We start from the raw sequence: 56,539 nt of genomic DNA on the forward strand, positions 1-56,539 counted from the left end.
ACCGGCCGGGCGCCGAGCTGCCCCTCGAACGGGTCTTCCACTACGAGCATCCGGGCGTCGGCGGCCGCACCGTGCTGCGGGTGCCGTTCACCGGGGGCTTCCAGGTGGACCTCCAGTGCCACGCCGACGACCGGGCGGAGGAGTACGGCACCGAGGAGGCCGTCCGCCGCTGGCTGCCCGCGGTGGTGGGCGAGGGACACGAGGAATACGCGGACCGGATCCTGTGGGTGTCGACGTACCGCTTCCTGCGCAAGGTCGCGGCCTCCTTCACCGACCCGCACCGGCGCGTGCTGCTCGTCGGGGAGGCCGCGCACCTCTTCCCGCCGTTCGGGGCGCGGGGCATGAACAGCGGGATCGCCGACGCGGCGGCCGCGGCGGAGGCGATCGCGAACGGCACGGTGGCGGACTTCGCGGCGGTACGGCGGGCCGCCGCGCTCTTCAACAGCGAGGCGGCCGGGGCCGCCCTGGACCATCTGCGGCCCCGGCGCCGGATCGTCCGGCTGCGGCAGCGCGCGGCCGCAGCGCTGGCGCCGGTCCTGCCGTCCTGCGGATCCTGGCTGGAGCACGCGCCGTACGGGCCGCGCGGCGGGGCACCGGCGCTGGCGGGCCGGAAATACTGAGCGCGGCGGAGAAGGAGTAAGGAGGAGTCATGACACGACCGGCCCTGGCCGAAGGCCTGCTGACGTGGTCGCCGCGTGCCGGGCTGCGGCCCGTCGCGGACGCGGACGAACCGCTGCTGGTCGCGGACTCATGGCTGGTGCGGGACGGCAGGGTGCGCGGCCTGGACCGGCACCGGGAGCGCTTCGTGCGGTCCTGCGGCGAGTGCGACGGGCCGCCGGCGTACCGGCTGGTGGAGTTCTGGCGGGACATGACGGCCGCGCTGCCCCGCACCGGCGCGTGGTTCCCCCGCGTCGAACTCACGCCCCACCACGTGCGGCTGCGGCTGCGGCACGCGCCGCCGCTCGGCTCCGCCGTCGAGGTCTGGGCGGTCGGCCAGCCGGATCCCCGTGCCGTGCCCCGCCGCAAGGGACCCGACCTGGACACCCTGGCCCGGCTGCGCGCCCGGGCGGTCGAGGCGGGGGCCCAGGAGGCGGTGCTGGTGGGGCCGACCGGGGTGGTCCTTGAGGCGGCCACCACGAGCGTGCTCTGGTGGGAGGACGACACGCTGTGCCTGCCGCCGCCCCGGCTGCCGGTACTGCCCGGGGTGACCCTCGCCCTGATCCAGGAGCGCGCCGAACGCTCCGGCATCCGCGTCGCCCACCGGGAACGGACCCTGGCCGAACTGGCGGACCGGGAGGTGTGGCTGGTGAACGCCCTGCACGGGATCAGACCGGTGACCCGCTGGGTGGGAGGACCGGCCGAGGCCGGTGTGGCGGTACGGGCACCGGAGTGGCGGGAGTGGCTGGACAAGGCGATGGAGCCATTGCCGGCGCCTATGGCGCCCCTTTAGGGGCGCGGGGAACTGCGCGACCAGCCCCCACCCGCCCGCAGCCACAACACGACCTCTGAATCGCAAGATAAATCCGGCCCGGTAATATCTCACCGAGCCGGATATCAACCTGTTTCTATTCGGCCTGCTTGGGCTGATAACCCCCCGGCATCATCCGCGTCGCAATGGCGATCCGGTTGTACGCGTTGATGACGGTCGCCGCCCACACGAGCGCCGCGACCTGCGCCTCGTCGAAGACCCCGGCGGCCTCCGCGTAGACGTCGTCCGGTACGTGACCGTCGGCGACAAGGGTGACCGCCTCGGTCAACGCCAGTGCGGCACGCTCCCGTTCGGTGAAGAAGGGCGTCTCCCGCCACGCGTTCAGGGCGTAGATCCGCTGCTCGGTCTCGCCCTGCGCGCGAGCGTCCTTCGTGTGCATGTCGAGGCAGAACGCGCAGCCGTTCAGCTGGGAGGCGCGTATTCTGACCAGTTCGAGGATTTCCGGTTCGACCTTGGCGTCCTGCGCCGCGGTGACGGCGGCGGCATGCAGGGAACCCATCGCCGAGGAGACATCCGGAGTGATTTTCTTGAGGGCGACACGGGAAATCTGATCACCATTGCTCATGGAGGAGACTCTAGCCTCCGAAATTGAATTACGGGGGCGATTACGCGGGCCGCTGCCGGGGAATTCAGGCGACGCCGGTCACTGTCGGGTCGGACAGCACCGCGCACAGGATGTCCAGCGCCCCCGACCAGGCGTGGTCGGGCGGGGTGCCGTAGCCGAGGACGAGGGCGTCCAGGGGTGCGGTACCCGCGTCGGGGTGGCGGTGGCGCGGGGTGAGGCCGTCGAGGGCGAGGCCGCGGGACCCGGCGGCCCGGATCACCCGGCGCTGGGTGCCGGGCGGCAGCCGCAGCAGGACGTGCAGGCCCGCCGCGATGCCGGTGACCCGGATCGCCGGGGCGCGCTCGGCGAGGGCCCGGACGAGGGCGTCCCGGCGCCGCCGGTAGCGGGAGCGGGCCGCGCGGACGTGGCGGTCGTAGGCACCGGAGACGATGAACTCGGCCAGCGTCAGCTGGTCCAGCGCCCCGCAGGTGTCCACGCCGCCCTTGATTGCCGTCACCTCCCGGGCCACGGCCGGCGGCAGCACCATCCAGGCCAGCCGCAGCCCCGGCGCCAGGGACTTGCTGGCCGTGCCCAGGTAGACCACCTCGTCGGGGGCGAGGCCCTGGAGGGCGCCGACGGGCCGGCGGTCGTAGCGGAACTCGCCGTCGTAGTCGTCCTCCAGGACCAGGCCGCCGGTGCGCCGCGCCCAGTCCACGACGGCCGCCCGCCGGTCGTGGTGCAGCGGCGCGCCCATCGGGAACTGGTGGGAGGGCGTCAGCAGTACGGCGGCCGGTCCGGGGGCCAGCTCCCGGGTGTCCGTGCCGAGTTCGTCGAAGGGCAGCGGTACCTGGCGGAGGCCGGCCGCCGTCAGCGACTGCCAGTGCTCGTCGAGGCCGTACGACTCCACGGCGACCGTGTCCGCCCCGCGGGCCCGCAGCAGCCGGCCGAGCAGGCTCAGGCCGTGCGCGAACCCGGCGCAGATCACGATGCGTTCGGGTTCGGCGCGGACACCCCGGGCGCGGGCGAGGTAGGCGGCGAGCGCGGTGCGCAGTTCGGCGCGGCCGCGTGGATCGCCGTAGCCGAAGGCCTCGTTGGGAGCGGCGGTGAGGGCGCGGCGGGCCGCCCTGAGCCACTCGGTGCGCGGGAAGGCGGAGACGTCGGGGAAGCCGGCGCGCAGGTCGTAGGCGGGCCGGTGGGCGGACGTACCCGCGGGGGTCTCCGCCTGCCGCACCGGCACCACGCCCGTCGCGACCCGGGTGCCGGAGCCCTGCCGGGCGGTGAGCCAGCCCTCGGCGACCAGGTCGGCGTAGGCGTCGGCGACGGTGTTGCGGGCGATGGCCAGGTCGGCGGCGAGCGAGCGGGAGGAGGGCAGCCGGGTGCCGGGGAGCAGCCGGCCGCTGCGGACGGCCTCGCGCAGGGCGTCGGTCAGGCCCCGGCGCAGGCCCGGACCGGTGGCCGGTTCCAGGTGGAGGTCGATGCCCAGAGTGGCCCGGCCGGCGCGAGTGGCCCACGTTCTCTCCATGGAAATGGACCATACCCCTGGGCTGCCTGGCTCCTAGGGTCGAGACATGACCACAGAGGACACCACCCGGTACGCGCCCGAGCACTCCCCCCGTCTGCCCTGGTCGGAGCTGGTCCCCGACGTCTACCGGGCGATGGTCCGGCTGGACACCGCCGCCCGGAAGGGCCTGGACCCGAAGCTCCTGGAGCTGGTGAAGATCCGGGCCTCGCAGCTCAACCACTGCGCGTTCTGCCTGGACATGCACAGCAAGGACGCGCTCGCGCAGGGTGAGAGCGTCGAGCGGGTCGTCCAGCTGGGCGCGTGGGAGGAGTCGGCGCACTTCTACACCGAGAAGGAGCTCGCGGCGCTGGCGCTGACGGAGACGGTGACGGTCCTGACCGAGGGTTTCGTGCCGGACGAGGTGTACGAGCGGGCCGCCAAGCACTTCGAGGAGGCGGAGCTGGCGCAGCTGATCGCCGCGATCACGGTGATCAACGCGTGGAACCGGTTCGGGGTGACCTTCCGTCTGGTGCCGGGGCACTACCAGCCGGGGCAGCACGGATGAGCGAGGCCGACGCCTTCCGGGCCCTGCACCACGGGCGCCCGCCCGGCGACCCTCTCATCCTGCCCGGCCCGTGGGACGCGGCGAGCGCCCGGGCCCTGGTGGCGGCCGGGTTCCCGGCACTGGCGACGCCCAGCGCCGGGGTCGCGGCGAGTCTGGGGTACGCGGACGGCGAGACCCCGGCGGCGGAGATGTTCGCGGCGGTCGCGCGGATCACGCGGGCCGTGGACGTGCCGGTGTCCGCGGACGTGGAGGACGGCTACGGGCTGGCACCGAAGGAGCTGGTCGAGCGCCTGCTGGAGGCCGGGGCGGTCGGCTGCAACCTGGAGGACTCCGACGGGGGCGTCCTCAAGGACCCGCACGAGCACGCCGAGTGGCTCGCCGAGGTCCGTTCGGCGGCCGGTGACCGGCTGTTCCTCAACGCCCGCGTCGACACCTTCGCACGCGGGGTCACCGACCCCGACCGGGCGATCGAGCGGGCCGCGCTGTACGTCGCGGCCGGCGCCGACTGCGTCTACCCGATCGAGGCCCCGGCCTCCTTGCTCCCTCTCCTCCGCTCGGGCATCGAGGGCCCGCTGAACATGTACGCCCGCCCGGACGGGGCGAGCCCCGCGCCCGCCGAGCTCGGCGAACTCGGGGCCACGAGGATCACGTTCGGCCCGGGACTGCTGCGGCTGGCGCTCCGGTCGGTCCAGCAGGTCCTGGCCTAGGATCCAGCAGGTCCCGGTCTAGGAGAGCCACTTCTTCCACACCGACGGGTGGCTCTCCACCCACTCCTTCGCGGCCTCCTGAGGGCTCAGCTTCCGGTCGGCGATCATCAGGGAGACCTGGTCCTGGTCCTCGGTCGTCCACCGGAACCTCTTCAGGAAGGCCGCGGCCCTGCCGCCGCTGTGCGCGAAGCCGGTGTTGAGGTACTTCTGCAGCGGGGTGTGCGGATAGCCGCAGGCGACCTCGGCCGCGTCGGCGTCGCAGCCCTCCTTGTAGGCGGGGAGCTTCACCTCGGTCATCGGCACCTTCTTGAACAGCCACTGCGGCGCGTACCAGTAGGTGAGGAAGGGCTTCTTCTCCTTGGCGAACTGCTTGATCTGGGTGATCTGGGCCGCCTCGGAACCGGCGAAGACGACCTGGTAGTCCAGCTTCAGGTTGCTGACCAGCGCCTTGTCGTTGGTGACGTACGACGGCGAGCCGTCGAGCAGCTGCCCCTTGCCGCCGCTCTCCGCGGTGCGGAAGAGGGAGGCGTACTTGTTCAGGTTCTTCCAGTCCGTGATGTCCGGGTGCTGTCTGACGAGATAGGTCGGCACGAACCACCCGATGTGCCCGGTGACCCCGAGGTCCCCCGCACGGCTGATGGTCTCCTTGTCCTCGACGTACCGCTTCTCCTGGTCCGGGTGCCCCCAGTCCTCCAGGATCGCGTCGACGCGTCCCTGGCTGAGCGCGTCCCAGGCGGGCACCTCGTCGACCTGCACGGTGTCGACGCGATAGCCCAGCTTGTGCTCCAGGATGTACTGGGCGACGGCGACGTCGGACTGCGCGCCGACCCAGGACTGCACGGACAGGGTCACGGTCTTCGCTCCCTGCGCTTCGGCGAACGGCGAGGCCTGCTTCGTCATGTCGGCGGCACCGCACCCGGTCGCGAGGACCAGCAGCGGGGCGGCGACCGTGATCGCGATACGACGCATGGTCACGCTCCCTTCCTCGTACGGCGTTCCGTGGGCTGGGTGACCCGGTCGAGCATCAGCCCGAGGCAGACGATGGCGGCACCGGCCACCAGCCCGGTGGCCAGGTCGCCCTGGGCGAGACCGAAGGCGACGTCGTAACCGAGCGCACCGCCGCCCACCAGCCCGCCGATGATGACGACGGCGAGGACGAGCACCACGCCCTGGTTGACGGCGAGCAGCAGCGCGGGCCGGGCGAGCGGGAGCTGGACCTGCCACAGCTGCTGGCGCCCGCTCGCGCCGAGCGAGCGCGCGGCCTCCAGGGCAGCCGGGTCCACCTGGCGCAGCCCCTGCGCGGTGATCCGTACGACGGCCGGCAGCGCGTAGACGACGGCGGCGGCCACGGCGGGCGCACGGCCGACGCCGAACAACGCGACGACCGGGATCAGGTACACGAACTGCGGCATGGTCTGGAAGACGTCCAGGACGGGCCGCAGCGCACGCTCCACCCGGACGCTGCGGGCGGCGGCGACGCCGGTCGCGAAGCCGAGCACGAGCGTCACGGCGACAGCCGCGAGCACCTGGGACAGCGTGTCCAGCGCCGGCTCCCACACCCCCAGCACACCGATCGCGGCCATCGCGAGGACGGCGGTGAGCGCGGTGCGCCAGGTGCCGATCAGCCAGGCCAGGGCGGCGACGACCAGGAGCACCGCCCACCAGGGCAGCCACTGCAGCCCGTCCCGGAGCGGGTCGAGGACCCAGGTGGTGAAGTGGCCCGCCCAGTCCGCCGTGCCGCCGACGACCGGTACACCCGAGTACAGGTGGGCGGTCATCCAGTCGACGGCGCGGTTGACCGGTTCGGCGAAGTCCAGGGTCCAGACGGCGGGCCAGTCGAGGCGGCCGAGGAGCCGGGCGGCGAGCGCGACGGCGACGGTGGCGGCGAGGGCATACAGGAGGCCGACGGGGGCGGGCCGCGTCGACCGGGTGTCGACGCGCTCGCCCGCCGCCGCGGTGATGCGGTCCAGGACGACCGCGAGCAGCACGATCGGGATACCGGCGGCGAGGGCCGCGCCGACGTCGACCGAGGCGAGCGCCTGGTAGACGCGGTCGCCGAGGCCGCCGGCGCCGATCACGGACGCGATGACCGCCATCGACAACGCCATCATGATCGTCTGGTTGAGGCCGAGCAGGAGTTCCCTGCGGGCGAGCGGAAGACGGGCGGTCAGCAGTCGCTGCCGGCTCGTGGCCCCCAGCGACTCCACGGCCTCCAGCACTTCGGGGTCGGCGCCGCGCAGGCCGAGGGCGGTGAGCCGGGCCATGGGCGGGGCGGCGTAGACGACGGTGGCGAGGACGGCCGCGGGGACGCCGATGCCGAAGACCAGGACGACGGGGAGGAGGTAGGCGAAGGCCGGCAGCACCTGCATGGTGTCGAGGACCGGGCGCAGGGCTCGGTGGAGCCGTTCGGAGAGACCGGCCCCGAGACCGAGGACGAAACCGACGGCGACGGACGCGAGAACGGCCACGACCATCAGCGCGAGGGTCTGCATCGTCGGCACCCACATGCCGAGGGCACCGCAGGCGAGGAACGCGGCGCCCGTACCGACGGCGAGCCTGGTCCCCGCGACGCGATGGGCGACGGCGGCGGCGAACACGGTGACACCGGGCCAGCCCGCGGCGAGGAGGGCGAGGTAGACGGCGCGGACGGTGAGCACGACGGCGTTGCTGATGTAGCCGAAGAAGTAGAGGAAGAGGGGGTGGGTGTCGCGGTTGTCGATGATCCAGTTGCTGGCGGAGGAGAGGGGGGCGGAGAGGTCGACGGTGAGGTGGCGGGGCCAGGCGGGGCCGGTCCAGTGGGAGTTGGCGATGGGGACGAGGACGGCGGCGGCCAGCACGAGGGCCAGGAGCTTGCGGGCGACTCGGCCGGTCGGAAGCGCCACTCGACGAGGGCTGGGGACACTGATCGTCGCCATCAGACGTCCTCCGGACCGGTGCGCGGGGCGGGGGGTTTCACTCGCCCGCGCTCGCGGGGTGCCGCCGCGCCCACCCTCCCCCACGCTCGGCTCCGCTCGCGCGGGGGAACCCCCATCACCCCAGCGGCACGACCGCCCGCGGCTGGGACGGTGTCCCCGTCCGCGGCTGGGGAACCTTCCGGCGAAGGCTGCGCATCCCCACCCAGGGGCGCGGGGAACTGCGCGACCGGCCCCCACCGGCCCGCAGCCGAAGCACCGCCCGTGCCGCCCCCCTTCGCCACGACGCCGAGCAGCGTGTCGGCGTCGACCACGCCGACGCACCGGTCGCCGGACATGACCCGTGCCGGGACGCCGGCCCCCGCCACCACCTCGATCGCCTCGGCGACCGTCGCTTCCGGGCTGACCTCGGGACCGGTCTCCTCGGTCCCCCCGGGCGCCCGCATGGCGACGCGCACCGTCAGGACCTGCTCGCGCGGCACGTCCCGGACGAACTCCCGGACGTAGTCGTCCGCCGGGGAGCCGACGATCTCCTCCGGGGTGCCCAGCTGGACCACCCTGCCGTCCCGCATCAGGGCGATGCGGTCGCCCAGTTTCAACGCCTCGGAGAGGTCGTGGGTGATGAAGACCATCGTGCGGCCCTCCTCGCGGTGCAGGCGGACCACCTCCTCCTGCATGTCCCGCCGGATCAGCGGATCCAGCGCGCTGAACGGCTCGTCGAAGAGGAGGACCTCGGGATCGACGGCCAACGCCCGGGCGAGGCCCACGCGTTGGCGCTGGCCGCCGGACAGCTGGCCGGGGCGGCGCTGCTCCATGCCCTCCAGGCCGACCTTGGCGACGACCTCGGCGGCCCGCGCGCGCCGCTCGGACCTGCGCACGCCCTGGATCTCCAGGCCGTACGCCACGTTGTCGAGGACGGACCGGTGCGGGAGGAGCCCGAAGTGCTGGAAGACCATCGCGGCCCGGTGCCGGCGCAGCTCCCGCAGTCGGCCCTTGTCCATCGCACGGACGTCCTCGCCGTCGATGGCGATCCGGCCGGCCGTCGGCTCGATGAGCCGGGTCAGGCAGCGGACCAGGGTCGACTTCCCGGAGCCGGACAGGCCCATCACCACGAAGACCTCGCCCTTGCGCACGTCGAAGGAGACGTCGCGGACGGCGGCCGTGCACCCGGTGCGGCTGCGGAGCTCGGCCGGGGACAGGCCGGTCAGCCCGGGGTCCGCCGGGACGCGTTCGGCCTTGGGGCCGAAGACCTTCCACAGGCCGTCGACGGAGAAGACAGGGGTCGTGCCGCTCATCACGCACCGCCCTTCAGCAGGTCCACGGCCCGTTCGCCGACCATCAGCACCCCGATCATCGGGTTCACGGCCGGCATGGCCGGGAAGACGGAGGCGTCGGCGACCCGGATGCCGTCCAGGCCGCGGATCCGCAACTCCGGGTCCACCACGGCCAGTCGGTCGTCGGCCGCGCCCATCCGGCAGGTGCCCGCCGGGTGGTAGACCGTGTGCGCGACCTTGCGGGCGTACTCGCTGAGCTCGGCGTCGCCGAGGATCTCCGGCCCTGGACACACCTCGCGCTTCAGCCAGCCGGCCAGCGGCTCGGTCCTCGCGATCTCGCGGGCGATGCGGATGCCGTCGACGAGGGTGCGGCCGTCGTAGTCGTCCTCGTCGGTGAAGTAGCGGAAGTCGAGCGCGGGCTTCACGGACGGGTCGGCGCTGGTCAGGTAGAGGCGGCCGCGGCTGCGGGGCTTGGGGATGTTCGGGGTCATCGAGACGCCGTGCGCGGGGCGTTCGTAGCCCAGTCGCTCGGGGTTGTCCGTGAACGGGACCTGGTAGAAGTGGAACATCAGGTCCGGGCCCGCGTGTTCGGGGTCGCGGTGTACGAAGAGGCCCGCGTCGGAGTCCATCGCGGAGTTCTCCGGGATCTGGCCGTGCGTCTCCCAGACGATCACCGACTCGGGGTGGTCCAGGAGGTTCTCGCCGACGCCCGGAAGGTCGTGCGCGACCGGGATGCCGAGGGCTTCGAGGTCCTGGGCCGGGCCTATACCCGAGTGCAGCAGCAGACGCGGGGAGTCGACGGCGCCGGCGCACAGGACGACCTCGCTGCGGGCCCGTATCAGGAGTTCCGCACCGTCCTTGGTGCGCACGTGCACGCCCTCGGCGCGGGTGCCGTCCAGCTCCAGCCGGTACGCCCAGGTCTCCAGCAGGACCGTCAGGTTGGGGCGCTCGTCCAGCACCGGATGGAGATAGGCCACCGACGCGCTGGACCGCTTGTTGGTCTCGGGGTGGTAGGCGAGGTCGAAGAAACCGACGCCCTCGGTGAACGGCCTGCGGTTGAAGCCCTCCACGCGCGGGACGCCCAGCGCCTCCTGGGCCGCGTCGACGAAGTCGCGGGCGACGGCGTTCCGGTCCTTCTCGTGGACCGGGACGATGTTGTTGAGGAGGCGGGCGTAGTAGGCCTCCATCGGCACCGCACCCCAGCCCTTGGCGCCGGCCTCCTCCCACTCGTCCCAGTCGGAGGGCAGCGGCTTGAAGGCGATGAGGGTGTTGTGGCTGGAGCAGCCGCCCAGCACCCGGGCGCGGCTGTGCCGGATGTGGGAGTTGCCGCGCGGCTGCTCGGTGGTCGGGTAGTCGTAGTCCAGTTCGCCGCCCAGCAGTCCCGTCCAGCGGCGCAGGGTGAGGACGTCGTCGCGGCCCACGTCACTGGGGCCGCCCTCGATGACGGCGACGGTGACGTCGGGGTCCTCGGTGAGCCGGGAGGCGATGACGGAACCGGCGGTTCCGCCTCCGATGACGACGTAGTCGTAGGTGTGGTGGGACATGGGGGGGTACTCCAAGGGCTTACTGCGAAGGCTTCTCGCGCCGACGGTCGAGTGGACTTGGGACGGGCTCCGGACCGGCTCAGCCCGCGAACCAGCGCACCGGCCTCGGCGCGAGGTTCTGGTAGACGTGCTTGGCCTCGCGGTACTCGGCGAGCCCGGCGGGCCCCAGCTCGCGGCCGGTCCCGCTCTTTCCGAAGCCGCCCCACTCCGCCTGCGGGAGGTAGGGGTGGTAGTCGTTGATCCAGACGGTGCCGTGCCGCAGCCGGCCGGCCACCCGGCGGGCACGTCCGGCGTCGGCCGTCCAGACGGCGCCGGCGAGGCCGTACTCGGTGTCGTTGGCGAGGGCGACCGCCTCGTCCTCGGTGCGGAACGTCTCGACGGTGAGGACCGGGCCGAAGACCTCCTCGCGTACGACCCTCATCTCCCGGTGGCACTGGTCGAGGACCGTCGGCTCGTAGAAGTAGCCCGAGGCGGGCCGGTCGGCGGACGGTTCGGGGCGCCTGCCGCCCGCGCGCAGCACCGCGCCCTCCGCCAGCGCCGACGCCACGTACGCCTCGACCTTGGCGCGCTGCTGCGCGGAGACGAGCGGGCCGCACTCGACGCCGTCCGCGGTGCCCCGGCCGAGCCGGATCCGGGCGGCCCGGCGGGCGAGTTCGGCGACGAACCGCTCCCGCACCGGCTCCTCGACGATCAGCCGGGCGCCGGCCGAGCAGACCTGGCCGCTGTGGATGAACACGGCGTTCAGGGCCTGGTCGACGGCGGTGTCGAAGCCCTCCTGCGTGGCGCAGGCGTCGGCGAAGACGAGGTTGGGGTTCTTGCCGCCCAGTTCGAGGGCGACCTTCTTGACCGACACGGCGGCCGCCTGCGCCACCTTGACCCCGCTGGTCAGGCCGCCGGTGAAGGAGACCAGGTCGACGTCGGGGTGCCCGGAGAGGCGGGCGCCGACGGTGTGGCCGGGGCCGGTGACGAGGTTGGCCACTCCGGCGGGCAGCCCGGCCTCGGCCAGCAGCCCGAGCAGCGCGACCGTCGTCAGCGGGGTCAGCTCGCTCGGCTTGACCACGAAGGTGTTGCCGGCCGCGAGCGCCGGGGCGATCTTCCAACTCGCCTGGAGAAGCGGGTAGTTCCAGGGCGTGATCAACGCGCACACGCCTACCGGTTCGGATACGACGACACTGTGGACGTCGGCCGAGCCCGCGTCCACCACCCGGCCCGCGCCCTCCGCCGCCACCAGGTCGGCGAAGTAACGGAAGGCGTCGGCGACGCAGTCGATGTCGACGCGGCCCTCCTCGACCGTCTTGCCCGCGTCCCGGCTCTCCAGGAGTCCGAGCTGTTCGCGGTCGCGTACGAGGAGGTCGGCCACCCGGCGGAGCAGGGCGGCACGCTCGGCGACGGGGGTCCTGGGCCAGTCACCGGTGTCGAAGGCATGCCGGGCGGCGGCCACCGCCGCCTCCGCGTCCTTCTCGTCGCCCTCGGCGACCACGGCGAAGGGCAGGCCGTCCGCGGGGTCGATGATCTCGCGCGTCGCGCCGGAGGCGGCTGTCAGCCACTCGCCTCCGGCATGAATGGTCGCTCGTGCCGTGCTGTCCGCCATGATCGGTATTGCCTTCCGTTCCTGTTCGGCGCCCCTGGGTGACATCCGGGTCACACTCGGGGACTGTCGGCGCCTGCCCTCGGCCTCGGATTGCATGCGCAATCGTCGGCCGAAAGTGTGCGGCGTCACTGAACAGTCGGACAGAACGGCATAAGACGGATCACAGAGGGCGGACGCGCGGCCGCCCGGCCGACGAGCGGACCGGGCGCGCGAGGGTCATGGCCCTTCCGGGCCCGGGTCAGGGCGTGGCGCTCGCCGATTCGGCGGGCACGGCGGGCACGGCATGCCGGGGCCGGCCCTTGGTCGAGATCTGCCCGACGAGCTCCCAGAAACAGACCAGGGCGGTGACGGGCGGAATCCCGAAGATCACTAAGGACAGCAGCGCATGGGAGGAGTGGCTGATGCACAGACCCACCGCCACGACGGAGGCGACCAGCACGACACACCAGGACCGCCGTGCACTCCGGCGCTGCGCGGTGGCCCGCAGGACGGACAGCGCCGCCACGAACCACGGGCCGTAGACCGTCAGCGGCCAGTACTGCGCGAGCCCGCCGGGGAGCACCGACGAGGCGATACCGCGCAGTTGCGCGTAGGAGTAGCAGACGGACCAGGCCAGCATGGACACCGCGCACAGCGAGACCGCCACGATCAGGAGCGTGATGTGGGTGACGCTTCGGCCGCCGTCGAGCAGGTGGGAGTCCTGCCGGACCCGCCGGCGGCTGGCCCGGCGCTGAGCAGGCACGTCCACCAGGGTGGGGGCCGCGGCCACACTGGTCGGGGCGGACAGTATCTGCGCCAGTTCCTCTACCGGGTCCCAGTCGTTCGGCGCGACGCCCGGCTCCGGGACACCCCAGGTGTGGTCGTAGAGACCGGGATGATCATAGAAGCCGGTGTGGTCGTAGAGACCGGGATGGTCGTAGAGACCTGGACCCGAGTCGTGCTGAATCCCGTCCATCGTTTAAACCTCCGCACCCTGTCTCAGAACGCCGCGTACAGATCCGCCAGGGTCCGCCGATATTCGTTTTCCATCGCATTGATTCTCGTCAGGAAATCATCGAGCAGGTCCGAGCATGAGGTGATATCCATACCACCGGGCCAACGCAGCACGGTTGTCGGATGATCTTCGGCTGCGCACCAGTCCAATCGCGTCACGGTCACCTAACGACCGTCACGCGGAGTGGGACTTGGAGCGTTCGGGGGAATTCAGTCACCCGGAAGAGAAGCTATAGAATGCCTACCGACTCGCAATTTAATTAATTGTAAGCATGCGGGAGATTACACTCCGTGAATACCGAAATTAAATGAACGACGATGTGACCGGTGCGGGGGCCGGTGCGGGGCCGGTGCCTCAGTCGACCGTCGTCGTCAGGCAGGCCGCCTCGTCGTCAGGCAGGCCGGTTCGTCGTCACGGCCGTCGGTTCGGAAGACGCCGCTGGTCAGAAGTCGGTCGGCGGGTCCTCCCCCACGCGTCCGTCGATCGACTCCCGGATCAGGTCGGCCTGTCCGACGTGCCGCGCGTACTCCTCGATCATGTCGGCCAGCAGCCGGCGCAGGCTGGGCCGCGCGCCGCTGCGGGAGGTGTACGCGATCAGGACACCGGCGTCCCCGTCGGCCGCCGCCCGGCGTATCGCGGCCCGGGACCGGGCCACCGCCGCATCCCACAGCCCGTACAGCTCCTCGGGGCTGCCGGCGGCGGCCGATCCCCACTCCCAGTCGGGCTCGGCGTCCCAGTCCACCGCGTCCCACGGGGCGGGGAGCTTCTCCCCCAGCAGCCGCACGGTGAAGTACTGGTCCTCCACCAGGGCGAGGTGCTTCAGCAGCCCGCCGAGGGTGAGGGCGGAGGGCGCGAGCCGACGGCCGAGCGCCGCCGCGTCGAGCCCCTCGCTCTTCCAGGCGAAGGTGCGCCGCTGCCGCTCCAGGGAACCGATCAGGGTGTCGAGTTCCGTTCCGGCGACGGGCGGTTCCCACCAGACGCCCGACCGGGTGTCATCAGTCATGCCCCGAAGGCTACGGGCCGCAACTGACAACGGCCCCGGAGCCGCCGGTCGTCAGCCGTCGTGGCTGTGGCCGTTGCGGTTGCTGTGGCCGTTGCGGTTGCCGTGGCCGTGGCCGTGGCCGACCAGCAACTCCCGTACGCAGCGCCGCAGCCAGGCGTGTGCCGGGTCGGCGTCGTGGCGCGGGTGCCAGGCCAGGCCGAGGGGGATCGGCGGCAGCGGCAGCGGGACCTCGAAGGTGGCGAGGCCCAGGGCGGCGGCCAACGGGACTCCCCAGGAGCTGATCAGGCCGATCAGGTCGGAGTCGCGGAGCACGAAGAGGGAGGCCGGGAAGGTGCCGACGGTCCCCACCACCCGGCGCTCCAGGCCGAGTTCGGCCAGCGCGGCGTCGACGGGGCCGTGCAGCTTGCCGCGCCGCGAGACGTTCAGGTGACCGGCCGCGGTCGCGTACCGCTCGGGCGTCAGTTCACCGGCCAGCAGCGGGTGTCCGGACCGTACGACGCCGAGCATCCGGTCCTCGTGGAGCTGCTCCACCCGTACCTCGGGCGCGGTGGTGTCGATCGCCCCGACCTCCAGATCGGCCGTGCCCTGCCGCAGGTACGGCAGGTCCACATGGGCCTCGGCGAGGAAGCGGATACGGATGCCGGGCGCCTCCGCGGCGGCCCGGGCGAAGAGGGTGGCGGCCTGGGTGCCGGCGATCGCGTCGGAGCCGATGATCGTGAACGTCCGGGAGACGGTGCGCAGATCGGTGTCCCGGCCCGGTGCGAACAGCGCCCGCGCCCGTTCCACCACCGCGCTCACCTCGGCGCGCACGGCCAGCGCGTGCGGGGTCGGCACCATCCCGCGTCCGGCGCGCACCAGCACAGGGTCGCCGAGGGCTCTGCGGATCCGGCCGAGGGTGCGGCTCATGGCCGGTTCGGACAGATGCAGCCGCCGCGCGGCCCCCTGCACGCTCTGCTCCTCCAGGAGCACGTCGAGCGCGACCAGCAGATTCAGGTCGAGACTGCCGGGGGAGCCGGTGGATTGCGTCATACGCATTCGTCCCTTGCGAAGGTTGCACTGGAAAGCAGGTCGGCCCCGACCCTACGGTGACAGGGCATCCCACACCACCCACCAGCTCCCCGGGAGGAGCCGTGCCCGCGCACGCCCTGAAACGCCCTGTCCTGCTCGTCCTGTGCGCCTGCGTGCTGGTCGCGCAGAGCATGGTGGCCGCCATCAACCTCCTCATCCCCGAACTGGCCGCGTCGTCCCTGCACCCCTCGCACAGCGAGATCCTGTGGACCGTCGACGCCTACGTCATCGCCTTCGCGGCCCTGCTCATCCCGGCCGGCGCGCTCGGCGACCGGTACGGCCGCAAGGGCGCCCTGCTCACGGGGCTCGCCCTGTTCGCGGCGGGCGCGGCCACCAGCGCCCTGGCGCCGGATCCGGCCGTGCTGACAGCGGGCCGCAGCCTGTCCGGCGCCGGAGCCGCCCTGATCACCCCGGCCACCATGTCGATCCTGGTCCACCTCTCCGCCCCCGAGCAGCGCGCCCGCGCCCTCGCCTCCTGGACCCTGGCACTGGGCCTGGGCGGCGCGGCCGGCAACCTGGGCGGCGGCCTGGTCGGCCAGTTCCTGTCCTGGCGGGCCCTGTTCGCCGCCATGGTCCCGCTGGCCGCCCTGCTCGCCCTGGCCGTCGCCGTCGTCACCCCGCGCACCGAACGCTCCGCGCGCAGCAACCTCGACCCGCTCGGCACCCTGCTCCTGACGGCGGGCCTGGTGGCGGTGCTGTTCGGCATCATCGAGGGCACCACGTACGGCTGGACGTCGGCGCCCATCCTCGGCTCCTTCGCGGCGGGCGCCGCCCTGACCGCCCTGTTCACCATGCACGCCCTGCGCTCGCCGCGCCCCCTCTTCGACCCCCGCGTCTTCGCCTCCGCCCGGCTGCGCTCGGCGTCCCTCGGCACGGCGGCCGGCTTCTTCGGCCTCTTCTCCCTCTTCTTCGTCAACTCGCAGTACCTGCAAGGCGTGAAGGGCTACGACGCGGCCGTGACCGGCGTCGCGATCATGCCGCTGACGATCGGCATGGCCCTGGTCCCGAGGCTCGCCGCCCGCTGGGCGGGCCACCCGCGCGCGGTCGTCGGCGCCGGGCTCGCTCTGATCGGCCTCGGCCTGCTCGGCGCGTCCACCGTCGACGCGTCCACGCCGTACCGGACGTATGCCTGCTGGCTGCTGGTCATCTCGGCCGGTACCGGTCTGTCCATGCCCGCCCTCACCCTCGGCGTGGTCAGCTCGCTCCCGCCCCACCAGGCGGGCCTCGGCTCCGGCCTCGGCACCACGGCGCGCGAGACCGGCGCGGCCCTCGGGGTCGCGGTCACCGGCACGATCCTGTCCGCGCACGGCGACCTCACCTCCGGGATGGGCCCGGCCCTGCGTACCGTCGCACTGCTGGTCCTCGCGGCGACGGCGCTCGTGGTGGCCGGTTACGGCCGCCGCACCCCGACACGCTCTATCGCGTCCGATCCACAACGCGTACTATCGCGTTCTACCGGCGCCTGAGCAACTCCCCGCACACCCCGGCCCGTTGAGGAGCCCCGATGCCCGCCCTCCTGAACCCCGTCCTCGACCTGCTGACCCTGCGCGGCACCGTCACCGAGGCCGAACAGATCACCGCCCGCATGCGCCGCCTGCGCATCGACGGCGACCAGCTCGCCGACCTCGACGTCCGGCCCGGCCAGCAGGTCCGCGTCCTGGTCGCCGGCCTGACCCTCCGGACGTATTCGGTCTGGCGCTACGACCCGTCAGGCGTCGTCGAGTTGTGCGTCCTCGACCACTCCGAGGGCGGCCCGGGCGCCCGGTGGGGCCGGACCGTCGAGGCGGGCGAGCCGGTACGACTGCGCAGGCCCGAGGGCACTTTCACGCTGCGCCCCGACGCCGCCCACCACCTCTTCGTCGGGGACGAGACGGCCGCGGTCGCCTTCGGCGCGATGCTCGCGGCACTGCCCGAGGAGGCCCGGATCTCCGGGTGCGTCGAGACGGAGACGGCCGCGGACCGGCTGCCCCTCCCCCACGCGGAGCGCCTCGACTGGCTGCTCAGGACCGAGACCTCGCTGCCGGAGGCGGTACGCCGGCTCGCTCCCGAACCCGGCGGGGTCGCCTACGTCGCCGGGGAGGCACGGGCCGTGCAGGCGGTGCGGAAGGTGCTGGTCCAGGAGGCGGGTTGGGACCGGCGCGCGGTCCTCACCAAGCCGTTCTGGACGCCGGGCAAGCGCGGGATGGAGTGACACCGCAGACGGCGACGGGCCCCGCTCCGGAGGAATCCGGAGAGGGGCCCGTCGGGGTGCGGAAGGCTCAGATGAGGCCGAGGGCGCGGACCGCGTCGCGCTCCTCCGCCAGCTCCTGGACCGAAGCGTCGATGCGGGCGCGGGAGAACTCGCTGATCTCCAGGCCCTGGACGATCTCGTAGACGCCGTCCTTGGTGGTGACCGGGAAGGAGGAGATCAGGCCCTCCGGGACGCCGTAGGAGCCGTCCGACGGGATGCCCATGGAGGTCCAGTCGCCGTCGGCGGTGCCGTTGACCCAGGTGTGCACGTGGTCGATGGCCGCGTTGGCGGCGGAGGCCGCGGAGGACGCGCCACGGGCCTCGATGATGGCCGCGCCGCGCTTGGCGACGGTCGGGATGAACTCCTCGGCCAGCCACTTCTCGTCGTTGACGACCTCGGCGGCGTTCTTGCCGGCGACCGTGGCGTGGAAGATGTCGGGGTACTGGGTGGCGGAGTGGTTGCCCCAGATGGTGAGCCGCTTGATGTCGGCGACCGTCGAACCCGTCTTCTTCGCGAGCTGGGTCAGCGCGCGGTTGTGGTCGAGGCGGGTCATCGCGGTGAAGCGCTCGGCCGGTACGTCCGGCGCGGCGGCCTGGGCGATCAGCGCGTTGGTGTTGGCCGGGTTGCCGACGACCAGGACCTTGATGTCGTCCGCGGCATGGTCGTTGATGGCCTTGCCCTGCGGCTTGAAGATGCCGCCGTTGGCCTCCAGGAGGTCACCGCGCTCCATGCCCTTGGTGCGGGGACGGGCGCCGACCAGGAGGGCGACGTTGGCGCCGTCGAAGGCGACGTTCGGGTCGTCGGAGATGTCGATGCCCGCCAGGAGCGGGAAAGCGCAGTCGTCGAGCTCCATGGCGGTGCCCTCGGCGGCCTTGAGCGCCGGGGTGATCTCCAGGAGGCGGAGCCGGACCGGCACGTCCGCGCCGAGCAGCTGGCCGGAGGCGATGCGGAAGAGCAGGGCGTAACCGATCTGGCCGGCCGCGCCGGTGACGGTGACGTTCACGGGAGTGCGGGTCATGGCGTTCTCCGTATGACAGCTGGCGGTGGGCGTCCTTGCCCTGGGTGCCCTGGGGTGCGGACGTACAAATGATCGATCTCTTGGTATCAAGAGATCCACCGGTCAGGCTATCGCGCAATCCGGATGCCGGACGTCGAGGGGTGGGTGTGGCTCACCCCACAGAGGCGACCCTACAAGTGCCGCACGAAGAAGGCGGCCGCCCCGTCCGGGAGAGGGAGGACGGAGCGGCCGCCTCTCGGGGGTACCGGTGTCCGGACTCCCGTGGGGGGATACGTTTCGCGTGCCCAGGAAGGAGGCCGGCATTCCTGTGTGCCGCCGGTTTCTTCGCCGGCCGGCGTTGCTGCGAGGTCCGGGGGCTGCCGCCCCCGGGCCCCCGCTGTCGGCCTTCCGCCTCGTTCTCAGACGCCGGACAGGCTGCTCTTGTCACGCATCTACGTCGTGCACCCCGTCCGCCCCGAAGCCAGCGTCGCGCACGCCTTCGCCTGTGCCGCGTCCCGCACCGCCACCATCGGCGTGTACGCGATCGTGTCGCCGGTGGCCGTGATGGAGCCGCGCTCCGTGGTGGTCCCGGCCGTGACCCGGACCGAGTCGCCCTGCGCGGCCCCGGTGATACGGCCCCACGCGGCGCCGCAGGTCCTGCTGTAGCGGACCTCCAGGGTGGTCGCGCCGACCGCGACGGTCTTGGCGGTGGTCACGAGGTCGCCGCTGCACCCCATGGCCTCCGCGTCCTTGCCGGTGCAGCCGGCGCCCGCACACTTCACCCCGGCCGGAAGGCCGCTGCTGGTGCCGGTGGAGGGGGTGGCCGAGACGCCGTTGCCCTGGGTCTTCTTCCCTCCGCCGTCGCCTCCGGTGAGGAAGAGGACCGCGGCGATGACCACGACCACGCCGACGACTCCGGCGAGGAACATCGTCAGCCGCCGCCTGCCGCCGCCGGGCGGGGCCGGGGGCGGAGGCGTGGCGGGGCCGCGGGAGCCGGTGCCCTCCCGGCGGTTCGCGTCGGGTGCCGTCGGCTGGGGCGGGATGGTGGGCGAGACGCCCGCCGGCCCGGCGATCCCCGGCATCGCCACGGCGCTGGCCGCCCGGCGCGGCGCCTTGCCCCCGCCGGCGGCGGTGGTCGCGGACGTGGCCGGCGGCGCCCCGAACTCCCCCAGCGCGGCCCGCGCCTGGGAGATCCGGATCGCCTCCATGGTCATGTCGTGGCGCATCTCCGAACGACTCCAGGCCCGTTCGGCCAGCTCCCACATGGTCGTGAGGTGGACGGGATCGGTGTCGGTGACCTCGGCCAGCGCCACGACCGCGCCCTTGGGCGCCAGCAGGCGGCCGTTGAGATAGCGCTCCCAGGACGTCTTGGCGTAGCCGGTGCGGTCGGACAGTGCGGCGACGCTCAGCCCGCCGCGGTCCACGAGCCGCCGTAGCTGGGTCGCGAACTCCTTGACCTGCGGATCGAGTTCATCCGGCAGGGCTTTCCAACGAGGCATTGCTTCCCCCCTCTTTCCCCCGGTCCTCTTTCCCCCGGTTCGGTGCGGTGTCTTCCCCCGCGTCTCCCCTGCGCGGTGCCCCCGCGCCGGTCCCCGTTCTGGCTACCCACCGGGATGCGGCGGCCTCGGCGGACAGTCCCCGGGCAGGGGGCGCACTGGAGCATCGACCCGTCCGGCATGCACCGTTGCACGCCGACCGCCGTACGGTCCAACGGGCCGCCGGCTCGTCCAGATTGGACACGTTAGCCCGGCTGTGAGTCGGCTTCGTGACATATCCGCGAACTTGTCAACACATCGACACACCGGTCATCCAGCCGTGACCTCGCGGGTCACAGGGCGCACAGCTCACCCGAGAGCCACGGCACCGACGACCGCCACCAGGAGCAACGCGAGCAGCAGCAGGACCGCGTACAGCAGCAGGCGGCCGTGCGGGCGGGGCGCCGGGTCCGGCTCCGGCCGGTCCCACCACGGGAGGGTCGGGTCGTCCTCGTATCCCTCCGCCTCCCCCGCGCCCGCCGGGCGGTCCGGCGCGGTCGCCGGGCGCGGCCAGGCCTGGACGGCGAGCTCCCAGCGCACGGCGTGCCGTTCGGCGTCGGCGCCGGCCAGGCCCGCGACCCGGCACAGCGCGACGACGGCCTGCCGGGGCGGCGGCTGCACGGCGTTGAGATAGCGCTGCCAGGAGGACTTGCTGTATGCGGTGCGGGCACCCAGCGCCACCAGGCTGAGGCCGGTGTCGTCCTTGAGGAGCCGCAGCTGCTCCACGAAGTGCCGTACCTCAGGCGGGAGCCCCTCCGGCAGCGGCTGCCAGCCGCCCATCACACACCTCCACGGCCTGCCTCGTTGCCAGTTCGTTGCCAGTTCAGAGCGGGTGACGACGGTGGGCGGCCGGACGGTTCCCGCAGGCTGTGGCAGTACGGGCGGCCCGTAGCGGAACTGTCACCTCTGTGCCACAGCCCGCGGACAGCCGTTGAACAGCCGCGGCACGGTGGGAAGGCTGATTCAGGACGGCGGTCCGTCCTGCTCGGGGGAGGGGACGGGCCGCCTTTCGGACAGATCCGTCGGAGGGATCCGTCGGGCAGATCCCGCCGGACGGATCCCACCGGACGGATCCCACCGGACGGATCCCACCGGACGGATCCCGCCGGACGGATCCCACCGGACGGATCCCACCGGACGGATCCCACCGGCCGGGTCGCCGGTCAGTTCGCCGGTCCGCGCGGGGTCACCAGCCCCGTCTCGTACGCCACCACCACCGCCTGCGCCCGGCTGCCCAGGTCGAGCTTGGTCATGGTGCGGTTGAGGTGGGTCTTCACGGTCGCCTCGCTGATGTAGAGGCGGTCGGCGATCTCCAGGTTGGACAGCCCGCGCGCGGTGAGCCTGAGGACCTCGACCTCGCGGGAGGTCAGCACGTCGAGGTCGGGCGGGGGTCCGGCGTCGGGGCCGGGGCCGTGCCGGTGGGCGAAGGCCTCGACCAGGCGCCGGGTGACGCTGGGGGCGAACAGGGCGTCGCCGCCGGCCACCGCGGTGACGGCGGCCAGCAGCCGTTCGGGGCCGGAGTCCTTGAGGAGAAACCCCGAGGCGCCGGCGCGCAGCGCGCCGTACACGTACTCGTCGAGGTCGAAGGTGGTGAGGACGAGGACGCGGGGTGCGGGACCGTCCGTCTGCGCGAGGATGCGCTCGGTCGCCTCGATGCCGTTGACCCCCGGCATCCGGATGTCCATGAGGACGACGTCGGGCCGGGTCTCGGCGGCCAGCCGCACCGCCTCCGCACCGTCCCCCGCCTCGCCGGCCACCTCGAACCCGGGGGCGGCCTCCAGCAGGCCCACCAGGCCCGCGCGGATGAGGAACTGGTCGTCGACCACGAGCACTCTGGTCATCCGGTACGGTCGTCCCCTCGCCGTGCGAGTGCGGCCGATGTCGGCAGGGCCAGCTCGACCGCGAAGCCGCCCTCGGAGCGTGGGCCGACGCTGATCGTCCCGCCGTAGAGCTTGGCCCGCTCCCGCATGCCAATCAAGCCATGTCCGGCGCCCGTTCGCACTCTGTCCGGATTCACCCCCTCTCCGTCGTCGCGGACGGACACGGTCAACTCGTGCGGCCCGTACCGGAGCAGCACGCGCGCGTGAGCGTGGCCGGCGTGCTTGAGAACGTTGGTGAGCGCCTCCTGGACGACGCGGTAGGCGCACAGCTCCACGCCGGGCGGCAGCGGCCGGGGGTCCCCCTCGACCACGAACTCGACGGGCAGTCCGCCGGCCCGCACCCTCTCGACGAGCTCGACCAGCCGCTCCAGGGTCGGCATGGGAGCGCGCTCGGCGGCGCGCGGATCCTCGTCCCTGAGCACCTGGAGCATGCGCCGCAGCTCGTCCAGGGCCTCCCCGCTGGTGTCGGCGATGGTGCCGAGCGCCCCGCGCGCCTTGCCCGGATCGGACTCGAAGACGAATCTGGCGAGCCCCGCCTGCACGGCGATCACCGACATGTGATGGGCGACGACGTCGTGCAACTCCCGTGCGATCCGCCCGCGTTCCTCGGCGACCGCGCGCCGTGCCCGCTCGGTCTGCTCGGCCCGCAGATGCCGGGTGAGCGCGGCGGACCGCTGCGCGAGATGCCCGAACCAGACCAGCACCGAGCAGTACAGCAGTGCCTGCATGACGACGGACGGCATCGAGGAGTCGTCGGTGACGATCCCCGCGTACAGCCACATGCCGGTCATGCAGACCGCGCAGCCGACGGCGATCCGGACCGGCCGTACCGACGCGATCGTGTAGAGCGCCAGCATGGAGCCGAAGGTGCACACCACGGGCCAGAAGCCGAGGCTGACGTAGACGATCGAGGCGCCCTGCATCACGGCGAAGACCGCGACCGGCCACCGCCCGCGCAGGGCGACGGGCAGCTGCGCCAGCCCGATCAGCGCGTACGCCCGCGCGTCCAGCTGCGGCCACCCCTGGGTGGGCGACTCCCGCCCCAGCAACACGGCCATCACGACCGTCATGCACGCGATCAGCGTGTCGACGGCGAGTGGGGGCGGGTTCCGCGGTCGCATCGCCGCAGCGTAACGCGGGGCCCGGAGAGGGCGAGTCAATCGCCGGACGTACCGCGGAAGTTGTAGGAGGTTCAACCGAAAGTGGGATTCGCGAACGAAGCCGGATCCCTACCTTCGAACCGGGGGGAGGAGGCCCGCACCCACCGGGGGAGGTGCGGGCCCATTTCAAGCACCGGGGACATCAGCGCCCCGTAAGGGGCGCGGGGCTGTGTCGGATGTGCGGCTACCGCCGCGTGGGCGCGACCAGCCCCCACCGCCCCGCACCCGAAACCGAACCCTCTAGCTCTTCATCGTGAAATGCAGCGTGTCCTTCAAGTAGGGGATCACCAGCCACGGCTTCGGCTGCGCCATCAACGCCAGCAGCACGATCGCCAGCCCCAGCACCCCGTACGTCGCGATGTCCGTGAACCGCGACCGGACCGCCAGCATCCCCACGCTCGGCAGTATCCACCGCATCACCGCCCCGGCCAGCAGCGCCGCCCCGATCAGCAGCGCACCGACCCGGAACTGGTCCAGCGAGGTCAGCAGCAGCCCGACCCCGACGGTCGACAGCACGACCAGCATCGGCCACTGCCTGGCCGGCGCCGGCAGATCCCCCGACGCGGCCCTGCCGCCCCCTTCGGGGCGTGCCGTGTCCCGGGTGAACAGCGGGAAGCGCCGGGTCACCCGGCGCCCCCCGCCGGCCTCACTCCCCCGCACCGACACTGCGCTCCGCCGCCTCGACCACGTTGACGAGCAGCTGCGCCCGGGTCATCGGCCCGACCCCGCCGGGGTTCGGCGAGATCCATCCGGCGACCTCGGCGACCCCGGGGTGCACATCGCCGACGATCTTGCCCTCGGCGTTGCGGGAGACACCGACGTCGAGGACGGCCGCGCCCGGCTTGACGTCCTCGGGACGGATCAGGTGCGGGGAGCCGGCGGCGGCGACGATGATGTCGGCGCGCTTCAGATGCGACGCGAGATCCCGCGTACCGGTGTGGCACTGCGTGACCGTCGCGTTCTCGCTGCGCCGGGTGAGCAGCAGCGGCATCGGGCGCCCGATGGTCACACCGCGGCCGACGACCACGACCTCGGCACCCTTGATCTCGACGCCGTGGCGGCGCAGCAGGGTGAGCACGCCGTTGGGGGTGCAGGGCAGCGGCGCCGGCTCGCCGAGCACCAGCCGGCCGAGGTTCATCGGGTGCAGGCCGTCCGCGTCCTTGTGCGGGTCCATCAGTTCCAGGATGCGGTTCTCGTCGATGCCCTTGGGCAGCGGGAGCTGGACGATGTAGCCGGTGCAGGCGGGGTCGTCGTTGAGCTCGCGGACGACCGCCTCGATCTCCTCCTGGGTCGCGGTGGCCGGGAGTTCGCGCTGGATGGAGGCGATGCCGACCTGCGCGCAGTCGCGGTGCTTGCCGGCGACGTACTTCTGGCTGCCGGGGTCGTCCCCGACGAGGATCGTGCCGAGGCCGGGCGTGACGCCCTTCTCCTTCAGCGCCGCCACGCGGACGGTCAGATCGGACTTGATCGCGGCTGCGGTGGCCTTGCCATCGAGAATCTGGGCGCTCATGGCTCCATCCTCGCGGATGCCGGTCTCCCGGTTCCAGTCGGGTGTGCGGTCATGATCAATGATGTTGCACTTGCACAACACATCGCGAATCGGGGTGGACAACAACACGCCCGTACTAAACGATGAGCGGCGCAGTATCGCGGTCCGGTGGGGGGCAAACCGCTCAGATCATGACGTACCTCCGTCCTTGTCCGCGTCGTCCCCGCAGGTCCAACGGAGGAAACCGGTCATGAGTTTCGGCTCGCCCAACAACCCCTATGGTCAGCCGCAGGACCCGCAGCAGGGTCAGCCCGGCTACGGCTACCCCCAGCAGCCCGGCTACCCGCAGGCCCCGCAGGGCGTGCCGCCGCAGCAGGGCTACGGCTACCCCCAGCAGCCTGGCTACCCCCAGCAGCCCGGTTACCCGCAGCAGGGCGGTTACGGCTACCCGCAGCAGGGGTACGGCGCGACGCCGCCGTACGCGAACTGGGGTCAGCGCTTCGCCGGCACCATCGTCGACGGCCTCGTCTTCCTGGTGCCGTACATCATCGTGATCGTCGGCAGGAACAACGCGGCGATCAGGGCGATCGGCCTCCTCGCCGTCCTCGCCGTCGCCATCTGGCAGCTGATCATGGAGGGCCGCACCGGTCAGACGGTCGGCAAGAAGGCGCTGGGCATCCGCCTGGTCAAGGAGGCCACCGGCCAGCCGATCGGCGTCGGCATGGCCTTCGTGCGCCGTATCGCGCACATCCTGGACAGCCTCGCCTGCTACCTGGGCTGGCTGTGGCCGGCGTGGGACTCCAAGCGCCAGACGTTCGCCGACAAGGTCTGCGGCACCATCGTGATCCGCAGCAACTGAGCGTTCGCCCCGGTACTCCAAGGGCCGTGTCCCCGCGCAGGGGGGACACGGCCCTGGTGTTTGCGCTCTTTGCGCGGTGACTCAGTGGAAGAAGTGCCGCGTGCCGGTGAAGTACATCGTCACGCCCGCCTTCTTCGCGGCCTCCACGACGAGTTCGTCACGGACCGAACCGCCCGGCTGCGCCACGGCCCTGATGCCGGCCGCGGTGAGGATCTCCAGACCGTCGGGGAAGGGGAAGAAGGCGTCGGAGGCCGCGTAGGAGCCGCGCGCCCGTTCCTCCCCCGCCCGCTCGACGGCGAGCTTCGCGGAGTCGACGCGGTTGACCTGGCCCATGCCGACGCCGACCGAGGCGCCGTCCTTGGCGAGCAGGATGGCGTTGGACTTCACGGCCCGGCAGGCCTTCCAGGCGAACGCCAGCTCCGCGAGCTCCTCGGGGCCGAGCGCCTCGCCGGTCGCGAGGGTCCAGTTGGCCGGGTCGTCGCCGTCGGCCTGGAGGCGGTCGGTGACCTGGAGGAGCACGCCGCCGTCGACGGGCTTGACCTCGACCGGGTTGGCGGGGGCGCCCGGCGCCTTCAGCACCCGGATGTTCTTCTTCCTGGCGAGGGCTTCGAGCGCGCCCTCCTCGTAGTCGGGCGCGACGATGACCTCGGTGAAGATCTCCGCGACCTGCTCGGCCAGCTCCTTGCTGACCGGCCGGTTGACGGCGATGACCCCGCCGAACGCCGACAGCGGGTCACAGGCGTGGGCCTTGCGGTGCGCCTCGGCGACGTCCGAACCGATCGCGATGCCACAGGGGTTGGCGTGCTTGATGATCGCGACGCACGGCTCGTCGTGGTCGTACGCGGCACGGCGCGCGGCGTCCGTGTCCGTGTAGTTGTTGTACGACATCTCCTTGCCGTGCAGCTGCTCGGCCTTGGCGAGGCCGCCGCCGGAGGCGTCGACGTAGAGGGCGGCGGGCTGGTGCGGGTTCTCGCCGTAGCGCAGGGTGTTCTCCCGCTCCCAGGTGGCACCGAGGAAGTCCGGGAACGGCGACTCGTCGACGGGCGCGTACTCGGAGGCGAACCAGCTCGCGACCGCCACGTCGTAGGACGCGGTGTGCTGGAAGGCCTCGGCGGCGAGCCGCTTGCGGGTGGCGAGGTCGAAGCCGCCGTCGGCGACCGCGGCCAGGACGTCGGCGTACCGAGCGGGACTGGTGACGATCGCGACCGAGGGGTGGTTCTTGGCGGCGGCGCGCACCATCGAGGGGCCGCCGATGTCGATCTGCTCGACGCACTCGTCGGGGGTGGCACCGGAGGCGACGGTCTCGCGGAACGGGTAGAGGTTGCTGACCACGAGGTCGAACGGCTCGACACCGAGCTCTTCGAGCTGCTGCCGGTGGTCCGCCAGGCGCAGGTCGGCGAGGATGCCGGCGTGGACCTTGGGGTGCAGGGTCTTGACCCGGCCGTCCAGGCACTCCGGGAAGCCGGTGAGCTCCTCGACCTTGGTGACGGGAACGCCGGCGGCGGCGATGCGGGAGGCGGTGGAGCCGGTGGAGACGAGCGCGACACCGGCCTCGTGCAGTCCGCGGGCGAGCTCTTCGAGCCCGGTCTTGTCGTAGACGCTGATGAGCGCGCGCCGGATGGGCCGCTTGTTGCTCTCGGCGGTGGCGGTCACTGGATAACTACCTTTCGTCCCTCAATGCGATAGCCGTTGCGGGCGATCCGCCCCACGACCTCGACGAGCAGCCTTCGCTCGACGTCCTTGATGCGCTCGTGCAGAGCGCTCTCGTCGTCCTCGTCCCGGACCTCCACCACGCCCTGAGCGATGATCGGCCCGGTGTCGACGCCGTCGTCGACGAAGTGGACGGTGCAGCCGGTGACCCTGGCGCCGTACGCGAGCGCGTCCCGTACGCCGTGGGCCCCGGGGAAACTGGGCAGCAGCGCGGGATGCGTGTTGACGGTCCGCCCTCCGAACCGCGCCAGGAACTCCTTGCCGACGATCTTCATGAACCCGGCGGAGACGACGAGGTCGGGTGCGTGGGCGGCCACGGCGTCGGCCAGCGCCCGGTCCCACTCCTCCCGGGTCCCGAAGTCCTTCACCCTGGTCACGAAGGTCGGGATCCCGGCCCGCTCGGCCCGCGCGAGCCCCTCGATGCCGGCGCGGTCGGCGCCTACGGCGACGACCTCGGCGCCGTAGGCCTCGACGCCGTTCTCTGCGATCGCGTCGAGGAGCGCCTGGAGGTTGGTGCCGGATCCGGAGACCAGCACGACGAGGCGCTTGGCCACGGGCTTGGCGGCCACGGTGGGGGCCCTTTCTCGGGGGAGCGTCGGTACGGCGGCCGGACTCGCACCCGCTTTGTACATTCGTACGAGTGCATCGCGCCCCGGGATACGGGGAAGTCTACGAAGCGGCCGACCGTCAGCAACGATACCGGCACACCGGGCGGCCCCCACGGGACGGGGGCGTGGCCGGAAGGTAGCGTCTGGGAGGTACCGAGGCGGGAACGCGTCCGGGATACGGCGCGTTCACCGGGTAGGCAGTCGTTTCGGCTGCTCTGCCGAATCACCCGCAGCCAGCCGTAGCCGTATCCAGCCGATCCATCAGCTCTGTTCTGTTCATCTTGATCCAAGGGAAGACGCTCACTTGATGCCGGACCGCAGCCTGGGACTTCGCATGCTCCCCCCGCAGTCGGTACAGGGAGGGACGCGCGCTGCCGTGCTGCTGCGGGAGCGGCCGGCCTCGCCGCCGGACGCGCCCTCGGACCGGCCGAAGGGCGACCAGCAGGACGACAACCCCTTCGCCCCGCCGCCCGAGGGCACGCCGGACACGCCCTGGCGGCCGCGCCGCCCGGCCGGTGACGACGATCAAGGGGCGCCCTGGGGCAGCCAGTGGAGCGACCGCCAGCCCGGCCGGCAGCCCGGCGGGTTCGGCGAGCGTCCCGACCGCGGCCCGGGCGGCGGCGGTCAGGGCGGTCCCGGCGGCCCTGGCGGCCCCGGCATGCGCTGGGATCCGACCGATCCGGTGCAGCGGCGGGCGCGGTACGCCCTGCTGTGCGGCATGTGGGCCTTCCTCTTCGCGCTCTTCAGCTGGCCGTACGTGGCGCTGCTGCTCGGTGCCCTGGCCCTCTACTGGGGCATCAGCGCGCTCCGCGCCAAGCCCCGCACCCCCGACGAGGCCACCACCGGCCGCCCCCAGACGACGGCGGCGATCAGCGGTCTGGTCACGGCGTCCCTGGCGCTGGCCCTGGTGGCGGCGAACTTCACGGCCCAGATGGTCTACCGCGACTACTACACCTGCGTCACGGACGCCCTCACCAACGAGGCGAAGCAGTCCTGCGACCACCTGCTGCCGCAGGAGCTGCGGAACGTGCTGGGGAGCGGGAACAGCTGACGGGACGACCGGAGGGTCAGGGGCCGTCGGTGTCCTCGACGGCCGGTTCGGACAGCTTCCGCAACGCCGTCCAGCGGGCCCTGCGTGCCGCCTCGTCCTCCCAGAATCCGGGCAGCGGGTCCCCGGGAAGCACCTTGTGCGGCTCGGCCGGCAGTGCCTCGTACCGCTCGGACGCGTCGCCGTCGCCCTGATCGGGCCGCAGCCCTACCACCACGACCTGGGCCGGGGCCGACGGCGAAGCTGGGGCCGGGGTCGACGCCCGGGCCGGGGCCGGGGCCGACGGCGTATGGCTCCCTCGCTTCCCCTGCTTCCCTCGCTTCCCCTGCTTCCCTCGCTTCCCTCGCTTCCGCCGCCTCTGCCGCTTCCGTCGGTTCTCCATGGTGCGCCACTCCTCCGGCTGTGTGCTCGCGAACCCCAGCCATGCGGCGAGTGAAGCGGCGCCCTCCCTGCGCCACGCCCGCAGCCCCAGGGCTCCCGGTACGCCCACCGCGAGCAGCCAGCCGCCGGCCGCCATGCCCGTCTGCCACCAGACCGGGCCGAAGCGGGTGAGCGCGGCGACCCCCAGCGGACCGCCGGCCAGCTCGGCGAGCGCCGCGAGCAGCAGCGCGCACAGCAGCGCCGCCAGTGCCACCACCCCGGCCGTGCGCCCGGCCGTCCAGCGCCGCCTGACCGCCCTCGCCGCCACGAACCACGCCACCGTCACCCCGGCCGCCACCGGCACCACCCCGGCCAGCCAGTTCGCCGGAGTTCCGGGGCCGTGCTGCGGCACCGCCGCCAGCAGCGGGAAGGGCGGGAGCAGCGGTGCCGGATCCGAGGCCAGGGGGTTGACGAGATGCCCGGCGCCGAGCGCGAAGCCGGGGCCCACGGCGTACGACACCGACCACACCACCGCGTTCGGAATCAGCGCGAGGCAGAGGAACAGGACCGCGCACCGGCCCGACCAGCCCGCCGTCAGCTGCAGGAACGACGACCGTGCCGCCTCGCCGTGCCCCACCAGTGACACCGCGAGCAACAGCGCCCCACCCCCGAAGAACACGGTCGTCCCGGCCAGGGACGCGCGGACCGCCGTACCCCACCGCACCCGCGTGTCCCGCCCGAGCAGCAGCCGGCGCGCCGACCCGGGCAGCACCAGCATCAGACTCAGCAGCGGTTCACGCGGACGGCCGTACGCCGTCCACACCCCGGCGCCCGCCGCGGCCGTCGCGAGCAACGGCAGGCATACCGCCGCCCACGGCCACTGGGGCCGCAGTTCACCGCCGGACGCGTAGAGCGCGGCACAGCCGCCGACGCCGAGGTAGCCGACGACGACCCCGGTCCACGAGGTACGGGCGCGGACCGGCGGTGGTGCGTCGGCGTAGTCGCCGTGCGGCGCGTCCACCGCGTCCCGAGCGCCCCGGTACACCAGCAGCGCCGGCAGTGCGGGCAGCAGCAACGGCGTCACCCCGACCGGAGCGGGTACCGCGGACAGCGTGTCGGTGCGGACCAGTTCGACGCCGTGGGCGAGCAGCCACAGCGCCGCCGCGACATGCAGCGCGCCGCCCGGACCGCTGTCGGGGTACGGCGAGCTGACCCACAGCGCGATCGCCAGCACGGCGAACGCGCCCAGCCCGAGCCCGGCGGCGAGCGCGCCGGCCGCCAGGCTCGCGGCCAGTCCCGGGGAGCGGTCGCGCACCCGGCTGAGCAGAGGCGACAACGACGGTCGGCGGGACGGCAACGACAGTCGGCGGGCGATCATCCGAATCACGACCGCCATGCTCCCAACGACACGCGCTTTCCCGTCGTAACCGGTGAACAGCCGAAGTGTCGCTCAATATATGTTTATGTGCTTTTTCGAAGGGAGGTGCGCCCGATGACGCAGAGCCCTGCCCGTACCGACGAGGCCGGACCGTCCCCCGCTCTGACGCCCGCTCAGGCCTTCGACGCGCTCTACGCGTTCTGCGCCCCGGCCCTGGTACGGCAGACCTACCTGCTCACCGGCCGCCGGGAACTGGCGCAGGAGGCCGTCGAGCGGGCCTTCCAACTCGCCTGGCAGAACTGGCCGCAGGTGGCCCGCGACCGGGACCCGGCCGGCTGGGTGCGGGCGGTGGCGCACGAGTGCGCGCTCTCCCCCTGGCACCGATTCCGCCTGCGCTACCGCCACCCCGAGCCCCCGCCGGCCGACGCGGCCGACCGCGCGCTCCTGGAGGCGCTGCTGAAACTGCCGACGACGTACCGCCGCACGCTGCTGCTGTACGACGGCGTCGGCCTCGACCTGCCGGAGACCGCGGCGGAGACGGAGGCGAGCACTCCGGCGGCGGCCAACCGGCTGACCCGCGCACGGCGGCTGGTCGCCGACCGGGTGCCGGAACTCGCCGACCCCGCCGCGCTGAACCGGCGGCTCGCCGAACTGGCCTCCACGGAGCGGCTGCGGGCGGCCCAGCCGCCGCCCACCGTACGGACCTACGCCGAACGGCAGACCCGTTTCTGGACCCGGTCCGCGCTGGCCTTCACGGCGACGATCATCGCGGCGACGACCCTCACGCTGCGGACGGCGCCGACGCACTACGAGGCACCGATCGGCCCGGCCCAGGCGATCAGCGGGGTCCCGGCGGAGGTGGGGCTGGGACCGCTGTCCGCCGGGGAGCGGGCGCTGCAGGCGAAGCTGCAAAGGGCGGCCGAGAAGGGACCGGAGAGACTGGTACCGGTGGCGAGATAGCCGTCGTTCGGCCGCGGGCCGGTGGGGGTTGCTCGCGCAGTTCCCCGCGCCCCTTGTCGGGGCGCTGCACTCGCGCCGGCTTCATAGCTGCGGGCAGTCGTGCCGCTGGGGCGGCACGGGTGGGCGCAGCGGCACCCCGCAAGCGCGGGCGAGCGAAACGCCGGTAGGCCCGCCCCCACTCCGGGGACGGGCCTACCTACGTTCAGTCAACCGGCGTCGAGATCGGCGCTCAGCCGGCCAGGATCTCGCGGGCCAGCTTCGCCGTCTCGGTCGGGGTCTTGCCGACCTTGACGCCCGCGGCCTCCAGGGCCTCCTTCTTCGCCTGGGCGGTGCCCGACGAACCGGAGACGATGGCGCCGGCGTGACCCATGGTCTTGCCCTCGGGCGCGGTGAAGCCCGCGACGTAGCCGACGACCGGCTTGGTCACGTTCTTCGCGATGAAGTCGGCGGCCCGCTCCTCGGCGTCGCCACCGATCTCACCGATCATGACGATCAGGTCGGTGTCGGGGTCGGCCTCGAACGCGGCGAGCGCGTCGATGTGCGTGGTGCCGATGATCGGGTCGCCACCGATGCCGACGGCGGTCGAGAAGCCGATGTCACGGAGCTCGTACATCATCTGGTACGTCAGCGTGCCGGACTTCGAGACCAGGCCGATGCGGCCCGGCTTGGTGATGTCGCCCGGGATGATGCCGACGTTGGACTGGCCGACGGTGATGATGCCGGGGCAGTTCGGGCCGATGATCCGGGTCTTGTTGCCCTTCTTGCCGGCGTACGCCCAGAACGACGCCGAGTCGTGCACGGCGATGCCCTCGGTGATCACGACGGCCAGCGGGATCTCGGCGTCGATGGCCTCGACGACCGCGTCCTTGGTGAACTTCTCCGGCACGAAGATGACGGAGACGTTGGCGCCGGTGGCCTCGATGGCCTCCTTGACGGTGCCGAAGACGGGTACCTCGGTACCGTCGAAGTCGACCTTCTGTCCCGCCTTGCGGGGGTTCACGCCGCCCACGACGTTGGTGCCGTCGGCCAGCATGAGCTTGGTGTGCTTCATGCCGGTGGCGCCCGTCATGCCCTGGACGATGACCTTGCTGTCCTTGTTGAGCCAGATAGCCATGGTGTGTTGTGTCCTCGTCCTGAGTGCTTACTTGGCGGCGTTTGCCAGCTCGGCGGCCTTGTCGGCGGCGCCGTCCATGGTGTCGACGCGCTGCACCAGCGGGTGGTTGGCGTCGGTGAGGATCTTGCGGCCCAGCTCGGCGTTGTTGCCGTCGAGGCGGACGACGAGCGGCTTGGAGACGTCCTCGCCGCGGTCCTCCAGGAGCTTCAGGGCCTGCACGATGCCGTTGGCGACCTCGTCGCAGGCGGTGATGCCACCGAAGACGTTGACGAAGACCGACTTGACGTCGGGGTCGCCCAGGATGATCTCCAGGCCGTTGGCCATGACCTGGGCGGAGGCGCCGCCGCCGATGTCGAGGAAGTTGGCGGGCTTCACGCCACCGTGGTTCTCACCGGCGTACGCGACGACGTCCAGGGTGCTCATGACGAGACCCGCGCCGTTGCCGATGATGCCGACCTCGCCGTCGAGCTTGACGTAGTTGAGGTTCTTCTCCTTGGCGGCGGCCTCCAGCGGGTTGGCCGCGGCCTTGTCGTGGAGCTCCGCCCAGTCCGCGTGGCGGAACTCGGCGTTGTCGTCCAGCGACACCTTGCCGTCCAGGGCGATGACGTCACCGGAGGCGACCTTCGCCAGCGGGTTCACCTCGACGAGGAGGGCGTCCTCCTTGATGAAGGTGTCCCACAGCGTGACCAGGACGTCGGCGACCTTGTCGGCGACCTCGGCCGGGAACTTCGCGGCGGCGACGATCTCCTTGGCCTTGGCCAGGTCCACACCGTCGATCGGGTTGATCGGGGTCTGGGCGACGGCGTCCGGACGGGTGGCCGCCACCTCCTCGATCTCCATGCCGCCCTCGACGGAGGCGATGGAGAGGAAGGTGCGGTTGGCACGGTCGAGGAGGAAGGAGACGTAGTACTCCTCGAGGATCTCCGGGGCGGTCTCGGCGATCATCACCTTGTGGACCGTGTGGCCCTTGATGTCCATGCCGAGGATGTCCGTCGCACGGGCGACGGCCTCGTCCGCGGAGGTAGCCAGCTTGACGCCACCGGCCTTGCCGCGACCACCGACCTTCACCTGCGCCTTGACGACAGACTTGCCGCCCAGCCGCTCGGTGATCTCGCGCGCCGCCTCAGGCGTGTCGATGACTTCACCGGCCAGCACCGGTACATCGTGCTTGGCGAAGAGGTCCCTCGCCTGGTACTCGAACAGGTCCACGCGCTTCCGTCCCTATCAGTGATCTCGCGGTTCGTTGGATGCGTGGGCGTGCCGCGAAGGGCAACGTGACGTCCGCGTGTGTCACAAGGGGGGCGCACACGGTGTCCGAGCGCGCGGCATGTCCGTCTCGCAGATTATCGCCGCTCACGGGGGCTCCCTAAATCGAGGGTCACACCTGAGCGGTGATACCTGTCACATGATGCCGGGTATCCCGGGTTCTCATGGCACGGCGTGCCGTCTTGCGTGCGATGTGCGAGGCCTCACCGGGCTGGGGTTGGCCCGGTGAGGCCTCAGGCCCCTCGCGGGGCCGGGCGGCCGGTCCCCGCCCCTGGGGGACCGGCCTGCCCGTACCGGGGGGTGTCGGACCGGCCGGACCGACGGCATTCGACCGTCCGGGCGACCACCCCCCGGAGTCAGCCGGAGTACGCCCCGGCGTCCTGCGGACCGCCGGCGTACTCCGAGCTCACGGCCTCGGGAACGGAGGAGGGGAGGGGGCCGAACAGGTGGTCGACGCCGTCCCCGGGGACGGCCGGGGAGGCGGTGTCCACGACGGCCACGGTGACCTCGGCGGTCGCGGGGTGGGTGGTGGCCCTCTCGCCCGCCCTCTCCCGCTCCCTCTCCCGCTCCCTCTCCCGCTCCCTTTCCCTTGCCGTTGCCTTTGCCGCGCGGGCCGCCCGGGCGCCGTAGATGGCCTCGGCGGCCCGGATCTCGGCGGCGACGGTGCGGCCGGCCCGGCCCGTGGTGGGCGCCGGTCCGGCGGCGGGTGTGAAGACGGAGCGGCGGATGTTCTTGTGCATGCGTACGTCAGTCCTTCGGGGCTCCGGTGCGTTCGGGACGCGGACGCGGAGCCGGGAGGCTTCCGGGGGGGGTGCCGGAAGCGCGGCTGGGGACATCGCCGTCCGGAAGGTTCGGAGGAGGAGCCGTGGGAGGGGTCCTCAGAGGTCCGGACGGGCGGGCAGACCTGTTCCGCCCCCGCGCGACAGGTCTGTGGCGGGGAAGGGGGTCGCCGGTCCTAGCCGGGGAAGACCGGGATGTCCCGGTATCTGTCCGGGGTTCCGGCCGCGTCGAGGCGCGCGGCGGCACCGGGCACGAGCCTGAGCAGCGCCCGGTCGGCGAAGGCCACGGCGTACGCGTCACCGTGCCGGGAGGGGCTGCCGTCGACCGCCGACTTGCCCAGCACACCGTCCGGGTCTCCGGTGGGCGCGGGGTGGGCGGGAGCGTCGACGGCGCGGGCGGCGCGATGGCCGCCGATGTGTGCCGCCGCCCGGTCGGACGCGAAGGCCACGGCGGTGATCCGCGGCCCGTACGACACGGCGGTGGTCGCCGCCGCTGCCTTTTCCGTACGGGACTTGTCGTGCCCGGCGTCGTGCGTGACCGGTGTCCGCGGCTGCGCGGGGCCGGGCGTCGGCGTCACCGGTGCCGACTCGACCGGCGGCTCGGAGACGACGGGAAGCTCCGGCACCTGCACCACGGGCAGCTCCGTCACCTGCCGCACCGTCTCGGTGAGCGTCTCGGTCAGGGCCGAGGTGATGGGAGAGTTCACGGTGTCGGTCACGGTGTCGGTCACGGACCGGACGACCTCGTGGACGCCGTCCACCACCGGCGCCACCGGCACTGCCTTGATGACGGCGGGCTTCCGTGCCCCCGGCGGCGGCGCCTTCCGGGGCACGGCCGACGTCAGCGACGTCAACGACGGAGTCGAAGGCACCCCCTCGGCCGCCTGCGCCTGCTGCCCGCAGAGGAAGCCGAGCGCGAGCAGTCCGCCGACCAGCAGCGCCAGTTGCAGCGCACGTCGTCCCGGCACCGTGCGCAACACGCGCACGGCGGCACCGGACACAACTGCTGGCGAGGTCAAGACGGGGAGGATCCTCCCGTGCGGCGGAACAGAGCAGAGGGGGCCCGACGGCGTGAAGGCCGGTGAAAGACCCGTGGAGACTTCGATCCTTGCACGGGACTCCCGAGGTTGCGCAAGCCCCCCGTTACCGATGGGTAGTCATGTCCGTTTTGACGGCCGGTGCCGGACATCACCGAGTCGACAAGTCACCCTCCGGGCGCGGCATCACACGGTGTCCGGCACCGGAATCGGCCGCTTCTCGATCGCCGCCGCCATCACCTCGGGGAAGAGGTCGGGCGTGCAGGCGAACGCCGGTGCCCCCAGCGCCGCAAGCGCGGCCGCGTGCTCCCGGTCGTACGCCGGCGCCCCCTCGTCCGACAGCGCGAGCAGCGCCACGAACTGCACCCCCGACGCCTTCATCGCCGCGACCCGCTTCAGCATCTCGTTCCGTATCCCGCCCTCGTAGAGGTCGCTGATGAGGACGACGACGGTCTCCGCCGGCCGGGTGATCTGCGACTGGCAGTACGCCAGCGCCCGGTTGATGTCCGTACCGCCGCCGAGCTGGGTGCCGAACAGGACGTCCACCGGGTCGTCCAGCCGGTCGGTGAGGTCGACCACCGCGGTGTCGAAGACGACGAGCCGGGTGTCGATCGACCGCATGGACGCCAGCACCGCCCCGAACACCGAGGCGTACACCACCGACGCGGCCATCGACCCGGACTGGTCGATGCAGAGCACCACTTCCTTCTTCACCGACTGCGACGCCCGCCCGTACCCGATCAGCCGCTCCGGCACGATCGTCCGGTACTCGGGCAGGTAGTGCTTGAGGTTGGCCGCGATGGTGCGGTTCCAGTCGATGTCGTGGTGGCGTGGCCGGTTGACGCGGGCGCTGCGGTCGAGGGCGCCGGTGAGGGTGGCCCGGGTGCGGGTGGCCAGCCGCTTCTCCAGGTCCTCGACGACCTTGCGCACCACCGCCCGCGCCGTCTCCTTCGTGGTCTCTGGCATCGCCTTGTTGAGCGAGAGCAGGGTGCCGACCAGGTGCACGTCCGCCTCCACCGCCTCCAGCATCTCCGGTTCGAGCAGCAGCGAGGCCAGTCCGAGCCGGTCGATGGCGTCACGCTGCATGACCTGGACGACGGAGGACGGGAAGTAGGTCCGGATGTCCCCGAGCCAGCGCGCCACCGACGGCGCCGACGCCCCGAGCCCCGCCGAACGCTCCCGCCCCGACTGCGGTCTGTCCCCTTTCCCGTACAGCGCGGCCAGCGTCCCGTCCATCGCCGCGTCCCGCCCCGACAGCGCGCACCCGGTGCCGTCGGCGGCCTCGCCACCGAGCACCAGCCGCCACCGCCGCAGCCGCTCCCACGCGGGATCACCGGTTTCGGCGCCGGTGCCGGTGCCGGTGTCCGTCACGTCCGTGCTCATCTCCCCGCCCCCACAAGGTCGTTGTCCGGTGTTGTCTCGTCGAGGCCGAGCAGCAGGCGCAGCACCGGCAGTACGGCGTCGGCGCGCCCGGCGTCCGCCTCGGCGCCGAAGCCCGGTGTCCCGCCGGCCTGCCCCGCCCCCTGGAGCCGCTCTCCCGGGCCACGGCGCACCAGTTCGCCGATCGTCCGGCGCACCCCCGGCTCGTACACCGAGAACGTCCGCCGCAGCAGCGGCAGCACGTCCGTGAACGCCGCCGCCGGCACCCCGGTCAGCCAGGCGTCGACCAGGCCGAGCAGCCGTTCGTCGTGCACCAGCAGCATCCCGCCCCCGCCGCTGCCGCCCACGAACCCCTCGATCCAGGCGGCCGCGTCCGCCGGCGGGGTCCCCGGCGAGAGCACCAGCCCCATCAGCCGCGCCGCCGCCTCCGGCCCCAGCTCCCCCTCGTCCAGCAGAATCCGCACGGCCCGCCCGCGCAGCACCCCGGGCACGGTCTCCCGCCCGGTCAGCGTGCGCAGCACGGCACGCCAGCGGCGCCGCAGGTCACGGCCGCCGGCATCGGCACCCGCCCCCGTCCCCGTCCCCGGCTCCCCGAGCAACCCCACCGCCGTGTGCACCGCGTCCACATGGCCCCGCATCTCCTCCGCCGCGTCCGCGTCGAGGGCGACGCAGGCCGGCGGGAGCCCGACGAAGACCCGCTCGGCGAGGCCCGCGGCGACCTCGGTGAGCGCGCGGGTGTCGGTGCCCCGGACGTCGCCGTAGCGCAGGGAGCGGACCAGGGCCGGCAGGGCCTGGGCGAGATGGCCGACGTCGGTGTCCAGCGCGGCCCGGTCGGCGAGCGCCCGCATCACCACCGGCAGCGCGTCCGGCAGCCCGGCGAGCAGGCAGTGCTCGGCGAGCCCGGTGACATCGGCGAGGGTGCCGGCGTGCACCGCGTCGGCCTCGGCCCTGGCCGTCGCCGCGCCCTCGACGGTCGTCCCCCACACCCCGGCCTCGGCCACCCGCACCGACAGCTCCGGCTCCCAGCAGAGCCGCCACGTCTCCCGGAACGTGCCCGTACTCCCCCGCGACCGCACCGGCTCGCCCCAGCCCACGCCGAGCAGCCGCAGCCGGTGCAGCAGCCGACTGCGCCCGGCGTCGGTGTCCTTGCGCAGGTCGAGCTCCAGCTCCCGCTCCAGCGCCTCCGGCTTGAGCCTGAGCCGGCGCTGCTCCCGCACCAGGTCCCGCTGCAACGGCACCGCGGGCGCCGCCTCCGGCACCTCCCCCAGCACGTCCCCGACCACCAGCCGGTCGTGCACCAGCGCCAGCGGGACGTCCGAGCCCTCGCACAGCACCGCCCGCACCGCGTCGGTGGTCTCGCCGAGGCCGGGCAGCGGGCGGCCGCGCATCACGGCCAGCGTCTCGGCGAGCCGTACCGCTTCGATGACATGGGCCGAGGAGACGATCCGGTCCTCCTCGCGCAGCAGTCCGGCCACCTTGGTGAGCCAGCGCTCCACCGGCCGGTCCGGGGCGCGGAACAGATGTCCGTACCAGCCCGGCGAGTCGATACCGGCGCCGTATCCGCCGGCCCGGGCAAGCCTGCGGTTCGTCCACGGCACCCAGGTCATGTCCGTCCTGACCTTGGGCAGCCCCTTCAGTAGTTCCCGGTCGGCGGCGACGGTGGTCTTCGCGCGCAGCGCCGGCACGTGCCACGCCCCGCACACCACCGCGACCCGCTCCCCGAACTCCCGCTGCGCGGCGCGCAGTCGCAGCCGCATATGCGCCTCCCGCACGGGGTCCCGGTCGCGGCCACCGGTCCCGTACGTCTCCCGCAGCGCCCCCATCGCCTCCGACACCGCGGCGAACGGCGCGAACACGTCCCGCTCCCCGGCCGCGCTCCGGTGCTCGACGACGTCCTCCCACCAGCGCTCGGGATCGTCGTAACCGGCGGCTTCGGCGAGGGCGGCGAGGGGGTCGACACGCAGCTGCCGGTCGGTGTCGGGCTCGTCGGCCGCATCGGGCTTCTCCCGCCCGCTGTCGGGCTCGTCGGCCGCTTCAGGCGTCTGCCGCCCGCTGTCGGGCTCGTCGGCCTCGGTGTCGGTGTCGGTGTCGGTGTCGGGGACCGCAACCGCTTCTTCTTCCTGCCCTCTTCCCCAGGCCAGCGTGTGCGCGGCCGGCAGGTCGATGAAGCGGGCCGGGACCTCGTGCTCCAGGGCCCAGCGGACCGCCACCCACTCGGGGCTGAAGTCGGCGAACGGCCAGAACGCGGAGCGGCCGGGCTCGTCCACGGCGTGCGCGAGGAGCGCGACCGGTGGCCGCATCTCCGGGTCGGCGGCCAGCGGGATGAGCGCGTCGGCCTCGGGCGGCCCCTCGATCAGCACCACCCGCGGCCGGGCGGCGTCCAGCGCGGCCCGCACCGCCCGCGCGGAGCCGGGCCCGTGGTGCCGTACCCCCAGCAGCAGCGGCCCGGGGCCGGGCGACCGCCGCCACTCCGTGTCGTCGCTCATGCGCTCACCTCGCGGCAGGCGCGGTAGAAGTCCTTCCAGCCGTCGCGCTCGCGGACGACCGTCTCCAGGTACTCCTGCCAGATGACCCGGTCGGCGGCCGGGTCACGGACGACGGCCCCGAGGATGCCGGCCGCGACGTCACCGGCCCGCAGCACGCCGTCCCCGAAGTGGGCCGCCAGGGCGAGGCCGCCCGTGACGACGGAGATCGCCTCGGCCGTGGAGAGCGTGCCGCTGGGCGACTTGAGCTTGGTGCGGCCGTCGGCCGTGACGCCGTCGCGCAGCTCGCGGAAGACGGTGACGACCCGGTGGATCTCCTCGATGCCGTCGGGCACGGCCGGCAGGTCCAGGGAGCGGCCGATCTGGTCGACGCGGCGGGCGACGATGTCGACCTCGGCGTCCGGGCTCTCCGGCAGCGGCAGCACCACGGTGTTGAAGCGGCGGCGCAGGGCGCTGGAGAGGTCGTTGACCCCCCGGTCGCGGTCGTTGGCGGTGGCGATCAGGTTGAAGCCGCGGACCGCCTGCACCTCCTGGCCCAGCTCGGGAATGGGCAGGGTCTTCTCGGACAGGATGGTGATCAGCGTGTCCTGTACGTCGGCGGGGATCCGGGTCAGCTCCTCGACTCTCGCCGTCATCCCCTCCGCCATGGCCCGCATGACCGGGCTCGGCACGAGGGCGTCCCGGCTCGGACCGTGGGCCAGCAGCTGCGCGTAGTTCCAGCCGTAGCGGATCGCCTCCTCCGGAGTGCCGGCCGTGCCCTGCACAAGGAGGGTCGAGTCGCCGCTGACGGCGGCCGCCAGGTGCTCGGAGACCCAGGTCTTGGCGGTGCCGGGCACACCGAGCAGGAGCAGGGCACGGTCGGTGGCGAGGGTGGTGACGGCGACCTCGACGATGCGGCGCGCGCCGACGTACTTCGGTGTGATCACCGTGCCGTCCGGCAGCGTGCCGCCGAGCAGATAGGTGGCGACCGCCCACGGCGACATCTTCCAGCGGGCCGGGCGCGGCCGGTCGTCCTGCGCGGCCAGCGCCGCCAGTTCGGCCGCGAAGGCGTGCTCGGCGTGCGGCCGCAGTGCGCTCTCGATGGTCGTCGGGTCGGTCGGTTCCACGGACACAGTCATGGCTGAGGCCCCCTCCAGCTCGGCCGGTTCGGATCTGGTGTCCACCGTGCACCACGCCACTGACAATCGCTCTGACCTGCACAAACATGTGCGCCGGGGCGATTGTCAGTGGCGGGATCTACCTTCGATGGCATGACTCAGCAGGGGGTGCGCTGGAGTGCGGACCAGGTGCTGGCCTTGGCGCCTGACGCCGCGTCACGCAAAGCGGGAAGCAAACTCGGAGCGGCCGGGCCGTGGTCCGGGGCCGGGAGTTGCGAGGAGGGGACGGTATGGGGACTGTGCAAGGGCAGCGGCAGCAAGCCGTACCAGACGATCGTGGACATCGCCGATCCGGCGGGTCCCGCCTACAAGTGCAGTTGCCCGAGCCGGAAGTTCCCCTGCAAGCACGCCCTCGGACTGCTCCTGCTCTGGGCGGGCGAGGACGACTCGGTGCCGGCGGTGCCGCAGCCGCCGGACTGGGCCGAGCAGTGGATCGCCGGCCGGCGCAAGCGTGCGGAGGACAAACGGCCGGCGGACGGCGGGAGTTCCCCGGCCACCGCTGATCCGGAGGCGGCCCGGCGCCGGGCGGAGAAGCGGGCCGAGCGGGTCACGGCGGGGGCCACCGAGCTGGAGCAGCGCCTGTCCGACCTGCTGCGCGGCGGCCTGGCCACTGCCGAGCAGGCGGGGTACGGACTGTGGGAGGAGACGGCGGCCCGCATGGTCGACGCCCAGGCCCCCGGACTGGCCGCGCGGGTGCGGGAGTTGGGGGCGATACCGGGCTCCGGTCCGGGCTGGCCGGTGCGGCTCCTCGAGGAGTGCGCGCTGCTGCACCTCCTGGACCAGGGCTGGCTGCGCCGGGACCGGCTCCCGGCGGGCCTCGCGGCCACGGTCCGCTCCCGTGTCGGCCTGCCCGCACCGGCGGACGGCCCGCCGGTGCGCGACCGCTGGCTGGTCCTCGCCCAGTACGACACGGCGGACGCGAAGCTGACGACCCGCCGGATCTGGCTGCACGGCGCCGACTCGGGCCGTACGGCACTGCTCCTCTCCTACGGCGCGGCCGGCCGCGCCCCCGAGCTGGCGCTGCCGGTCGGTCTCGCCCTGGAGGCGGAGCTGTCCGCCTATCCGGGCGCGGGGCAGCACCGGGCGGCGCTGGGTGAGCGGTTCGCCGCACCCGCGCCCCTGTCGATACGGCCGCCGGGCGTGCCGACGGCACAGGCGACGGCCCGGTACGGGGAGGCGCTGCGCGACGACCCGTGGCTGGAGTCGGTGCCGGTGACGCTGGCCCGGGTCGTGCCGGTCCCGGACGGCGACTCCTGGCAACTGGCGGACGCCGAGGGCGAGTCCGCGCTGCCGCTCGCTCCCGCCGCCCGTTCCGGGCCGGGGCTGTGGCGGCTGGTCGCGCTCTCGGGCGGCGCCCCGGTCACGGTCTTCGGCGAGTGCGGCCACCGTGGCTTCACCCCGCTGACGGCCTGGCCTGAGACAGCGGGCGCGGCGGTACCGCTGTGCTGACCCGGCCGACACCCGAACCGACCCGGCACCACCGCACCGCATCCGAACCGACTCGCAGAACTCACGGAAGGGGAAGCCCGTGACCGCTTGGGAGGATCTCGTCACCACGGCTCTGCTGGGCACGGACCGGCGTCCGCCCGCGACCGGCGGGCCGGGCCGCGAGGCTCCGGTGGCCCTGCTGGACGAGGCGGCCGTGGCGACCGTACGACGGCGGGCCGGGCTGCGTCCGGCACCGGCCGCGCCCCGCCCCGAACCGGCCGCCGAGGACCTGCGTCCCGCGCTGCCGGCCGCCGCGGCCCGCCGGCTGGCGATGCTGCTCTCCGACCGTCCCGGCATCGCGGCCGGCAGCCGCCGGGGCACCTCGCCCGACCTGATGGAGCTGCTGCCGCAGTGGCTCGCGGCGGCCAACGCACACGGGTTCGCCGCACCCCCGCAGGCGCTGCCCGCACTGCTGGACGCGGCCCGGGGCCGTACCGACCTGCGGCCCGCCGCGCTGGCCTTCGCCGGACCGCGCGCCCTGTGGCTGGCCCGGCTCAACCAGGACTGGCGGTTCGCCCTGCGGGCGGCCCCGGGCGGCGGCGCGGCCCTGCCCGGCCCCGAGGACACCGACGCGATACGGCGGCTGTGGCAGGAGGGGCTGTTCGCCGAGCGGGTCGCGCTGCTGGCCGCGCAACGGGCTCGTGCGCCCGAGGCGGCGCTCCAGCTGCTGGCCGGGACCTGGGCCACGGAGCGGGCCGAGGACCGGCTGATGTTCCTGGACTCGCTGCGCACGGGACTGGCCGCCGGGGACGAGCCGTTCTTGGAGCAGGCGCTGTCGGACCGGAGCCGTAACGTGCGGACGACGGCGGCGGAGCTGCTGTCCGCGCTGCCCGGCTCGGCGCTCGCCGGGCGGATGGCGGTGCGGGCCGGGTCGTGCGTGGCCGTCGACCATACCGGGGACGGCCCGGCGATCGCGGTGGAGGCACCGCCGGAGTGCGACCCGGGGATGGAACGCGACGGCGTCGTGGCCAAACCACCGACCGGGCGCGGCGAACGGTCGTGGTGGCTGGGGCAGTTGGTGGAGGCGACCCCGCTCTCCACCTGGCCGGCGCGACTCGGCGGCCGTACGCCCGCGGAGATCGTGGCGCTGCCGGTGGCGGACGGCTGGCAGGGCGAGCTGCACGCGGCCTGGTGCCGGGCCGCCGTACGGCAGCGGGACGCCGGGTGGGCGAGAGCGCTGCTCGGGGTTCCGGCGGCACCGGAGGCGGGCGGCCCGGGCGCGGTGTCCCTGGCCGAGCGGGCCAAGCTGCTGGGCACCCTGGAGGGCGCGGAGCGGGCCGGCTGGGTGGCCGGCTTCATCGCGGCGCACGGCCTGTCGGAGGCGTTCCAGCTGCTCGGCATGTGCGCCGTACCGTGGTCCGCGCCGCTCGGCCGCTCCGTGGTGGACGCCCTCAACATCGCGCGGGACGCGGGGAGTTATCCCTGGAGCTTCAGCGGAGTGATGGGCCTGGCCGAACGCTGCCTGGACCCCGCGGAAGCCGGCCGGCTGGACGCGCTCCTGGCGGTACCGGACGAACGGGAGGACGCGTCGCCGGGAGCCGGCGGCTACTGGGCGGAGGCGTTCCAGCGCCTGGTGACGACACTGAGACTACGAGCAGCAATGCTCGGAGAACTGGACTCACCGGACAATTGAACGACCGCTCATCGGGACGCGCCCCATAGGGGCGCGGGGCTGAGTCGATATGCGGCTCCGCCGCGTGGGCGCGATCAGCCCCCACCGACCCGCAGCCCACACACGACCCCCACCACCGAAGTCGGCCCCCCGCGAACGCGGCCTACGCCTCTGTCGGCTGCCTGACGTTCTCCCGCACCCACTCCACGATCGACGTCGTCGTCGCCCCCGGTGTGAAGATCGCGGCGACGCCCTTCTCCTTGAGGGGGGCGATGTCGTCCTCGGGGATGATGCCGCCGCCGAAGACGAGGATGTCCTCGGCGTCACGCTGCTTGAGGAGGTCGATGACCGCGGCGAACAGGGTGTTGTGGGCGCCGGAGAGGATGGAGAGGCCGATGGCGTCGGCGTCCTCCTGGATCGCCGTGTCGACGATCTGCTCCGGCGTCTGGTGGAGCCCGGTGTAGATGACCTCCATGCCCGCGTCGCGCAGCGCCCGCGCGATGACCTTGGCTCCGCGGTCGTGGCCGTCGAGCCCCGGTTTGGCCACCACCACACGGATCGGGCCGGCTGCCACACCCATCACTGCCTCCATGACCATGAAACGAACACGCCAACATCCATCCGTATCGAGAAGTACCGCATATTCGGCGCGTTCCGCCACCCGTCTCAAGTGAACGAACGTTATCTCCAGCATCCCGCAACCGGCAGTTTCGCGGAGGTTACAGAGGGGGAAATCACACACAGCGGGACACGTCAGGGAGTCGCAGCGTGGTCCGCGGGGACGGTACGGACAGGCGACGCGGCATGTCGTCGTATCCAGCCGTACCCGCCGCCTCCGCCCGGCCTCCCCATGAGGGCACACGGGGGACGGAGTCGTCCTCGGCGTGCCGACAGGAGGTCGGCCGATGAAGGTCACCGGGGTACTGGACCCTTTTCTCCCGTTCTGCCGCCGCCTCCTGCCCAGCAGTCTCGCCGGCCTGTCGCTGGCCCTCCTGAAGTCGACAGCCCTGGAGGCCGCGATCCTGGCCGGGCATCTCCTGCTCTACCCGACGGGCCTCACCCCGGAGCGCCGCCCGCCCTCGCCGCCCGCACCGTCCGCGGAGCCTGACGGCACGGTCCGGCTGCCGGTCCGGCCGGCCCCGCCGGTCGTGCTGCTGCACGGCTTCATCGACAACCGCTCGGTCTTCGTCCTGCTGCGCCGCACCCTCGCCCAGCACGGCGGCCAGCGCGTCGAGTCGCTCAACTACTCGCCGCTGACCTGCGACATCCGCACCGCCGCCGAACTGCTCGGCCAGCACATAGAGGAGATCTGCGAGCGCACCGGCAGCGGCCGGGTCGACATCGTCGGGCACAGCCTCGGCGGGCTGATCGCGCGCTACTACGTCCAGCGCCTCGGCGGCGACCTGCGCGTCCGCACCCTGGTGACGCTCGGCACCCCGCACTCCGGCACCCGGGCGGTGCCGCTCGCGGACGCGCACCCGATCGTGCGGCAGATGCGCCCGGGTTCGGAGGTGATCGAGGAGCTGACCAGGCCCGCACCCGGTTGCCGCACCCGGTTCGTGAGCTTCTGGAGCGACCTCGACTCTGTGATGGAGCCGGTGGAGACAGCCCGTGTCGACCACCCGGACCTCATGGCGACGAACGTGCGGGTGACCGGGATCGGTCACCTCGCCCTGCCCGTCCACCCGGCGATCGCGTCCGGTATACGGCAGGCCCTCGACGAAACACACGCGGAGGAGCGGATCGCGGGCGGTCTGACGGTGGCCTGAGGGCGAACCGGGCGGGCGAGGGCCGCCCGGCGGAGCCCGTTTGGACCCACCCCCGCTCGAACACTCCTCGAACACAAGGCCAAACCCGCGCCCGTCGTCCCCCGAAACACGGCCGAATGCCCGTTTCCCGAAACAGTGAAACCTGTTGAAGATTGTCGCGCCCGTATACCGCCGGGTACAGTCGCCGCACTGCTCTGGCAGCCCCTGTTGTCGAGGCGAAAGAGAAGTTGGTGAACGACCGTCACCCGTCGGGGACCATGACCACCCCGGCCCCGGCTTCCGACGCCGATCCGGCGCACTACGCGCCGTACGGCACCCAGGAAGCCCAGTACGGCGACTTCACCACGTACGGCGACCACACCGCCACCGGCGCCTCCTTCCACAGCGACCCGCTCTTCGGCAGCCTGCCGGGCGAGGGCCAGGCCACCGGCGGGTACGACGCCACGCAGTGGCAGACGGCCGGCGGTCAGACGCTGAACTACGACCCGTACGCGGCCCAGCACCACGCCGCCTACGACTCCGGCGCCTACGACAGCACCGCGTGGACCGTCCCGGCACCGGCGCAGGAGACGGTCGCCGACACCAGCGGCCATTGGAACGCGAACGCCTGGCTGCAGCCCGACCAGTCGGGCATGGCCGGTGCGACCCAGCAGTGGGAGTGGGGCACCCAGGCGTTCGACACCGGCGTGTACGACGCCACGCAGTGGAACTCCGACGGCACCCCGGCGCAGACCGCCGAGCCCGGCTACGAGCACGAACCGCAGGCCGCCGACTCCTTCGACGAGTCGGCGACCCAGATGTTCGAGCAGCACCCCTACGAGGAGTTCGGGGAGTTCGAGAAGCCCGCGGAGAACTTCCCGGACGACGGGGCGCTGACCGCGACCGGCGAACTGCCTGAAGTAACGCCACTGCTGGACGACCAGGAAGAGGTCACCCCGGTCACGCCGTCGGCGACGACCCGCGCGGGGGCGCGTTCCCGCCGCCGTACGCCTCCCAAGCGGTCCGCGCTGCTGACCGTCGCCGTGCCCTCCGTGTGTGTGATGGGCGTCGCCGGGATCGCGGCTGCCTCCGTCAACAGCCTGACCGGCGACGGCAAGGACACCACGGCCTCCGCCTCCGACGCGCAGTCGGTGAAGCCGTCCGCCGCCAACAGCAAGCTGGACGCCCAGCTCAGGACGCTCTCGGCGGGTGCCGACGACTTCGCCGACCGGGCCAGCCGGACGCAGGAGCGCATCGACCTCAAGGCCCAGCAGGAGTCCGAGAAGAAGAAGGCGGCGGCCGAGGCGGCCCGCAAGGAGCGGCTGCGCCCGAAGTACGTGCTGCCGGTCACGCAGAGGGGTCTCAGCGCCTACTTCGGCCAGGCCGGCGTGAACTGGATGTCCGTCCACACGGGCATCGACTTCCCCGTCTCCTACGGCACGACGGTGATGGCCGCCACCGACGGCGTCGTCTCCACCAAGTGGAACAGCGCCTACGGCAACATGATGATCGTGACGGCGAAGGACGGTACGGAGACGTGGTACTGCCACCTCTCGTCGTACCGTGTCGCCGCCGGTACGACCGTGAAGGCCGGCGATCCGATCGCGTACTCCGGGAACTCCGGCAACTCGACCGGTCCGCACCTGCACTTCGAGGTGAGGCCGGCCGGAGGCGCCGCCATAGACCCGCTGCCGTGGCTGCGCAGCCACGGGCTCGACCCGACCTGACCTGGCCGATACCACCGGGCCCCGCCGCAGCGGGGCCCGGTGGTACTACAGCTTCTCCACCGGCGCGTACCGCAGCAGCAGCCGCTTCGGCTTGGCGTCGCCGAAGTCGATCGTCGCCTCCGCGTTCCCACCCGTGCCCTTCACCGCGACGACCGTGCCGAGGCCGAACTGGTCGTGGGTGACGCGGTCGCCGACGGCCACCGAGACCACCGGCTTCTCCGAGGTCCGCCGGGTGGCGAAGCCGGACGCGCCCGAGGCCGAGGAGCGCGAGCGGGTGGAGGAGAGCGAGGCGGCCACGCCCGCCGCGGGCCCGGCGGAGACCGGCGCCATCGCCCCGGTCCGCTTCCATTCCAGATAGGCGCCCGGGATCTCCTCCAGGAAGCGCGAGGGCGGGTTGTACGACGGCTGGCCCCAGGCGCTGCGCATCGACGAACGGGTGAGGTACAGCCGCTCCCGCGCACGTGTGATGCCGACGTACGCGAGCCGCCGCTCCTCCTCCAGTTCCTTGGTCTGGCCGAGGGCGCGCATGTGCGGGAAGACGCCGTCCTCCATGCCGGTCAGGAACACCACCGGGAATTCGAGGCCCTTGGCGGTGTGCAGGGTCATCAGGGTGATGACGCCGTCGCCGTTCTCGTCCTCGTCGGGGATCTGGTCGGAGTCGGCTACCAGGGCCACCCGCTCCAGGAAGGCGGCGAGCCCGGCCGGCTGCTCGCCCTCGCCGGTCTCCTGCTCGAACTCCAGCGCCACGGAGGCGAGTTCCTGGAGGTTCTCGATGCGGGTCTCGTCCTGCGGATCCGTCGAGTTCTGCAACTCGGCCAGGTATCCGGTGCGTTCGTAGATCGCCTCCAGGACCGTGGCGGGTCCGGCGCCGGACTCCACGACCGTACGGAGGTCCTCCATCAGCGTGTTGAACCGCTTGACCGCGTTCGTCGACCGGGCGGCCATGCCGTACGCCTCGTCGACGCGCCTGAGCGCCTGCGGGAAGCTGATCTTCTCGCGCTGGGCGAGGGCGTCGATCATCGCCTCCGCGCGGTCGCCGATACCGCGCTTGGGGACGTTGAGGATGCGCCGGAGCGGGACGGAGTCCTCCGGGTTGGCCAGCACCCGCAGGTAGGCCAGGACGTCCCGGACCTCCTTGCGCTCGTAGAAGCGGACGCCGCCGACGACCTTGTACGGCAGGCCGACACGGATGAAGATCTCCTCGAAGACCCGGGACTGCGCGTTGGTGCGGTAGAAGACGGCGACATCGCCCGCCTTCGCCTCGCCCGCGTCCGTCAGACGGTCTATCTCCTCGGCGACGAACTGCGCCTCGTCGTGCTCGGTGTCGGCGACGTAGCCGGTGATCTGCGCGCCCGCACCCGCGTTGGTCCACAGGTTCTTCGGGCGGCGGGACTCGTTGCGCTCGATGACCGCGTTGGCCGCGCTCAGAATCGTCTGTGTGGAGCGGTAGTTCTGTTCGAGGAGGATCGTCGTCGCGTTCGGGTAGTCCTCCTCGAACTGGAGGATGTTGCGGATCGTCGCGCCCCGGAAGGCGTAGATCGACTGGTCGGCGTCGCCGACGACGCAGAGCTCGGCGGGCGGCAGGTCGTGCTCGCCGGGCGGGGTGTCCGCACCGTGCGCGCCGGTGCCGACCAGCTCGCGCACCAGGGCGTACTGGGCGTGGTTGGTGTCCTGGTACTCGTCGACCAGGACGTGCCGGAAGCGGCGGCGGTAGTGCTCGGCGACGTCCGGGAAGGCGCGCAGCAGGTTGACCGTCGTCATGATCAGGTCGTCGAAGTCGAGGGCGTTCGCCTCGCGCAGCCGCGACTGGTACATGGCGTAGGCCTGGGCGAGGGTCTTCTCGAAGCCATCGGTCGCCTGAACGGCGAAGTCCTCCTCGTCGATCAGCTCGTTCTTGAGGTTGCTGATCTTGGCGCTGAAGGACTTGGGCGGGTAGCGCTTGGGGTCCAGGTCCAGGTCCCGGCAGACCAGGGCCATCAGGCGCTTGGAGTCGGCCGCGTCGTAGATCGAGAAGGAGGAGGTGAAGCCGAGCTTCTTGCTCTCCCTGCGGAGGATCCGCACGCACGCGCTGTGGAACGTCATCACCCACATCGCGTTGGCGCGCGGGCCGACGAGGTGCTCGACCCGCTCCTTCATCTCGCCCGCGGCCTTGTTGGTGAAGGTGATCGCGAGGATCTGGCCCGGGTGCACCTGGCGGGCGCCGAGCAGGTGGGCGATGCGGTGGGTGAGTACCCGGGTCTTGCCGGAACCGGCGCCGGCCACGATGAGCAGCGGGGAGCCGGCGTGCACGACGGCCGCCCGCTGGTTCTCGTTCAGCCCGTCCAGGAGGGCGGCCGGGTCCGGGGCCGGGCGGGCGGCGCCGTCGCGGTAGTAGGCGTCCCGGTCCGGGGGCACGTCGAACTTCCCGCCGAACAGATCGTCCGGAATCGACTCCGGAGCGTGCTCGTCCTCGGGCGGCGGCGGAGGTTCCTCGTCATGGCCGCGGGGGGCCTGGAGGCTCGCCAGGAAGCTGTCGTCAAAGAGGCTGCTCATCGCTCTCCGAGTCTAGGGCGCCCCACCGACAACCGGCCGCCACCCCGAAAACTCGCCCGGGTGACCGAACGGATCCGCTACGTCACGGCAGGCCGGCGCACGCCGCTGACCCGCGAGCGCCCACCGCGAACCACTGGCACCCTTCCAGGCAAGTCACCCATAACATCCCAAATGACCCTGCCTGAACGAGTCCCGACAACAAGGTCACGAAAATGTATCGGGCATATCGCACATCAACCTTCACAGAGGCCACACGAGTTGGTTAGCGTGCCGGGCAGGCCGTACGACCTCCACCGGCGAACATCGCCGGGCCGCACGGCCTCCGCCGAGTCCGGGGCGCCGCCGCGCATCCGGAGCCGGGGACCCACACCGATCCCGGGGTGAATCGGTCCCGACTCCCCTCAGGGGAGCGGACCGTAGGGCAACCCTTCCGAACCACCCGCCCGAACCCGACAGCTAACTCGGTAGGCGGAACACTGGAAGGAGTCGCCTCAGTTGGCGTCGCACCGCAAGTCCCGGCCGTCAGGAACGCGCGCGGCTGGCATACGCACTCCCGCGCTGGCCACCGCCGCCCTCACCTCCGTGGCCCTGTTCTCCCAGACGGCCGAGGCCGCACCCCCCGCGGACGGCAAGCCGAGCCTGGAGGAGGTGGAGAAGAAGGTCGACGCCCTCTACCGGCAGGCCGAGTCGGCGACCGAGAAGTACAACGCGGCCAAGGAGCGCACCGGCACGCAGCGCAAGCAGGTCGACACCCTGCTCGACGACGTCGCCGAGCGCACGGACCGGCTGAACAAGGCGCGTGAGGAGCTGGGTTCGTTCGCCGCGGCCCAGTACCGGACCGGGGCCGACGCCCCCGACACGGCGACCTTCCTGCTCGCGGACACTCCGCAGGACTACTTCGACCAGACGCAGCTGATGAGCCGGCTGACCTCGCGCCAGAAGGGCGCGGTCGACGACTACGTCACACAGCAGTCCGCGACCATGAAGAAGCGCCAGGAGGCCGCCCGGAGCCTCGAAACGCTCACCGAGACGCAGGACGAACTCAAAACCGCCAAGACCACCGTCCAGACGAAGCTGGCCTCCGCGCGAGAGCTGCTGTCGCAGCTGACGGCCGCGGAGAAGGCCCGGCTGGCGGCGATCGAGAAGCAACAGGAGGAAGCGGCGGCCCGCAAGGCGGCGGAGCTGGCGAAGCAGCAGGCCGCGGCCGCCGACCAGGAGGCCTCGTCGTCCTCGTCGCCCTCGACGTCCAGCGGCTCCTCCTCCGGCTCCTCCTCCGCCTACGCCACGAAGGCCGCCAAGGCGATCGCCTTCGCCCGCGCGCAGATCGGCAAGCCGTACGTGTGGGGTGCCACCGGCCCCGGCTCCTACGACTGCTCCGGGCTCTCCCAGGCCGCCTGGAAGGCCGCGGGCGTCTCCCTGCCGCGCACCACCTACGACCAGGTGAACGCCGGCACCACCGTCTCCCTCGCCGACGCCCGCCCCGGCGACCTGGTCTTCTTCTACGACGACGTCAGCCACGTCGGCATCTACATCGGCAACGGCATGATGATCCACGCCCCCAAGCCCGGCGCGTACGTCCGGGAGGAGTCGATCTACTACGGCGGTGAGTCGATCATCCACAGCGTGGTACGCCCGGCCTGATCCGTCGGGGGCGCCCACCACCCATCAGGCGCCCCCAGGCACTCCCCCCGCACCTGCTCTCACCTCAACGATCCGGGCGCCATCGCGCGCATCCGTCTCGCGCGCGCCCCGGCCGCTTCTGCACACCCGCTCTCACCCCACCGCCGCAAACACCACCCCGCGCATCCCCGTCCCCCCTCAAGCGCCCCTCAGTCGCTCCCCACGCCCTCTCACACCCGACCGACCCCGAGCGACGCGCGCTCGCGCCCCTGTCCCGCGACCGCGGGGTATTCGGGCCGCACACGCGCGTGGCCCGTTCGTGCCGCGGTCGGCCCTCCCTAGCATCAGCGGCATGTCCGGTATTTCCCCCCTCCGCGCCTGGTGGGCGCAGCGTCCGCCGGCGGCCGGGGCCGCCGTGATGGCCACCGGCATCATGTCGGTGGGGTTGCACCTTGCGGAGGCGGAGACCGTGTCCCGGGTGGCGCTGGTGGCGGCCTGTGTGATGTGGGCGGCGCTGGCCGCGGACTTCGTCGTACGGCTGGCGCTCGATCGCCGGCGGTGGGCGGCGGAGGCGCGGACGCCGGGCGCGCTCACCGCCGTGGCGGCGACGACGGTGCTGGGGACCCGGTTCTCGGCGCTCGGGTGGCAGACCCTCGCCGAGGCTCTGCTGGCGCTGTCGGCAGTGCTGTGGCCGCCGCTGCTGGTCCTCGTCGTGCGGCACTGGAAGCCGCGGATGCCCGGCGCGGTGTTCCTGGCCTGTGTGGCCACGCAGGGCCTGGCCGTACTGGGAGCGACGCTGGCGGCGGCCGTGACGACGGCGTGGCTCGCCCACCTCTCGCTGGCCCTCTTCTGGCTGGGGCTGGCGATGTACGGACTCGCCGTGCCCCGGTTCGAGTGGCGGCAGATCGCCGAGGGGCCCGGTGACCAGTGGGTGGCGGGCGGCGCGATCGCGATCTCCGCACTGGCCGGGGCGAGGCTGCTGGCCGCCGACAGCGCGCGGCTGTACCTGTGGAACGACGACGACCGAAGTGTCCTGCGCGCGGTGACGGCCTGGCTGACGGTGGCGGCCGGCGCGGCGGCGGCCGCCCGTACCGGCCTCAGGAAGGCCCGCTGAGGATGCCGAGGATCAGGTCCACAGGACGGCGATGAAGATGTTCGCCACCGTGAGCAGGCCCACCAGCCCGAAGGCGCCCTTCTCCACCTTCTCGTCGTCCCGTTTCACGTAGACGAGCCCGAGGATCACGATCAGCAGGGCGAGCTTCACGCCGATCTTGAAGGTGTTGACGTGGTGGTCGTCGGCCTCGTTGAGACCGACCAGGATCACGCCGGTCACGAGCATGGTGAACGCGCCGTGCAACATCCCGGGGACGAACCGGGCCGTGCCCTGGCCCATCGCCTTCATCTGGGTGAGGAAGCCGCCGAGAAGCGCGGCGATGCCGATGATGTGCAGGCCGACGAAGAGATGGATGAGTACGTCCATGACCCCGGAGCCTAATCAGGGCGGTACGGGGCGCCGGGCACCGGCCCCTCCCTCCGCGCCCGCCGCGCCGCATATATGCACCCCATAGCACCCCGCGTCCCCCGCCAGCCCCGGAACTGCCTCTTCGGTCATCCCGTCCCGAGAAGCCGACGGCTCCGGACCGGAATCCCGGTCATATACCGTCGGGTAACGATCCGGTCACGCCAATTCCGCGCATCGCGTTACCGAGCCGACACACGCGGGCCTAGCGTCCTCCCCCAGGTGACCGACTCCCCACCGCCGCCCGGGCCAGGGGCGGCAGTCGGACACCTCCGCCGAGAAGGTCCGGCGGCGGTCCGTTCCCCCTGTGCGGGCCGCCGCCGGACGCGCAATCCGCAGTCCCCCGCGGCCGTACGGGCGCTCCCCTGGCGTTCGGACGGGCGGGACTGCGGTCGTACGAAAGGACGGGACAGTCCAGGTGGCAGCGCACCGCAAGCCCCGACAGCGCTCGCTCAGCGGCAACACGGCCCGCACGGCCGCCACCCTCGCCCTGGCGGGCGCGGCCACCGCGACGGCTTTCGAAGGGACCGGAAACGCCGAGCCCCAACTGACACCGGCGCAGGTGAAGGCCAAGGTGGACCAGCTGTACCAGGAGGCCGAGGCGGCCACCCAGAAGTACGACGGAGCGAAGGACAAGGCCGATTCGGCCGAGCGGCGGCTGAAGTCGCTGCAGGACGAGACCGCCCGCGCGCAGGACAAGCTCAACTCCGCCCGGGACGCGCTCGGTTCGACAGCGGCCGCGCAGTACCGCGCCGGTGGCATCGATCCGGCCTGGCAGCTCGCGCTGTCCAGCGACCCCGACCGGTACCTGGACGACGCCGCGTTCGCCGAGCGGGTCGGCGACCGGCAGGCCGGGGCGGTGGCGCGGGTGCGCGGGCAGCTGCGGGAGGTCGAGCAGCTGCGTGGCGCGGCGCACGTGGAGCTGACCTCGCTGCGGTCCCGGCAGGCCGAGCTGAAGCGGCAGAAGACCGCCATCAACGGCAAGCTCGGCGAGGCCCGGCGGCTGCTGTCGCAGCTGTCGCCGGGGCAGCGGGCGGCGGTCGCGGCGGACGACGGCACCGGACGTGCCTCACGCTCGGCGTCGGACGCCCGCGCCCCCCTGACCGCCGGCAGCGTCGCCGCCCCCGACTCCCGTGCCGCTGCCGCCGTCGCATACGCCTACTCGAAGCTCGGCAGCCCCTACGTCTGGGGCGCGACCGGCCCCGACGCCTTCGACTGCTCGGGCCTCGCCCAGGCCGCCTACCGCTCCGCCGGCGTCTCCATCCCCCGCACCACCTACGCCCAGATCGACGCCGGCCGCCGCGTCTCCCGCTCCGAACTCCAGCCGGGCGACCTGGTGTTCTTCTACTCGGGCATCAGTCACGTCGGCATCTACATCGGCAACGGCCAGATGATCCACGCCCCCAATCCGTCGGCGCCGGTGCGGATCGCCCCGATCGACGAGATGCCGTTCGCGGGGGCCGCGCGGGTCGTGTGAGCCACTCGCCGGGCACCGTGCGGGTTGTGTGAGCCCCTCGCAGGGCACTGTGGACTCGTGGCGCCGGGCCGCCGCGGACCCGCCTCAGACCAGGCGGCGCGCCGTCGCCCAGCGGGTCAGCTCGTGCCGGTTCGACAGCTGCAGCTTCCGCAGGACCGCCGACACATGGGACTCGACCGTCTTGACAGAGATGAACAGCTGCTTGGCGATCTCCTTGTAGGCGTAGCCCCGCGCGATGAGACGCAGGACCTCGCGCTCGCGCTGGGTGAGGCGGTCGAGGTCCTCGTCGACCGGCGGGGCGTCGGTGGAGGCGAAGGCGTCCAGGACGAACCCCGCGAGCCGTGGCGAGAAGACGGCGTCGCCCTCCTGGACCCGGAAGATCGAGTCGACCAGGTCGGTGCCGGTGATCGTCTTGGTGACGTAGCCGCGGGCACCGCCCCGGATCACGCCGATCACGTCCTCGGCCGCGTCCGACACGGACAGTGCGAGGAAGCGCACCGGCTGCTCGGCGTCCGCCATCAACGGGGCGCACCGGCGCAGCACCTCGACCCCGCCGCCGCCCGGCAGGTGCACGTCGAGGAGGACCACCTCGGGCCGGGTCGCGGTGATCACCGTGACCGCCTGGTCGACGTCGGCGGCCTCGCCGACCACCTCGACGCCGGTCTGCTCGGTCTGGCCGATCTCGGCCTGGACGCCCGTCCGGAACATCCGGTGGTCGTCGACGAGGACCACACGCACCCGACGCCCGGCCTTCTCCGCGCCTTCCACCGGTCCGTTCGCCGGGCCGTTCGCCTCGGTCGCGTCGCTCATGACGTCTTCTCCGCCCTCTCCATCTCCAGCTCGACCTCCGTGCCGCCGCCCGGCACGGACCGCAGCCGTGCGGTACCGCCGTGGCGCTCCATGCGGCCGATGACCGATTCTCTGACACCCATGCGGTCGGCGGGTATCGAGTCGAGGTCGAAGCCGGGACCACGGTCGCGGACGGACACGAAGACCGTCCTGCCCTCGACTTCGGCGTAGACCTGGACGGCGCCGCCCTCGCCACCGTACTTGGCCGCGTTGACCATCGCCTCGCGCGCGGCCTGCATCTGGGCACTCGTCCGCTCGTCGAGCGGGCAGTCCCCGACCACCACGACCTCGATGGGGACGCCGTGCTTGTCCTCCACCTCCGCCGCGCTGCGCCGGACCGCGTCGGCGAGGGTGGCGGGCTCGTCGGCCTCGTCCTTGCCGGTCCCCTCGGGTTTGTAGAGCCAGGTGCGCAGGTCGCGCTCCTGGGCACGGGCGAGGCGGCGCACCTCGCCCGCGTTCTCCGCGTTGCGCTGGATCAGGGTGAGGGTGTGCAGCACGGAGTCGTGGACATGGGCGGCGACCTCGGCGCGCTCCTGGGCGCGGATGCGCATCAGCCGCTCCTCGGAGAGGTCCTGGGTCATCCGCACGAGATACGGACCGGCGAGCAGCGTGATGCCGACAAGCACGGCAAGGGCCGCCTGGAGCACCGCGCCGATGTGCGCGGCGGAGCCCTGCATGACGAAGACGCCCGAGACGCCCGCGGTGACGAGCAGGACACCGACACCCGCGCGCAGCAGGGTGAGCGTACGGCGCCGGCTGCCGACCTCGACCCAGCGGGCCCGGCGGGCGTTGTCCGCCTGGCGCCAGACCAGGGCGACGCCGGCGGCGACCAGGACCGTGGGAAGGAGGTAGGCCTTGGCCCCGCCGGTCAGGTTGACGCTGCCCACGAACACCATGGACACGACGACCATGAGGAGCAGGGCGACGATCTGGCCCCGGTCCGGTTTGCGGGCGACGAGTCTGCGGCGGCCGTCCGCCGAGGTCTCGGTGGCGACCAGGGACGGGGGCTTCTGGCCACCGACCCCGCCGACGCCGAGGGGTACGAAGAACCAGAACGCGGCGTACAGCAGCGCGCCGAGGCCGTTGGCCATGAACAGGCCGACGAAGACGAGCCGCACCCAGACCACGGGCAGCCCGAGATGCCCGGCGAGGCCCCGCGCCACTCCGCCGAGCCAGCGGCCGTCGCTGCTTCGGTAGAGCTTGCGCGGCGGCCGCGGGTCGTCGAGGGGCACTGCTGCGGCTTCCGGCATGCCATCGATGTTCACACGCCCGGAGTTGCGGAGCATCAGGGTCGGCCCCCGAGACTCCCCTGATCTTCCGATTTCCCGGCGCCGACTCCTCGTTC

General features: G+C 72.6%; 48 protein-coding genes, 1 pseudogene and 1 riboswitch (1 of these 50 running past the window's edge). Of the genes and pseudogenes, 16 read left to right on the top strand and 33 right to left on the bottom strand.

Annotated elements, in window-relative coordinates; translation table 11 throughout:
* Positions 1–620, top strand: the 3' portion of a protein-coding gene (locus tag ACFWPS_RS10560; protein WP_383703194.1) for an FAD-dependent monooxygenase. Its footprint begins 559 nt before the window's first position; only the last 620 of its 1,179 coding nucleotides appear in the window; its start codon lies off the left edge, out of view; the stop codon is at positions 618–620.
* A 29-nt stretch (positions 621–649) separates the two neighbouring features.
* Entirely contained in the window at positions 650–1,450 is an 801-nt protein-coding gene (locus ACFWPS_RS10565) for an aminotransferase class IV (RefSeq protein ID WP_383703197.1), read from the top strand.
* Positions 1,451–1,565: 115 nt separating this feature from the next.
* Here ACFWPS_RS10565 and ACFWPS_RS10570 read toward each other — a convergent pair whose 3' ends face one another.
* Together ACFWPS_RS10570 and ACFWPS_RS10575 are read right to left on the bottom strand one after the other, a co-directional pair.
* Positions 1,566–2,054 (bottom strand): carboxymuconolactone decarboxylase family protein, encoded by a 489-nt coding sequence (locus tag ACFWPS_RS10570; protein ID WP_383703200.1) that lies wholly within the window; start codon positions 2,052–2,054, stop codon positions 1,566–1,568.
* A 64-nt stretch (positions 2,055–2,118) separates the two neighbouring features.
* Positions 2,119–3,555 (bottom strand): PLP-dependent aminotransferase family protein, encoded by a 1,437-nt coding sequence (locus ACFWPS_RS10575; protein ID WP_383703203.1) that lies wholly within the window; start codon positions 3,553–3,555, stop codon positions 2,119–2,121.
* A 46-nt stretch (positions 3,556–3,601) separates the two neighbouring features.
* Here ACFWPS_RS10575 and ACFWPS_RS10580 point away from each other — a divergent pair, with 46 nt between their 5' ends.
* The gene (locus ACFWPS_RS10580; RefSeq protein WP_383703206.1) at positions 3,602–4,099 is read left to right on the top strand and encodes a carboxymuconolactone decarboxylase family protein; all 498 of its coding nucleotides are present in this window, start codon (positions 3,602–3,604) and stop codon (positions 4,097–4,099) included.
* A complete protein-coding gene (locus tag ACFWPS_RS10585; RefSeq protein ID WP_383703209.1) occupies positions 4,096–4,806 on the top strand; it encodes an isocitrate lyase/phosphoenolpyruvate mutase family protein in 711 nt (236 codons plus the stop codon). Before ACFWPS_RS10580 ends, ACFWPS_RS10585 begins: the two co-directional genes overlap by 4 nt.
* An 18-nt stretch (positions 4,807–4,824) precedes the next feature.
* Here ACFWPS_RS10585 and ACFWPS_RS10590 read toward each other — a convergent pair whose 3' ends face one another.
* The 9 genes from ACFWPS_RS10590 to ACFWPS_RS10630 form a co-directional block, all read right to left on the bottom strand.
* Positions 4,825–5,775: an ABC transporter substrate-binding protein gene (locus ACFWPS_RS10590; protein ID WP_383703345.1), complete on the bottom strand. Its 951-nt coding sequence runs from the start codon at positions 5,773–5,775 to the stop codon at positions 4,825–4,827.
* 2 nt (positions 5,776–5,777) lie between these two features.
* Positions 5,778–7,721, bottom strand: a complete 1,944-nt coding sequence (locus ACFWPS_RS10595; protein ID WP_383703212.1) for an ABC transporter permease — start codon at positions 7,719–7,721, stop codon at positions 5,778–5,780.
* Positions 7,721–9,013, bottom strand: coding sequence for a glycine betaine/L-proline ABC transporter ATP-binding protein (locus tag ACFWPS_RS10600; protein ID WP_383703215.1), 1,293 nt, complete (start codon positions 9,011–9,013; stop codon positions 7,721–7,723). Before ACFWPS_RS10600 ends, ACFWPS_RS10595 begins: the two co-directional genes overlap by 1 nt.
* Positions 9,013–10,536, bottom strand: a complete 1,524-nt coding sequence (locus tag ACFWPS_RS10605; RefSeq protein ID WP_383703218.1) for a GMC family oxidoreductase — start codon at positions 10,534–10,536, stop codon at positions 9,013–9,015. The genes ACFWPS_RS10600 and ACFWPS_RS10605 overlap by 1 nt, the downstream gene beginning before the upstream one ends.
* A gap of 79 nt (positions 10,537–10,615) precedes the next feature.
* Positions 10,616–12,127: an aldehyde dehydrogenase family protein gene (locus ACFWPS_RS10610; RefSeq protein ID WP_383703221.1), complete on the bottom strand. Its 1,512-nt coding sequence runs from the start codon at positions 12,125–12,127 to the stop codon at positions 10,616–10,618.
* 238 nt (positions 12,128–12,365) lie between these two features.
* A complete protein-coding gene (locus ACFWPS_RS10615; RefSeq protein WP_383703224.1) occupies positions 12,366–13,082 on the bottom strand; it encodes a DUF2637 domain-containing protein in 717 nt (238 codons plus the stop codon).
* 23 nt (positions 13,083–13,105) lie between these two features.
* Positions 13,106–13,285: a hypothetical protein gene (locus ACFWPS_RS10620; protein WP_217554263.1), complete on the bottom strand. Its 180-nt coding sequence runs from the start codon at positions 13,283–13,285 to the stop codon at positions 13,106–13,108.
* A 278-nt stretch (positions 13,286–13,563) separates the two neighbouring features.
* Positions 13,564–14,124, bottom strand: coding sequence for a DUF664 domain-containing protein (locus tag ACFWPS_RS10625; RefSeq protein ID WP_383703227.1), 561 nt, complete (start codon positions 14,122–14,124; stop codon positions 13,564–13,566).
* A 51-nt stretch (positions 14,125–14,175) separates the two neighbouring features.
* Entirely contained in the window at positions 14,176–15,159 is a 984-nt protein-coding gene (locus ACFWPS_RS10630) for a LysR family transcriptional regulator (RefSeq protein ID WP_383703230.1), read from the bottom strand.
* 95 nt (positions 15,160–15,254) lie between these two features.
* Here ACFWPS_RS10630 and ACFWPS_RS10635 point away from each other — a divergent pair, with 95 nt between their 5' ends.
* Both ACFWPS_RS10635 and ACFWPS_RS10640 read left to right on the top strand, forming a co-directional pair.
* Complete coding sequence (locus ACFWPS_RS10635) at positions 15,255–16,658, top strand: MFS transporter (RefSeq protein ID WP_383703233.1); 1,404 nt, start codon at positions 15,255–15,257, stop codon at positions 16,656–16,658.
* 38 nt (positions 16,659–16,696) lie between these two features.
* A complete protein-coding gene (locus ACFWPS_RS10640; protein WP_383703237.1) occupies positions 16,697–17,383 on the top strand; it encodes a siderophore-interacting protein in 687 nt (228 codons plus the stop codon).
* Positions 17,384–17,450: 67 nt separating this feature from the next.
* On the opposite strand, the gene ACFWPS_RS10645 is transcribed toward ACFWPS_RS10640, so the two are convergent.
* The 7 genes from ACFWPS_RS10645 to ACFWPS_RS10675 form a co-directional block, all read right to left on the bottom strand.
* Positions 17,451–18,440 carry a malate dehydrogenase gene (locus ACFWPS_RS10645; RefSeq protein ID WP_362731749.1) on the bottom strand — a complete coding sequence of 330 codons (990 nt, stop codon included), beginning with the start codon at positions 18,438–18,440 and terminating at the stop codon, positions 17,451–17,453.
* A 431-nt stretch (positions 18,441–18,871) separates the two neighbouring features.
* Positions 18,872–19,918 (bottom strand): DUF2690 domain-containing protein, encoded by a 1,047-nt coding sequence (locus ACFWPS_RS10650; RefSeq protein WP_383703240.1) that lies wholly within the window; start codon positions 19,916–19,918, stop codon positions 18,872–18,874.
* Positions 19,919–20,263: 345 nt separating this feature from the next.
* A complete protein-coding gene (locus tag ACFWPS_RS10655; protein WP_383703242.1) occupies positions 20,264–20,734 on the bottom strand; it encodes a helix-turn-helix domain-containing protein in 471 nt (156 codons plus the stop codon).
* A 383-nt stretch (positions 20,735–21,117) separates the two neighbouring features.
* Positions 21,118–21,795, bottom strand: coding sequence for a response regulator (locus ACFWPS_RS10660; RefSeq protein ID WP_383703244.1), 678 nt, complete (start codon positions 21,793–21,795; stop codon positions 21,118–21,120).
* Positions 21,792–22,955, bottom strand: a complete 1,164-nt coding sequence (locus ACFWPS_RS10665; RefSeq protein WP_383703246.1) for a sensor histidine kinase — start codon at positions 22,953–22,955, stop codon at positions 21,792–21,794. The genes ACFWPS_RS10660 and ACFWPS_RS10665 overlap by 4 nt, the downstream gene beginning before the upstream one ends.
* Positions 22,956–23,234: 279 nt before the next feature.
* Positions 23,235–23,660: a DUF3017 domain-containing protein gene (locus ACFWPS_RS10670; protein WP_383703248.1), complete on the bottom strand. Its 426-nt coding sequence runs from the start codon at positions 23,658–23,660 to the stop codon at positions 23,235–23,237.
* Positions 23,641–24,504, bottom strand: coding sequence for a bifunctional methylenetetrahydrofolate dehydrogenase/methenyltetrahydrofolate cyclohydrolase (locus ACFWPS_RS10675; protein ID WP_383703250.1), 864 nt, complete (start codon positions 24,502–24,504; stop codon positions 23,641–23,643). Before ACFWPS_RS10675 ends, ACFWPS_RS10670 begins: the two co-directional genes overlap by 20 nt.
* 229 nt (positions 24,505–24,733) lie before the next feature.
* Between ACFWPS_RS10675 and ACFWPS_RS10680 the strand changes: the two genes are divergently transcribed.
* Entirely contained in the window at positions 24,734–25,342 is a 609-nt protein-coding gene (locus tag ACFWPS_RS10680; protein WP_383703252.1) for an RDD family protein, read from the top strand.
* 81 nt (positions 25,343–25,423) lie between these two features.
* Here ACFWPS_RS10680 and purH read toward each other — a convergent pair whose 3' ends face one another.
* Positions 25,424–26,995: a bifunctional phosphoribosylaminoimidazolecarboxamide formyltransferase/IMP cyclohydrolase gene (gene purH, locus ACFWPS_RS10685; protein WP_383703254.1), complete on the bottom strand. Its 1,572-nt coding sequence runs from the start codon at positions 26,993–26,995 to the stop codon at positions 25,424–25,426.
* The gene (gene purN, locus ACFWPS_RS10690; RefSeq protein WP_350788185.1) at positions 26,992–27,621 is read right to left on the bottom strand and encodes a phosphoribosylglycinamide formyltransferase; all 630 of its coding nucleotides are present in this window, start codon (positions 27,619–27,621) and stop codon (positions 26,992–26,994) included. The genes purH and purN overlap by 4 nt, the downstream gene beginning before the upstream one ends.
* A 346-nt stretch (positions 27,622–27,967) precedes the next feature.
* On the opposite strand from purN, the gene ACFWPS_RS10695 reads away from it, so the two are divergent.
* A complete protein-coding gene (locus ACFWPS_RS10695; protein ID WP_383703257.1) occupies positions 27,968–28,711 on the top strand; it encodes a hypothetical protein in 744 nt (247 codons plus the stop codon).
* Positions 28,712–28,727: 16 nt separating this feature from the next.
* Here ACFWPS_RS10695 and ACFWPS_RS10700 read toward each other — a convergent pair whose 3' ends face one another.
* Positions 28,728–30,464, bottom strand: coding sequence for a DUF6350 family protein (locus ACFWPS_RS10700; RefSeq protein WP_383703259.1), 1,737 nt, complete (start codon positions 30,462–30,464; stop codon positions 28,728–28,730).
* Positions 30,465–30,560: 96 nt separating this feature from the next.
* Here ACFWPS_RS10700 and ACFWPS_RS10705 point away from each other — a divergent pair, with 96 nt between their 5' ends.
* Positions 30,561–31,406 (top strand): RNA polymerase sigma factor, encoded by an 846-nt coding sequence (locus ACFWPS_RS10705; protein ID WP_383703261.1) that lies wholly within the window; start codon positions 30,561–30,563, stop codon positions 31,404–31,406.
* Between the two features lie 229 nt (positions 31,407–31,635).
* Here the strand turns inward: ACFWPS_RS10705 and sucD are convergent, their stop codons facing one another.
* The 7 genes from sucD to ACFWPS_RS10740 all read right to left on the bottom strand — a co-directional run bounded on the left by sucD (position 31,636) and on the right by ACFWPS_RS10740 (position 40,583).
* The gene (gene sucD, locus ACFWPS_RS10710) at positions 31,636–32,520 is read right to left on the bottom strand and encodes a succinate--CoA ligase subunit alpha (protein ID WP_089099337.1); all 885 of its coding nucleotides are present in this window, start codon (positions 32,518–32,520) and stop codon (positions 31,636–31,638) included.
* 27 nt (positions 32,521–32,547) lie between these two features.
* Complete coding sequence (gene sucC, locus ACFWPS_RS10715; RefSeq protein ID WP_383703263.1) at positions 32,548–33,729, bottom strand: ADP-forming succinate--CoA ligase subunit beta; 1,182 nt, start codon at positions 33,727–33,729, stop codon at positions 32,548–32,550.
* Between the two features lie 413 nt (positions 33,730–34,142).
* Positions 34,143–34,526, bottom strand: coding sequence for a hypothetical protein (locus ACFWPS_RS10720; RefSeq protein WP_383703265.1), 384 nt, complete (start codon positions 34,524–34,526; stop codon positions 34,143–34,145).
* A gap of 215 nt (positions 34,527–34,741) precedes the next feature.
* Positions 34,742–35,551, bottom strand: coding sequence for a hypothetical protein (locus tag ACFWPS_RS10725; RefSeq protein WP_383703267.1), 810 nt, complete (start codon positions 35,549–35,551; stop codon positions 34,742–34,744).
* 237 nt (positions 35,552–35,788) lie between these two features.
* Positions 35,789–36,985, bottom strand: coding sequence for a VWA domain-containing protein (locus tag ACFWPS_RS10730; RefSeq protein ID WP_383703269.1), 1,197 nt, complete (start codon positions 36,983–36,985; stop codon positions 35,789–35,791).
* The gene (locus tag ACFWPS_RS10735; protein WP_383703271.1) at positions 36,982–39,468 is read right to left on the bottom strand and encodes a DUF5682 family protein; all 2,487 of its coding nucleotides are present in this window, start codon (positions 39,466–39,468) and stop codon (positions 36,982–36,984) included. Before ACFWPS_RS10735 ends, ACFWPS_RS10730 begins: the two co-directional genes overlap by 4 nt.
* Entirely contained in the window at positions 39,465–40,583 is a 1,119-nt protein-coding gene (locus ACFWPS_RS10740) for an AAA family ATPase (RefSeq protein ID WP_383703273.1), read from the bottom strand. Before ACFWPS_RS10740 ends, ACFWPS_RS10735 begins: the two co-directional genes overlap by 4 nt.
* Positions 40,584–40,715: 132 nt before the next feature.
* Here ACFWPS_RS10740 and ACFWPS_RS10745 point away from each other — a divergent pair, with 132 nt between their 5' ends.
* Together ACFWPS_RS10745 and ACFWPS_RS10750 are read left to right on the top strand one after the other, a co-directional pair.
* On the top strand, positions 40,716–42,071 hold the full coding sequence (locus ACFWPS_RS10745) for an SWIM zinc finger family protein (protein WP_383703275.1): 1,356 nt from the start codon (positions 40,716–40,718) through the stop codon (positions 42,069–42,071).
* Between the two features lie 79 nt (positions 42,072–42,150).
* A complete protein-coding gene (locus tag ACFWPS_RS10750) occupies positions 42,151–43,743 on the top strand; it encodes a DUF5691 domain-containing protein (protein ID WP_383703278.1) in 1,593 nt (530 codons plus the stop codon).
* Positions 43,744–43,885: 142 nt separating this feature from the next.
* Here the strand turns inward: ACFWPS_RS10750 and ACFWPS_RS10755 are convergent, their stop codons facing one another.
* Positions 43,886–44,302, bottom strand: a complete 417-nt coding sequence (locus ACFWPS_RS10755) for a cobalamin B12-binding domain-containing protein (protein WP_123974712.1) — start codon at positions 44,300–44,302, stop codon at positions 43,886–43,888.
* 325 nt (positions 44,303–44,627) lie between these two features.
* Between ACFWPS_RS10755 and ACFWPS_RS10760 the strand changes: the two genes are divergently transcribed.
* Positions 44,628–45,491 carry an esterase/lipase family protein gene (locus ACFWPS_RS10760; protein ID WP_383703280.1) on the top strand — a complete coding sequence of 288 codons (864 nt, stop codon included), beginning with the start codon at positions 44,628–44,630 and terminating at the stop codon, positions 45,489–45,491.
* A gap of 230 nt (positions 45,492–45,721) precedes the next feature.
* The gene (locus ACFWPS_RS10765) at positions 45,722–47,197 is read left to right on the top strand and encodes a M23 family metallopeptidase (protein ID WP_383703282.1); all 1,476 of its coding nucleotides are present in this window, start codon (positions 45,722–45,724) and stop codon (positions 47,195–47,197) included.
* A 45-nt stretch (positions 47,198–47,242) separates the two neighbouring features.
* Here the strand turns inward: ACFWPS_RS10765 and pcrA are convergent, their stop codons facing one another.
* Complete coding sequence (gene pcrA / locus ACFWPS_RS10770) at positions 47,243–49,729, bottom strand: DNA helicase PcrA (RefSeq protein WP_383703284.1); 2,487 nt, start codon at positions 49,727–49,729, stop codon at positions 47,243–47,245.
* 313 nt (positions 49,730–50,042) lie between these two features.
* A riboswitch (cyclic di-AMP (ydaO/yuaA leader) is annotated at positions 50,043–50,217 on the top strand.
* A 7-nt stretch (positions 50,218–50,224) separates the two neighbouring features.
* On the opposite strand from pcrA, the gene ACFWPS_RS10775 reads away from it, so the two are divergent.
* The gene (locus tag ACFWPS_RS10775; RefSeq protein WP_383703287.1) at positions 50,225–51,370 is read left to right on the top strand and encodes an NlpC/P60 family protein; all 1,146 of its coding nucleotides are present in this window, start codon (positions 50,225–50,227) and stop codon (positions 51,368–51,370) included.
* Positions 51,371–51,701: 331 nt separating this feature from the next.
* A pseudogene (locus ACFWPS_RS10780) lies at positions 51,702–52,412 on the top strand (hypothetical protein); the annotation flags it as partial.
* A gap of 63 nt (positions 52,413–52,475) precedes the next feature.
* Here ACFWPS_RS10780 and ACFWPS_RS10785 read toward each other — a convergent pair.
* Positions 52,476–52,829, bottom strand: coding sequence for a hypothetical protein (locus tag ACFWPS_RS10785; RefSeq protein WP_383703289.1), 354 nt, complete (start codon positions 52,827–52,829; stop codon positions 52,476–52,478).
* Positions 52,830–53,286: 457 nt separating this feature from the next.
* On the opposite strand from ACFWPS_RS10785, the gene ACFWPS_RS10790 reads away from it, so the two are divergent.
* Positions 53,287–54,345: an NlpC/P60 family protein gene (locus ACFWPS_RS10790; RefSeq protein ID WP_383703291.1), complete on the top strand. Its 1,059-nt coding sequence runs from the start codon at positions 53,287–53,289 to the stop codon at positions 54,343–54,345.
* Between the two features lie 84 nt (positions 54,346–54,429).
* Here ACFWPS_RS10790 and ACFWPS_RS10795 read toward each other — a convergent pair whose 3' ends face one another.
* Together ACFWPS_RS10795 and ACFWPS_RS10800 are read right to left on the bottom strand one after the other, a co-directional pair.
* A complete protein-coding gene (locus tag ACFWPS_RS10795; protein WP_383703293.1) occupies positions 54,430–55,155 on the bottom strand; it encodes a LuxR C-terminal-related transcriptional regulator in 726 nt (241 codons plus the stop codon).
* Complete coding sequence (locus ACFWPS_RS10800; RefSeq protein ID WP_383703295.1) at positions 55,152–56,444, bottom strand: PspC domain-containing protein; 1,293 nt, start codon at positions 56,442–56,444, stop codon at positions 55,152–55,154. Before ACFWPS_RS10800 ends, ACFWPS_RS10795 begins: the two co-directional genes overlap by 4 nt.
* Positions 56,445–56,539 lie beyond the last annotated feature (95 nt).

The sequence above is a fragment of the Streptomyces sp. NPDC058457 genome (genome assembly GCF_042720695.1).
GTDB lineage: Bacteria > Actinomycetota > Actinomycetes > Streptomycetales > Streptomycetaceae > Streptomyces.

Excerpts from the sequence above, each read along its gene's own strand:
- ACFWPS_RS10565 (WP_383703197.1), top strand. The coding sequence starts at position 650 with ATGACACGACCGGCCCTGGCCGAAGGCCTGCTGACGTGGTCGCCGCGT.
- ACFWPS_RS10570 (WP_383703200.1), bottom strand. The coding sequence starts at position 2,054 with ATGAGCAATGGTGATCAGATTTCCCGTGTCGCCCTCAAGAAAATCACT.
- ACFWPS_RS10575 (WP_383703203.1), bottom strand. The coding sequence starts at position 3,555 with ATGGAGAGAACGTGGGCCACTCGCGCCGGCCGGGCCACTCTGGGCATC.
- ACFWPS_RS10580 (WP_383703206.1), top strand. The coding sequence starts at position 3,602 with ATGACCACAGAGGACACCACCCGGTACGCGCCCGAGCACTCCCCCCGT.
- ACFWPS_RS10585 (WP_383703209.1), top strand. The coding sequence starts at position 4,096 with ATGAGCGAGGCCGACGCCTTCCGGGCCCTGCACCACGGGCGCCCGCCC.
- ACFWPS_RS10590 (WP_383703345.1), bottom strand. The coding sequence starts at position 5,775 with ATGCGTCGTATCGCGATCACGGTCGCCGCCCCGCTGCTGGTCCTCGCG.
- ACFWPS_RS10595 (WP_383703212.1), bottom strand. The coding sequence starts at position 7,721 with ATGGCGACGATCAGTGTCCCCAGCCCTCGTCGAGTGGCGCTTCCGACC.
- ACFWPS_RS10600 (WP_383703215.1), bottom strand. The coding sequence starts at position 9,013 with ATGAGCGGCACGACCCCTGTCTTCTCCGTCGACGGCCTGTGGAAGGTC.
- ACFWPS_RS10605 (WP_383703218.1), bottom strand. The coding sequence starts at position 10,536 with ATGTCCCACCACACCTACGACTACGTCGTCATCGGAGGCGGAACCGCC.
- ACFWPS_RS10610 (WP_383703221.1), bottom strand. The coding sequence starts at position 12,127 with ATGGCGGACAGCACGGCACGAGCGACCATTCATGCCGGAGGCGAGTGG.
- ACFWPS_RS10615 (WP_383703224.1), bottom strand. The coding sequence starts at position 13,082 with ATGGACGGGATTCAGCACGACTCGGGTCCAGGTCTCTACGACCATCCC.
- ACFWPS_RS10625 (WP_383703227.1), bottom strand. The coding sequence starts at position 14,124 with ATGACTGATGACACCCGGTCGGGCGTCTGGTGGGAACCGCCCGTCGCC.
- ACFWPS_RS10630 (WP_383703230.1), bottom strand. The coding sequence starts at position 15,159 with ATGCGTATGACGCAATCCACCGGCTCCCCCGGCAGTCTCGACCTGAAT.
- ACFWPS_RS10640 (WP_383703237.1), top strand. The coding sequence starts at position 16,697 with ATGCCCGCCCTCCTGAACCCCGTCCTCGACCTGCTGACCCTGCGCGGC.
- ACFWPS_RS10645 (WP_362731749.1), bottom strand. The coding sequence starts at position 18,440 with ATGACCCGCACTCCCGTGAACGTCACCGTCACCGGCGCGGCCGGCCAG.
- ACFWPS_RS10650 (WP_383703240.1), bottom strand. The coding sequence starts at position 19,918 with ATGCCTCGTTGGAAAGCCCTGCCGGATGAACTCGATCCGCAGGTCAAG.
- ACFWPS_RS10655 (WP_383703242.1), bottom strand. The coding sequence starts at position 20,734 with ATGGGCGGCTGGCAGCCGCTGCCGGAGGGGCTCCCGCCTGAGGTACGG.
- ACFWPS_RS10660 (WP_383703244.1), bottom strand. The coding sequence starts at position 21,795 with ATGACCAGAGTGCTCGTGGTCGACGACCAGTTCCTCATCCGCGCGGGC.
- ACFWPS_RS10665 (WP_383703246.1), bottom strand. The coding sequence starts at position 22,955 with ATGCGACCGCGGAACCCGCCCCCACTCGCCGTCGACACGCTGATCGCG.
- ACFWPS_RS10675 (WP_383703250.1), bottom strand. The coding sequence starts at position 24,504 with ATGAGCGCCCAGATTCTCGATGGCAAGGCCACCGCAGCCGCGATCAAG.
- ACFWPS_RS10680 (WP_383703252.1), top strand. The coding sequence starts at position 24,734 with ATGAGTTTCGGCTCGCCCAACAACCCCTATGGTCAGCCGCAGGACCCG.
- ACFWPS_RS10695 (WP_383703257.1), top strand. The coding sequence starts at position 27,968 with ATGCCGGACCGCAGCCTGGGACTTCGCATGCTCCCCCCGCAGTCGGTA.
- ACFWPS_RS10700 (WP_383703259.1), bottom strand. The coding sequence starts at position 30,464 with ATGGCGGTCGTGATTCGGATGATCGCCCGCCGACTGTCGTTGCCGTCC.
- ACFWPS_RS10705 (WP_383703261.1), top strand. The coding sequence starts at position 30,561 with ATGACGCAGAGCCCTGCCCGTACCGACGAGGCCGGACCGTCCCCCGCT.
- sucD (WP_089099337.1), bottom strand. The coding sequence starts at position 32,520 with ATGGCTATCTGGCTCAACAAGGACAGCAAGGTCATCGTCCAGGGCATG.
- ACFWPS_RS10720 (WP_383703265.1), bottom strand. The coding sequence starts at position 34,526 with ATGCACAAGAACATCCGCCGCTCCGTCTTCACACCCGCCGCCGGACCG.
- ACFWPS_RS10730 (WP_383703269.1), bottom strand. The coding sequence starts at position 36,985 with ATGAGCACGGACGTGACGGACACCGGCACCGGCACCGGCGCCGAAACC.
- ACFWPS_RS10735 (WP_383703271.1), bottom strand. The coding sequence starts at position 39,468 with ATGAGCGACGACACGGAGTGGCGGCGGTCGCCCGGCCCCGGGCCGCTG.
- ACFWPS_RS10740 (WP_383703273.1), bottom strand. The coding sequence starts at position 40,583 with ATGACTGTGTCCGTGGAACCGACCGACCCGACGACCATCGAGAGCGCA.
- ACFWPS_RS10745 (WP_383703275.1), top strand. The coding sequence starts at position 40,716 with ATGACTCAGCAGGGGGTGCGCTGGAGTGCGGACCAGGTGCTGGCCTTG.
- ACFWPS_RS10755 (WP_123974712.1), bottom strand. The coding sequence starts at position 44,302 with ATGGGTGTGGCAGCCGGCCCGATCCGTGTGGTGGTGGCCAAACCGGGG.
- ACFWPS_RS10760 (WP_383703280.1), top strand. The coding sequence starts at position 44,628 with ATGAAGGTCACCGGGGTACTGGACCCTTTTCTCCCGTTCTGCCGCCGC.
- pcrA (WP_383703284.1), bottom strand. The coding sequence starts at position 49,729 with ATGAGCAGCCTCTTTGACGACAGCTTCCTGGCGAGCCTCCAGGCCCCC.
- ACFWPS_RS10785 (WP_383703289.1), bottom strand. The coding sequence starts at position 52,829 with ATGGACGTACTCATCCATCTCTTCGTCGGCCTGCACATCATCGGCATC.
- ACFWPS_RS10795 (WP_383703293.1), bottom strand. The coding sequence starts at position 55,155 with ATGAGCGACGCGACCGAGGCGAACGGCCCGGCGAACGGACCGGTGGAA.
- ACFWPS_RS10800 (WP_383703295.1), bottom strand. The coding sequence starts at position 56,444 with ATGCCGGAAGCCGCAGCAGTGCCCCTCGACGACCCGCGGCCGCCGCGC.